A 57,152-nucleotide genomic window follows, 5' to 3' on the forward strand; every position below is an offset into this window, starting at 1 on the left:
CGAAGTGTTCCGCAAAAAGGCGGAAGATGCCGGAAAGCCGCTGCCGGTGACGATCAACATGGGTCTCGACCCTGCCATCTATATCGGCGCGTGCTTTGAGGCCCCAACCACGCCGTTTGGCTATAACGAGCTGGGCGTCGCCGGGGCGCTGCGCCAGCAGCCGGTTGAGCTGGTGCAGGGCGTGGCGGTCAAAGAGAAAGCCATCGCGCGGGCGGAAATCATCATCGAAGGTGAACTGCTTCCGGGCGTGCGCGTGAGAGAGGATCAGCACACCAACACCGGCCACGCGATGCCAGAGTTCCCGGGCTACTGCGGCGAGGCGAATCCCTCCCTGCCGGTGATCAAAGTGAAAGCCGTGACCATGCGAAACCACGCCATCCTGCAGACGCTGGTGGGACCGGGGGAAGAACATACCACGCTGGCCGGATTGCCGACCGAGGCCAGCATCCGCAATGCCGTTGAAGAGGCTATTCCGGGCTTCCTGCAAAACGTCTATGCCCATACCGCGGGCGGCGGTAAGTTCCTCGGGATACTGCAGGTGAAAAAACGCCAGCCGTCAGACGAAGGGCGTCAGGGCCAGGCGGCGCTTATCGCCCTGGCCACCTACTCGGAGCTGAAAAACATTATTCTTGTCGACGAAGACGTGGATATTTTCGACAGCGACGACATCCTGTGGGCGATGACGACGCGCATGCAGGGTGATGTCAGTATCACCAATATTCCGGGGATCCGCGGCCACCAGCTGGATCCGTCCCAGTCGCCGGATTACAGCACCTCGATTCGCGGCAACGGCATTTCCTGCAAGACGATCTTCGACTGCACGGTGCCGTGGGCGCTGAAGGACCGCTTCGAGCGCGCGCCGTTTATGGAGGTGGATCCGCGTCCATGGGCGCCGGAGCTGTTTGCCGGTAAAAAATAAGCTTCAGACAAACATAAAAAGGTCACCCGGCTTAAGCCGGGGTGACCTTTATTATGAGAGCGTTATACCCGGTTCATCTCTCACTAAACTGCTTAATCAGCGCCGCCATAACTGCAGCGCAAATAAAGTAATGAATGAAAAGCCAGAGTAAGCCATACCATGCGAAATTCATCACCTCCAGGATCCGCCATGGACTGGCAAAGAGCCTGCTCATAATGATCCCCGGCAAACGTATCGCCGGTACCTTCTGGCCTGGCCATACTGCCCATATGGCTATCGCCGACAGCAGCAAAAAGATCGCCGTCACCAGGAGCGGTGGCCCCAGACCGGGTGCAGTAATGGCCGAAAGCGCAGCAAAATAGAGTCCGCCAAAGAACCACTGAATAATGATGAGTGAAAACAGGAACTCAATGCCCAAAAAAGCACTGAGCAATCTGGGCCTGGAATGAAGACCTATCAGCACCATATCGCTGAAGTAAAGGTAGAAAAAAAGGGTGGCTATCGTAATGGTGCTGACCAGGCTAATGCCCCCTGTGGAGGGTAAAATAGCGCTGAAAAGAAAGCCCCAGAATGCGAATAAGAAAAGACCCGCCGAGGTGATGCCTAAACGGGGTTTCTGCAGAAACGGCTGAATGGCGGGATTCAACCTGGCGAGCGTTTCGGGGAAAAAATGCAGTAAGTATTGATATCGTGCTGCCATTGCCTCAATAAGACCCGGCACTAATCGTATCCAACAGGGGACGTTCTGACGTTCACTTCTGAGCAGCTTAATAGCCATCCTCTCCCGCCATGAACCATGCTTCCCTTCCGCCTCCATTTTCTGCCAGACACGGAGGATTTCAGTCTGGCGTATCTGATGATTGATGGCGTGCTGAACGTAAAGCGGGATGACATGGCTAAAGTCGTAATCATTTATCCGCCAGTCCAGCGTTTCCGCCACGATATCAAGTTGCGCTTCAGTTAATCCATCCTGTTCAGCCAGTGCAGCGGCAAGACGTTGACTGAAAATTCGTTGTTGTTCAAGACTTCCTCGCCCGTTAATGCGAGCGGAGAGACGCTTGAGAGAAGCAATGCCTGTTATCTCTTCGTTGACGAGCTTATAAGCCAGAGCCGATATTTCCTGTTCCGTGTATAACGCTTCACGCTCTGGTAAGACAACGGCCACGCGTTCGTCAGTTTCTTCCAGACGATCAACCATGGCTGCCGGTTCATCGACAAAAACAGGTTGCGGCCCCTTCTCTTTGCCTTGCTGTGCTAACCGTTTTGCATCATCAAATGCTTCCCGCAGCCGTTGGTAACCCGTGGGGTCGGTATCAGGGCGATTCTTTTTTAACTGGCGGGCATAGGCTCGCCGAATTTCCGATTCATCCTCTGTAGGGGCAATATCAAGAATTTGCCAGATACTCATCTACCTGACCCCTTCGTAGTGATTGAGAAAAAGTTCAACCTCACGTGCGCAACGTTCAATCCGCTGCGGCTCCTGACTCTCAAGCGCCCACTCAAATTCTGTTGTAAGCCGGTCAATGCAGACACGCTCGTCCCCAAGAAGCCGTTCATACAGACGTGAACTGCGAGCCAACAACGCGACGTTCTCCTTACGATCGCGAGGATGGATTTTGAGTGCAGCGAGTTTTTGCAGGCTCTCGGCAATGTGTTCATCGCTCATCTGCCCTGGCACTTTCTCAATAATCAGCCTTGAGATGGCAGGGTTTCCCTGGCACTGGCATTCAACTTCCAGCAAACCATCGAGGGTGTAGGTAAAGCGGACATCCAGAGAGACCTCTCCCGCCGGTGCAGGGGGAACATCGATACTCATTTCACCCAGAAAAATATTATCGCGAACTTTGCGCGCCTCCCCCTGGTAAATCTTCAGTAAGACAGTGCGTTGATTATCTTCAACGGTATTGACTGTCTCCATTTTACTCACGGGTAGAAAGGTATTACGTTCGATGAGTGGCAGGAAAAAGCCCGTCTCAAGACGGTCCAAACTCCGTCGGGCAACTTCAACCCCCAGAGAAAAAGGCATCACGTCCGTGAGAATAATATCCTCCACGGCGACATCAGACATGACCATTCCCGCCTGAACGCCCGCGCCAAGCGCTACGGCTTCATCTGGATGAAGATCGTAACGTGGGAAGCGGCCGAAAAGACGTGCGACCGTCTGGCGTACGAGTGGCATACGGGTAGCCCCTCCCACCAGCAGGATGTGGTCCAGATCGTGTACCGAGAACCGCGCATCATGGAGAGCCTGCTGAACAGGCGCCTGAAGCCGGTTTAAAATCGGTTTGCAGCACTGAGCAAATTGCTCTTCATTCATTAACCAACGCCACTCTGTATCATTCCAGAATAGCGTTGCCTGTGCCTCTGCATACTGGCTAAACGTCAGTTTCATGCTTTCAGCTTTTGCCAGCAGCTCGGCTCTCACCGTATCGGGGGCAGCGTTAAGAGCAGGATGTTGTTGCAACATCCAGTGCAGAATGGCCTCAGAGAAATCATCTCCACCTAACCGTACATCACCGCTGCTGGCACGAACTTCCACCACGCTCTCAAACATATCAATAATGGAAACATCAAATGTCCCGCCGCCAAGATCGAACGTAAGGTATTTTTGTTCGCGGTTTTCCAGTAATCCAAACGCAAGCGACGCAGCTGTAGGTTCGTTTAACAGGCGGATTGCATTCAGTCCTGCCAGGCTCGCAGCATTTTTTACAGCCCGGCGTTGTACATCATTAAAGTAAGCCGGAACGGTAATGATCGCTTCGGAGACGGCCTGACCAAGCCAGACTTCAGCATCTTCTTTGAGCTGGCGAAGCAGCAGAGCGGATAACTCCTCCGCACGAAATTGCCGCTGTCCAAGCGGAAGCTGGACGTCTGTCCCCATAAAACGTTTAAAGCTCGCCTGCGTGAGATGGGGGTGAGTTTGTAAACGATCCCGGGCGGAACGACCTGTCAGAATATTACCGTCATCGTCAAGACCCACGACGGAAGGGGTCAGAACCTCACCAAATTTATTCGTAACCAGCACTGGCCGCCCCTCAAGCCAAACACTGACCGCGCTGTTTGTTGTGCCGAGATCGATTCCCAGCACCTGATTATGCGTCATCGGTATACCCGTTTTTTATTGTTAGTCTGTTGATTATACAGACAGTTAGAAGGAGCTAATGCCCAAAAAAAGGGGGATCTCGATGTTATTGCCGCTTCCCCTGCTTTCTTGTACCCTTTCAGCGTTTACCCCAATCCCCTAAAAATCGAGACATCCGGACGCCTATGACTGCACATATTTCCAAAGATCCTTTGCATGGCGTAACGCTGGAGATGATGGTCAACGCCCTGGTGGCGAAATATGGCTGGAGCGAGTTGGGCGACCGCATCAAAATTAACTGTTTCAGAAAAGACCCCAGCGTTAAATCGAGCCTGAAATTTCTGCGCCGTACCCCATGGGCGCGCGCGGAAGTGGAAGCCCTGTATCTGGACTCTCTCAACGATGAGGGAAATAAAGAGCAGGCGGCGCCCGCCTTTAATCCCTGGGCCAACAGTCGGATTATCAAGAGCTAATACGCAAATGACGCGACACGTAAAACGGATCGGTGCGCTGGCTGCCTGCGCGCTTTTACTTGTGAGCTGCTCCTCAAAACCACCGAAATCGCTGGTTACCCCTCTCCCCACTGTCAGCAAACCGACGCCGCAGGCAAACCAGCCGATGCGCGGCATCTGGCTGGCGACCGTCTCGCGTCTCGACTGGCCCCCGGTGGCGTCGGTGAATGGCCGCAGCGCGGACCAGCGCATCGCGATGCAAAAGCAGGCGCTGATCGCAAAGCTCGACAACCTTAAGCAACTCGGCATCAACACAGTCTTTTTCCAGGTGAAGCCGGACAGCACGGCGCTCTGGTCATCCAAAATTTTACCGTGGTCAGATATGCTGACCGGCAACATCGGGGAATATCCGGGGTACGATCCGCTGCAGTTTATGCTCGATGAAGCGCATAAGCGCGGCATGAAGGTCCATGCCTGGTTTAACCCCTATCGCGTGTCGACCAACACCAAACCGTCTACCATCGCCGCCCTGAACCGGACGTCATACCAGACCCCGTCCAGCGTTTATGTCCAGCACCCGGAATGGGTCCGCATTTCGGGTGACCGCTTTGTGCTCGACCCGGGCATTCCCGAGGTGCGGGACTGGATAACCAAAGTGGTGACCGAAGTGGTGGCGAACTACCCGGTAGACGGCGTGCAGTTTGATGATTACTTCTATGCCGAATCGCCGGGCTCCGCACTGAATGATTCACAGACCTGGCGGCAGTACGGCCAGGGTTTTGCCTCAAAAGCCGACTGGCGAAGGCACAACACGCAGCAGCTGATCGTCCAGGTCTCCCGCGCGATCAAGCAGACAAAGCCCGACGTTGAGTTTGGCGTCAGCCCGGCGGGGGTATGGCGTAACCGCTCCTTTGACCCGGCAGGCTCCGACACACGGGGCGCCGCGGCCTATGATGAATCCTTCGCCGATACGCGTCAGTGGGTGCAGCAGGGCCTGCTGGACTACATCGCGCCGCAGATTTACTGGCCCTTCTCCCGGGATGCCGCACGCTACGACGTACTGACCAGATGGTGGGCCGACGTCGTGAAGCCGACCCACACGCGCCTGTATATCGGCATTGCGTTCTATAAGGTGGGCGAACCGTCGAGAAACGAGCCGGACTGGACGGTTCAGGGCGGCGTGCCGGAGTTGAAAAAGCAGCTCGATCTCAACGATTCGCTGCCCAACGTCAACGGCACCATCCTGTTCCGGGAAGATTACCTGAACCAGCCGCAGACCCAGCAGGCGGTAAACTACCTCCGGGGACGCTGGGGTAGCTAAGTAACGAGCAGGCAGAAACGCCCGTTTCTGCCTGTTTTTTTTACGGCTTCGGCCCGAACATCGCCTCGAGCTGCTGCGCATCCGGCATCCCCACCACCTGCTGCAGCTCGTTTTCCGCATTCAGATAATAAATAGCCGGCGTGGCGTTAGCGCCCAGGCTGTCCATCAGCGCCTGGTGCTTCTGCAATATCGCTACCGTTTCGCGTGAAGCCTCGCCTTCAGGCTTGGGCAGTTTTTTGCCGCCGGAGAGCTCGTATTCGCGCCAGGCCGCAACCGGATCTTTCGCATTCAGAATGGCGGCGGCGTTGCGTCCGCTGTTGGGGTTGAGGAACGCCACCAGCAGCGTATTGAGCTGCACCTTACCGGCCTTCACCCACGGCTGCGCTTCGGCCCAGAACTGCTTGCAGTACGGACAGAACGGATCGGCAAAGACAAAGACCTTACGCGGGGCGTTATCCGCCCCTTCTTTCAGAGGATGCGCCGCATTGAGGTTCTTCCACATTTCACGTCCCATTGGGGCGTAGATCTCTTTCTGGAAATAGCCCTCGCTGAGATTCTTCCCTTTTTCATCATAAAGATAACCTGAGATCACGTGCTTGCCGTCCGGCGTAAGAAAGAGTGTCACGCCCATATCCTGATACTGCCCCAGCCAGGCTGGCGCCCCGCCCGGCGCATCCAGCTTCTTGATGATTTTGATGTTCTGCTGCTCGCTGAAGTGCTTCACCACATCCGGTATGGCTTCAGCCGCCTGTACCAGCCCTGACGTCGCCAGCGCCGAAAGTAACAGTAATTTTTTCATTTCCTTCTCCGGTTTGTCGGGGGCTTTTCGCCCCCTTCAGGTTAGCGGTTTTTCAGTGCTTCACTGACCATTTCGTCGAATTGTTCGAACGGTACCCAGCCGGGAAGCAGCCCCTCGCCGATAAGCGTGGCGGGCGTGCCCTGGATCCCCATTTTTTCCGCGACGATGAGGCTGCGCCTGATCGTCAGAAAACTCTCCTCGTCCGGCGTCGTCACGCTCACGCCCGCCCGCTTTTGCGCCTCCTGAATGCTGGCGTCATCGTGGTACCCCTTTTTCGCCATCAGGGTGTGGTTCAGCTTCATAAACTGCTCAGGATGCGCACGCCAGACGGTTAACGCGTCTCGTGCGGCGGTCAGCGAACTTTCCGAGCGGAAAGGTAAAAACTTAAAGACCACCGCCACGTCCGGATGTTTTTCGACAATCTTCTCCAGGTACGGATCGAATTTTTTACAGTACGGGCAGTTGTAGTCGGTAAACACCACCAGGGTGAGCTTTGGGTTTTTCGCGCCGATGCGCGGGGAGTTTGGATCGTTAAACAGGAAATCAGCGATCATCTTCTGCGCGCGCTGCTCCTGGTCCGGCGTCAGCGGCTGGGCGGCAAATACCTGAAGCGGGGCCAGCAGGAGCAGCAGCGTAATAAAGAGTTTTTTCATCATACCGTTAGCCTTTTGCGTTGTTCAGGGTGGTGACCAGGGTGCGTTTGTCGAGCAGCGGCGAAAGGATCTCGCCATCAGGCAGGCCGGGGCCATACACCGCGTTAAACGGAATGGCGTAGCGGTTTCGCTTCGCCAGAAAATCCGCGATAAACGCGGACGGCTGGCTCCAGTCTCCGCGCAGGGCCACCACGTCCGGCTGGCGCAGCGCGGCAATCACGTCCGGCTGACTGAGTACGCGGTGCTCGTTAACTTTGCAGGTCACGCACCAGTCCGCCGAGATATCCACAAACACTCGCTTCCCCTGCGCCAGCGCATTCTCGATAGCCTCTTCACTGAGCGGCTGCCACGGGACGGTTTGCGCAACGTTTTGTGCCGGAGCGTCAGGCGGCGCGTTAAGCAGACCGCGCACCTGATACCCGCCAAACGCCGACAGCGCGATGACCACCAGCCAGAACAAGGGCGAGGATTTTTGCCCCTTCAGCGCGAACAGCACCAGCGCAGAGGCAGTCAGCGCCAGCATCACGATTTGGCTGACCGACTCGCCCAGATGCACGCTCAACAGCGTCGCCAGCCAGAGGCTGGAGGCCAGCATCATCATGCCGAGGATGACTCTGAGCGTGTTCATCCAGCGGCCGGGTTTCGGCAGCAGCATGGCCGTTTTCGGTACCAGGGCAACGAACAGCCACGGCAGACTCATGCCCACGCCGAGCATCAGGAAGATCAGCCACAGGGCGTGCAGCGGCGCGCCAAGGGCAAAAGCGACCGCGGTACCGAGGAACGGTGCGGAGCACGGCGTCGCCAGCAGGGTGGCGAACATTCCTTCGCAGAAGCTGCCGCCGATCCCCGATCCCCCTGCCGTCGCCAGCCGTCCTGCGGCAGAAGAAGGCAGCAGCATCTCAAACGTCCCAAACAGGTTCAGCGCAAACAGGAAGGTCACGGCGACCATCAGGCCGATAAACCACGGGTTCTGGAACTGAATGCCCCACCCCAGCGACGCTCCGGCCAGCTTCAGCGCGGTGACCATCCCGGCCAGCAGCATAAAGGAGGTGAGGATCCCGGCGCTGGTGGCCAGAAAGCGCAGCCTGATGGCGCGGCTGTTCGATCCCGCCAGCAAGATGCTGTTAAGCTTCATGCCCATCACCGGCAATACGCAGGGCATCAGGTTCAGGATCAGCCCGCCCAGCAGGGCAAAGAGCACCATCTTTCCCGTCCCGTCCGGCACGGAGGTCTCTTCGGGCGTTGCCCCAACGGTCATGGTGGTTTGCTGCGCCCGATCGCCGTTGGTCAGCACAAACGACAGCCTTTTGCCTGCCAGCGAAGCGGGTTTATCGCCCCATTCGTCGGTCACGGGTACCGTCACCCGAAGCGCAGTGCCGTCATGTTTAATGACCGGCTCGCCGGGCAGAATGTCACCCTCCAGCGGGTCAAAGTAGATCCCCGGATTGTCCCACTTCCCGTCCGTCGTGCCGGTAATCACCAGCTTGTCGCCAGAGAGCCAGGCAGAGAGATCCTTGGATACGCCAGACGTGCCCGGCACGGCGCGCATCGCTTGCTCGAAGGCGCTGCGGAAGCCCTCATCAACCGGCTGGGTAAAATCGAGGTGCAGCGGGTAGTCCGTCAGCAGGCAGACGTTGCTGCACGTAGAGAGCGTCAGCGTCCCGTCGAGCGTGTCGCCCTTCACCCCGTCGAGAACGATCGGGATAGTGACCTTATCGTGATAGCCCTGCGTCGTCATGCCGGAGATATCAAAGCGCGACGGCACCGGCCAGGACCAGCTGTCCGTTACGCCTTCCGGCCAGCTGATTTTCGGCGCGACGCCGCCCTCGCCCGGCGATCGCCAGTAGGTTTTCCAGGCGGGCTTTAGCTCAACGGTGAGCAGGCCTTTAACGTGCGTTTGTTCCCTCTCCGCCTGAAAGCGGATGCGGGCGTGATCGTTTTGTGGGGAGACCAGCCAGCCGGTGTCCGCCGCATGGACAATGCCGATGCAGGACAGCCACAGGAAGATGAATCTCCTGAAGAGGTTAACCATGTTGTACTCCGTGAACAGTGAAAAATTATCGTGTGGTGACGATGTTTTTCATTCACGGAAAACGCAGTTTTTAAGGTGTATTCGGGGAGGTGGTGCCTGAACGGGCTGTTCCGCCGGAGCCAGTGCCCGCCCTTGCGTCAACAGCTGCAGCAGCGCGAAGAAAATAATAATGGCCGGTAATGCACCGTCGAAGAACAGCGGCTGGGCGCAAAGCAGCGAGTGCGCGCCGAGCTGACACGGCGACGGGCCGGGTTGTTCAGTGTTGCTGGTTTGAACCGGGGCATCTGCACTCAGCGAAATCTGCGGATCCAGTCCCTGTAAAAAATGGTTAAGCATCACCGCACGCTGCACGAGGCAAAGCGCCATCGCGAGACAGGTGATAATCAAAAGCCATTTTCCGAGGAGCTGACGGTTGCGCATAACATTCCAGAGTGACAAGACGCCCCGATCATAAACGATAGTGATGAATCTACAAGTGCCGGAAGTGTAAGGTTTTGTCTGCCGCCGCTATTCGCCCGTCAACGCGTCATAGACGTCCCGCAGCCGCGTGCGCAGAAACAGCACCGCCTTGTGCTTGCGGGATAACAGCGCCTGTTCGCTGGCGCCGGTCTCCTCTGCCAGCATCTTAATGCTGTAGCCGTGGAGCTCGGTCTTTTCAAACGCCTCCCGCTGCGGCGGCGGAAGTTCAGACAGCGCCTGGCCCAGCTCTTCCCACAGCAGCGTCTTGAGGTACTCCTCCTCCGGCGTGTGCGGTACGCCGAACAGGGTTTCGGCCAGCTCGTCTTCCGGATAACCGTCGTCATCTTCGCCTGTAAAATAGCCGGAGAGCGACACCTCGCGCTTTTTTCGCGCCCGGTCGGTCATTTCGTTACGCGCCGCGCGAAACAGCCAGGCGGCGACGTTTTCGACCGGCTGCTCCACTTTCATCAGCTGATACGTCACTTCCTGCAAAATGTCGTCGGCATCATCGCGCACGGAGGTCCGTCCGCGAATGAAGGCTTTCAGCCGGGCGCGGCAGGCATTGAGCGCCGACATCAGCATGGATCCGCCCGCCTCCCCGGCTTTCATCTCGCTCACTCCGCGTCCGGCGCTTTTGGCGTGGCTTCATCGCGCTTATCGTCACGATGACCGTGCCAGCCGCAGTGGCCGCGTCCGTGGCGACCAAACCCTTCGCGACGCTGCTGAATAAACGCCTCACGCTGTTCGGGTGTCATGTTCATCCAGCGCTCGTGCATGCGGCGGTGCGCGCCAAACATTCCGGGGCGGAAACCTAAGCCGCCAAACAGAATGCGGCTCAGCACCAGAATGCCCAGCGCCTGCCAGAATCCGATGGCCTTCACGCCGAGGATGGCCGGGAGTAAGGCGTTCCACAGGGACATCACCAGCAGGCCGAGCACGATGAAAATCACCGCGCCGATGACTAAGCCCTTGCCCATACGGTGGCGACCAAATCCGCGCCCGTGACCTCTGCCGTGCAGTTCAAAATCTCTCATGGTGTTTACCTCGTTTGCAGTAACTGATTATGGCTTGTGATGAGGTAGACGGATGAGGGTGGGAAATATTGCTGGGGAGAATAAAATTTTTTGTGCTGCAGAATTTGGACTCATAGCGGTAAGGGCTGACGGATGCTATGAGTCGCTTGCAGGAAAATCATCGCGTACGAAGAAGTCGCTTAACCAATGCGATAGCAATGACGGCCAGTATCATTGATAACAATGCCAGGAAGATGAGCAAGGATAATAGTGGATGTAACAAGCCACCTAAACTGGTGAAGTCGCTGAGACGGCCAAGTTGCTCGGACGTGCAAACACGCAGAATGATCTCAGGGATAATAAGCAAAAAAATAATGACGGTCAGGACATAAACCAGAGCACTCTTGCGCTTTCCCATTTTCGATGTTGCCCCTCTATCAAACATGATCAATGATAATAAGGTAATGATACTGCAAGGTTATATAAAATGGCACAAAACTATTTGCAACTGAAAATGCAGTCAAATAAACAGTTAGCTATTGCACTAACAAACTCGCTTCGAGACATGCATGAAGACCATATGGCAACTCTGGAAAAGGTGAAACAGGGAACGCAGCGTCTGGTTAGCTACGGTGCATGTTTGATGCCAGACGAGTATTATCGTAACGCATGCCGTGATACCTGGCGTGAAGACAAACGCTTAGTCCTTGCCTTAGGTGAAATTTACAACCGAAAAGATGTCACTTTAGACATGGTTGAAATCTATTTTAGGAAAACTCTCAATAGGCTGGGCGAACAAAAGAGCAAAGACCTGATTACGAATATCCATAACTTGTTGGGTAAAGCTGCCGAGCATGCATCGGCGAAAGCCAGCAAGCTAGCCCTCTCCTTTACTCTTGCGAACCTGATCATCAACAGCAAAGATTTTAAGCAAAATCATATCAGGCTTGTGAACTCATTCTCGACTTGGTTCGTTAATGGCGCAACGCTTTACTCAAAGGCTCAGGTAGCAGCATCTGCGGCTAATCGACTCAAATTTCAGGATCCTCAGTACTACCAGGCACTGTATAAAGAAAATATCGAGATGTTATACTTCTTAATCGAACCGCAAATGTCTGAAATCATTTATCAGGTAAACTCTGGGGATAATAATGAGCAAGTGATAGGCGACGCCTTGTACGAGATACTGCGGAAATGAAGCAAGCAATTTTATGGCTTTTGAAGTCGTTTTTTTACCTGATTCCTGCGTTGCTTATCGTAATTGGAATATATCTATTTGTACGGTTTATACCGGGGCATGCTGCTTTACTCAGCGTCGTTTGGGTGATTGTTATTTCTGTTATATATGTGAAATACAATAAGTGGTACTGAAACAAACTCAAAGAGTAAGCAGGCAAGACTTTATGTATGACAGTAATATAAAAGGCTCCTTGCGGAGCCTCCTTCATTCAATCAAGCCTGCACCGGCAACCTAAAGCTCGAAATACTCCGCGATAGCTGCTGCGCCTGCTCTTCCAGCGAGGCCGCTGCCGCCGCGGACTGCTGCACCAGCGCGGCGTTCTGCTGGGTCACGCCGTCCATCTCGGTCACCGCCTGCCCGACCTGACTGATCCCGCGGCTCTGCTCTTCGGAGGCGACGGAGATCTGCTCCATCAGCGTATTCACTTTGTTCACCGATGAAATGATCGAGTCAATCACCTCGCCCGAGCGGCTCACCAGCTCCGCACCGTTTTTCACGCTGGAAACCGACTGCGCGATCAGGCTTTCGATATCTTTCGCCGCCACCGCACTTTTCTGCGCGAGGGTGCGTACTTCGCTGGCCACGACCGCAAAACCGCGTCCCTGCGTACCGGCGCGCGCCGCTTCAACCGCCGCATTCAGCGCCAGGATGTTGGTCTGGAAGGCGATGCTGTTAATCACGCTGGTGATGTCTTCAATGCGCTTCGAGTTCGCCGCGATGGTATTCATCGTGTCGATGACTTCACGGGTTACCGCTTCACCGGTGTGGGCATTTTTCACCGCGTCCTGCACCAGTTTCCCGGCCTGATACACATTATCGGTATTGTTCGCCACCGTCGCGCTCAGCTCTTCCATGCTGGCCGCCGTCTGGGTTAACGCCGAAGCCTGCTGCTCGGTGCGTGACGCCAGGTCGATATTCCCGGAGGCAATCTCCTGGGCTGCGTGCGTTACGGTATGGCTCGCATCGCGCACCTGGGCGATGGTCGCCAGCAGCGCCTGACGCATTTGCTCCATCGAGCCCATCAGATGGTCGATTTCGTTGCCTGTACTCCCCTTCACCGGCACCGGAATATCCAGCTTGCCTGCCGCAATCTGGCTGCAGTGCTCGCGCGCCAGGTTAACTGGCGCAAAGACAAAGCGCTTCATCAGCAGGCTGACGGCGACAATCACCACCACAAACAGGCTGGCGATAGCGGCAATGATCGCCAGGCCAGAAACGAAGTTACTGCTTGCATCCTCGTTCAGGCTTTTGGCGTATTTCTGGTGGACGGAAAGCACCTGGTCGAGAACGATCTCGTACTGGCGGTCGAGGCGGGAGACTTCCGGGATCAGCGCGTTGAATTTGGCAACATCGTGCGCCTCGGCGGCGTCGATCAGCGGCGCCAGCCCCTGGTTGCGGTAGTTTTGCCAGGCATCCTGATAGGCAGTGACCAGCGGCGCTTCATCGCTCAGGCGCGGCGACGCCATAAAGGCCGCAAAGGCGTGGTCCGCTTTGGTCAGCGCCTCTTTCACGGCGGTAAGCTTTGCAGCACCGTCCGCCGCGTTGCCCGCTTCCACCATCTTCACATACTCCATCACCCGCACGCGCAGCGTACGGCTGTGGTTAATAGGGTCAATAATGGACAGCACAACCTGGATCTCTTTGTTGACGTTATCCAGCGAATTATTACTTTTAATGATGAGGCCAACGCTGGTGACGGTGCTGACAACAAAGAAGAAAAGCAGCGAGAACAGGACAATCAGGGATGACTTTTTCAACGACATAAACCAATACCTCAAGGAGAATTATTCCTTATGGTTATCGGCGCGTCCAAAACTTAAATTAATTAAAGTTATTGAAGTATCGAACCGGGCTATTTCGCTGACTTATAGCGTCGCTGCAGGGTAGCATCCAGTTTCCGCTGCAGCGGTTCCGGGGTCTCGCCCTCAATCAATTTGCTAATCAAATCAAAGCAGTGCCACGCCAGCTGGCGGTTATCCTGGCGAATGGTATCCACCGGGATCGTCAGCGAATCGTAGAGATAGTGATCGTCAAAACTGGCTAACCTGATATCACTTTGCAACAGGTTATGTTGGCCCATATAGCGCAGCACCCCTTCCAGCAGCCCGCAGGCGGCGGCGAAAAGCGCTTTCGGCGGACGCCCCAGGCGGGCGCAAAGTTCAGCAAACATCTCGTATCCGGAGCTCGGATGATAGTTGCCGTGAATGATCCACTCGGGGCGCAGCGCCACACCGGCCTCACGCAGCCCTTGCTTAAAGCCTTCCAGGCGGTCGCGCGTGGGCGACAGGCGGGGCTGGCCGCCGAGAAAGTAGAACTCCTCAGGATGCTGGCGCGCAATGTCCGCCACCAGTTCGGTCGTCGGGGTAATGGAATCGGTGATCACCAGCGGCAGCGCGCTGTCGTTGATGTGGCGGTCAAACAGAACCACCGGCAGCTGCTCGCTCAGCTTATGGTAGTCCGCATCGTTGAGCATGCTGGAGGCCACAATCAGCCCGTCCACCTGACGCGCCACCATGTTGTTCACCACCACCGTCTCCTGCCCCGGGTTTTCATCGCTGCAGGAGATCAGCAGCTGAACGCCCGCCTCGCGGCACAGCGTTTCCAGCTCGTGAGAAAAGACGGCAAAACCGTAGTTGGTGATCTCCGGGACCACCAGACCAATGGTGTGGCTGCGGTTATCGCGCAGCGACCGGGCATGAATGCTGGGCTGATAGTGGTGCTCTTTTGCAATTGCCAGCACGCGCTCGCGCGTCTCTTCCGCCACGCGAAGCTCTTTGCTGCGACCGTTCAGGACCAGGCTGGCGGTGGCTTTTGACACACCCGCCAGCTCCGCGATGTCTTTAATGGTGACGCGTTTTGTTTTTCTCACAACGACTTAGATCCGGCTGCCAAAACCCTCATTCTATCATGCAGACGCGCAGCGACCAGTAGCGTAATGTGATATCGGACGCACCTTCGAATCGCACCCGGGCCGGATGGTCAGGAAAATAGCGGCTGCTCATCACCCCTTCGCCCTGGTTAATGAAGATTTCGACGCTGGAGCGGTCGCACAGGACGCGCAAATGACGGACGTCCCCCTGCCAGTAGCGGGTCAGCGTTTCACCGGTTTTCAGGCTCGCGCGTTCCAGACGTATACCCTGCTCATCGAGCGTGAGGCGCAGCGCGCCGGCAAAATCGACGTTCACCTGCGCGGCGTCCAGCTCAAACTCCAGACGCGTCGCGTCCAGTTCGGGCGCGTCGCTGGCGCGCCCCTGCCAGTGCTGCTCATCTTCACGCAGCGCCGCCAGTTCGCGCGCCGGGGTCTGCCAGAGCCTGCCGTCGCGATAGCGTAGTTCGCGCGGGCAGGTCATCTGGTGCATCCAGCCGTGCGCCCGGGTGGGCTGAAGCATCTCTTCCCCGTCCGGTACGCCCATCCAGCCAATCAGGATGCGGCGTCCATCTTCCGCCAGCGTGGTTTGCGGGGCGTAGAACTCAAACCCCGCATCCAGCTCGTGAAGCTCGCCGTGATCGAATGCGGCGCTGGCGTAATCAAACGCCCCGCTCATCCAGGTTGCCGGATAGGTATTGAGGTAGCGATGCGGCTCGCGGGCCAGCCCCTGCGGACAGCAGATCAGGACGTGCGTCCCGTCGAGGGCAAACAGGTCCGGACACTCCCACATATAACCCGCGTCCGTCAGGCCGTTAACCCCGTGACCGGCGATTTCCACGCAGGATGTCCAGGCGTGCAAATCGGCTGATTTAAACAGCAGCACCTTGCCGCGCTTCTGCACATCCTGCGCGCCGAGCACCATGTACCAGTCCCCGTCGTGCCGCCACACCTTCGGGTCGCGCACGTGACCGGTGTAGCCTTCCGGCAGCGCCAGCACCGGCCCCAGCTTCCTGAAGGTCCCGTCCGGTTGCTCTACGGCCAGGCACTGCCAGGCGGTGCGGCTACCGTCATCGAACTTGACGTTGCCGGTGTAGCACAGGGTCAAAACGCCCTCGTTATCGACGGCGCTACCGGAGTAGCAGCCGTTGCGGTCATACGCTTCGTCGGGCATCAGCGCCAGGGGTTCATGCCGCCAGTGCACCAGGTCCGCAGAGCTCCAGTGCCCCCAGCACTTGAAGCGATGCTCGCAGTCCAGCGGGTTCCACTGATAGAACAGGTGATAGCGGCCAGCGAACCAGATGAACCCGTTCGGGTCGTTCATCAGCCCCGTCACCGGCGCGGCGTGCCATTGCGGATAATGGCTGTCCGCCAGCGCCCGCGGCTGACCTGTCATAACGGCCTGCAGGATCGCAGGCCAGCGGGAAGGTAACGTCATTATTCAGAATCCGTTTTATATTTGAGCAGCAGTGAGACGGTAAACGCCACGCCGAAGGCAATCACCATGCCGATAATATAGTTCAGCAGCGAGCTGGCCTGCACGATGGCCATCCCCGGAATCGCGGTCAGCCCGACGGCGGTCATGTACACATGCACGGAGACCACCCAGGCCCCGCCCACCGCGCCGCCAATCAGCGCAGCGATAAACGGCTTAACGAAGCGCAGGTTGATACCAAAAATGGCCGCTTCGGTGATACCCAGCATTGCAGAGAACGCCGACGGCAGAGTAATGGCTTTGATTTTGGCGTCTTTGGTTTTAAACCACACCGCCAGACAGGCACCGCCCTGCGCCACGTTCGCCATGGCCCAGATCGGCAGCAGGAAGTTAACGCCAATCGACGGGTTGCCCAGCAGCCCGGCTTCAATCGCGTGGAAGCTGTGGTGAATACCGGTGATCACAATCACCGAATACAGTCCGCCGAACAGCAGCCCGGCGAGCCAGCCCGCGTGGGCGATCAGCGTGCTCAGAATAAAGGAGATACCGTCCCCCAGAGCGCGCCCCGCCGGGCCGATAATCAGCAAGGCGATAAAGCCGGAGATGACGACGGTGAGGAACGGCGTCAGGATCAGGTCTAACGCATCCGGGATTGCGCGGCGCAGGTTTTTCTCCACGATGCTCATAAACCAGACGGCCAGCAGCACCGGGAATACCGTGCCCTGATAGCCAATCATCGCGATCTCAAGGCCGAAGAAGTTCATGGTGTGGAAGCCCGACGCCACGCCCCAGGCGTTGGTCAGCGCTGGGTGGGTCAGAATGCCGCCCAGCGTCGCGCCGAGGTACGGGTTACCACCAAATTCGCGCGCGGCGGTAAAGCCAATCAGAATAGGCAGAATGATAAACGCCGCCGAGCTGCACATGTCCAGCATGATATAGATGGCGTTATCCGCATTGACCCAGCCGTAGGTTTTCACCATGCCGAGCAGGCCCATCAGCAGACCGGACGCCACAATCGCGGGGATGATTGGCACAAAGATGTTGGAGAGCAGACGGGCAATGCGCTGGAACGGGTTCAGCTTGCGCGCCGCCAGATCCGCAGCCTCAGATTTGCTGGATTCGCTAATCCCCGCCGCCTGAATAAAGGCGGCGTACACCTTGTTGACCACGCCCGTGCCAAAAATCACCTGCATCTGCCCGGCGTTACGGAAGCAGCCTTTCACACCGTCAACTTTGCCGATAGCCTGCTGATCCGCCAGCGCGTCATCGACCAGCACCAGACGAAGACGCGTTGCGCAGTGCGCCGCGCTGGCGATATTTTCCTTGCCACCGAGCAGCGGAATAAGCTCGCGGGCGATTTGATTAAAATCCATAGATACCTCTGCCTGACTTCTTTTTATGATGTGCGAAACGCTCCCGCCAGGCGGGAGCGTGATGGGTTAAAACCAGGTTTCCATCTGGACCCCAAAGTTCCATTCCCCGCCAGCGTTGAAGCCGCTGCTGCCAAAGGCATCATCGCTGGCGTAATGATCCAGTTTGCTGCTCCAGTCCATCCAGGTGGCAAACAGGCGCAGTTCGGGACGGCTGAAGAAATCGCCGATTTTGCTCGCTTTTAAGGTTGGCGCAAAGGTCAGCTTGTAGAAACTGCCGTTCACGGCGTTGCGATCCTTATAGCCTTCCGGGTTTAAATCCATGTACTGATAGCTGCCCTCAAACGCCAGCGCGAAATTCTGGGTGACCTCTTTGATCAGGCGGGTGTTGAGCGTTACCCACTCATAGCTATCGCCCTTGACGTAGCGATCTTTACTGCTTTGTGCCAGAACGGCGGGCGCAACGCTCCAGCCACCGCCGATCGGCGTGACACCGTAACTTGCGAAGCGCCAGGTATCCGCCTCTGACAGCAAGGCGCCATCGGAGCCGATGCTTTTCACCTCCGCACCCAGCCCGTGACCATACAGCAGTGCCGTTTTGGCGGTCCCTTCGCGCAGGCCGTAGAAGCTGTCATTATGCAAGCCCACCAGGGCATGAACGCCGTGATTGGCGGCATCCGTTTTGATGAGATCGCCGTTAGTGTCTTTACGGTCGTCGTTATCCTTTGCCCGCAGGCCGCTCACCATCAGCTGGAACGGGCCGGCGAAATGGTTCATGCTGAGGATATAGTTCTGAACGTTGTTGTCGGTCTGCTCCACGCTGCCGAAGTTGCGGCCGTAAATGGAGAAGTTGCTGCGCAGCGAATCGTTCCACTTCACGTCATAAACGCCGCCGCCGGTACCGGCCAGGAACACCACGTCGGAATCCAGCCAGTGGATGTCAAAGTTGTCGCGGTCAAAGCGCTTACCCGCCCAGAAGGTGCTGCCCTTCAGCGCGCCGGTAAAATCAGGCAGGTTGCCCAGCTCTGCGAAGGCCTGTCGAATATTGAGGTCGCTGGTATCGGCTGACCAGTCGTTATAGGTTCTCTGACCGTCGGCCAGCATCGCCTTGAAGCGCGTGGTCGCCCCGTTATCCAGGGTTTGCTTGTGCTCGAGGTTCAGCTCGACGTAGGTGTCGGCTTCGTTACCCAGACGCCCCACTGCACCGCCGGTTTCACCGGCTGGCGTCAGGTAAGGGCCGCTTTTGCTACTGGAGGCCGCATCGTTCATCAACAGGCCAGAGCGGGCATAGCCGTGGAACTCAAACCCGCCGGTCTGATCCGCCTTCTTCTCCAGCGCGGTGGTGCGCTGCGCCACCTCCTGGGTCGTCGTTTGCGCCTGCTGCTGAGCGGCAACCAGCTGCTGCGTTTTTTGTTCTGCTGCCGCGGCGCGTTTCTCAGCTACCTGCGCGCGCGTTTCCGCGTCCTGAAGGCGCTGCTCCATCGCGGCAAGACGCGCTTCAATACTGGACATATCCGTCTGGGCAAAAACAGAGGTACTTCCGGCCAGCATGCCTATCATCACGGCAAGTCTGCGTTTTTTATACATTTTGTCGCATCCCTAAAAGAAGTCATTAAACGTGCTAAATTGCTAAACCGGTTTAGGTTGCTGATACTAAACCTGTGAATTTTGGATCGGCAATCTTTTTTGCTAAACCGATTTAGTAAGTGTGATCGAGGCGACAATTCAGGCCGCCGGATGGCGGCCAGGAGAGGAGAAATTACAGGTCGTGCTGCCAGGGCAACGCGGTCATCGCCCCTTTGGCGGTGGTGGCCAGCGCGCCGCAGCGCTGAGCGAGCGCGATAACCGGAGGCAGCGCCTGACCGTCGGCCAGACCGTAGAGCAGCCCCGCCACAAAGGCGTCGCCCGCACCGGTCGTATCAACGCACTGCACAGGCGTTGCCGGATAGTGTTTCACAGTGCCTTCATGCCACGCGGTTACACCCGCTTTTCCCTGGGTAACCAGCACCAGACGCGCCGGGCAGCGCTGCATCAGCACCTCCAGACCGCCGTTGACCTCCGCGCTGCCGGTGAAAAAGGCCAACTCTTCTACCGAGAGTTTCACCACATCAGCGCTTTGCAGCGCCTGTTCAAGACAGCGGTGAAGTTCGTTCTCATCCGGCCAGAGATCCGGGCGAATATTGGGGTCGAAACTGACGTAACCGCCCGCCTCCCGGATGGCGGCCATCGCCTGAAATGTCGCAGTACGGCTCGGCTCGGCACTTAAGGCGATGGAGCAGACGTGCAGCCACTCCCCGGCGCTGAACGACGGCAGGTCGGCGGGTTCGAGAAACAGATCGGCGCTCGGGCGCACCATGAAGGTAAACGATCGCTCGCCGTGGTCGTCCAAATCGACCACCACCGTTGAGGTGCGGTGCGCCGGGTCAAGGCGCATCCACGTCACGTCAACCCGCTCGTCAGCGAGCGTTTTCGCCATAAAGCGCCCGAAAGGATCGTCGCCAACCCTGCCGATAAAGGCGCTCTGGCCGCCCAGTCGGGCAATACCGACCGCGACGTTCGCCGGCGCGCCGCCAGGACACTGCAGTAATCGACCTTCTCCATCGGGCAGCAAATCCACTACCGCATCGCCAAGTACCCAGATTTTCTTCATGTGATCCTCGTAGCTAAACTATGTTAAACCGTTTTAGCTATTTAAGCACAGGCCAGGCTAAGGGGAAATAACGGGAGGGAAATTTGACTTAACGCGCCAGATGCGGCCAGTGGATATCGCCGACGCCATTCAGCTGCGGCCGGGCAAACAGGAATCCCTGAAAGCGGCGGATCCCGGCAGATTCGAGCCAACACCACTCCTCAATTTTCTCGATACCTTCCGCCACCAGGGTGATTTCAAGATCGGAGCAGCAGCTGATGATGGAGCGCACAATCGCCTGTTTCGGGCCGCTCAGGTGGATATTGCTGACAATTTCCCGGTCGATTTTAATTTTATCTGGCTGGAACCGGGTCAGCAGCGAAAGTCCGGCATAGCCCGAGCCAAAATCATCGATCGCCAGTCCAATCCCCTCACCGCGAAGCTGCTTGATGGCACTGTTAAACTGGTTGAACCCGGAGATCATCTCGTTTTCAGTGACTTCAATGACTACCTGCTCCGGCTGAAGGCCATGTTTTTTAATCTGATCGACCAGAAATTCCACTGCGCCAGGGACATTCACCAGCGACATGGGCAGCAGGTTTACCGCGATTTTATGGCTGCCAATGCCCAGCTTTTCCGCCAGCGCAAAGGCATAGGCTTTTGTCTGGAGATCGACTTCATAGACGTTGTCTGGATTGACGGTGCTGAAGAAATGCTCCGGGCTGCCGCCGTCGTTGCCGCGGATAAGCGCCTCAAGGGAGCTGATCTTCCCTTCCGAGGGCTCGACAATAGGCTGCAGCGCAAACTGGCAGGTTTGCCCGGCAATCAGGCCCAGGTGTTCGCCAAAGGGTAGCGTTTCGGTCGAGAGCGTCCATTTGTCCGCGGTGTAGCGTGCCCCCGACGGGACCGGACGTTTACCGGTTATAAAGGTCTGAATAAATTTGAACACCCGATCGTCGGAGGTCAGATAGCTGTCCAGCTTGCTGTAGCGCAGCACCGACTGCAGCACCTCTTTCGGCGACTGCGTTTGCAGATCGAACAGCAGCATGCCGACGTTTTCGAAGCGTCTGCGCGGACCATAGTCCCGCAGCAGTTCTACCACCCCGCTGTGCCGCTTGTCCTCACGGATGGTATGGAAAAGTTTGACCACACTCTCTTCCGACCCTTCGAGGATCTGCTGAACCTCATTCCCATTAGCCAGGAGGACGCCGGTAATAGCCAGTTTTGTGTTGCGGCCCCTGGCGCGCTCCACCAGCTCCCGCAGTTCGGTGGACGGGCGGGATAAATTCAACTGGCTTCGGTAGATCAGAGTCGTCAGCACAAAAAGGGGTTCCAATGAGAAAGAGAGGTGCCTTGAAGCTACTATGTAACATACTTAATCAATGCGACCTAACATATTCACGCTACAGGGGAACGTTACTTTTTCTCGTCCCCGATCCGGCTGTTAATCCTCTCCTGCATAAAGTCGTAAAACGGGTTCGAGGTGACCCGCATAAGCGCCTCTTTTCCGACGCTTAATACGGACGTTTCTCCCCAGAGCGCAATCGTCCCCAGGCTGATACCGTAGCGGTTTTTCACCCCAGGTTCGCGACCATAGAGATCGTCATCCGGCGGGAACGGCACCGCAACGTGCGACAGGGAATAGACATCCTGCGGCCAGGACTGGGCAAGCGGCACCACCGTCTCCTGCGTTCTGCCTGCCGGGGTTATTTTCACCACCGTCGAGAAAGTGTGCTCGCTGGCATTGGTGATAATAGTGACACTGTAACGTCTCTGCGCGACCGGTAGCAGCGCCGTGGTGGCCGTCCAGGACGATGGTTTGAAGAGCGGACGGAAGCTCGCCGCCTGGTTGATATCGAACATCACCAGCTCGCTGCCGTTTGCCGGAAGCTGGTCAAACAGGCCACTGACCACCGCGCGGGTACTGACCGTGGAGTCCATCACCGACTGGAACGCCAGCACCGGCGGCAAATTCGCCAGCCTGTTTTCCCGCGCCGCGCGGCCAATCTGCTCCTGCAGGGCCTTCGTCAGCAGCCACGACTGGCGGGCGGCGTTCACCGGGAACGAATTGTATTTATACGGATTATATTCCGGGGAGATATTCAGCCAGGCCGCTTTGGCAAACGGCGGCAGCAGCGCCGGTAGCCCGGCGAAACCGGCGAACCGCGCAAAGGCCGTCACGCCAATCATCGGTGAGAGCAGGATCACCTGCTGCGGTTTACGCAGTGCAGGCGCGTCCAGCGCATCGAGGGCATATTTCATCGCCAGCGCCCCGCCGTTGGAGTAGCCCACCAGATGCAGAGGCACAGCCTCACCCGCCAGGCGCGTGGCTTCCCGTACGGCAAGGCGCGTGGCCGCCAGCCACATTTCCCAGTCCACGTCCGTCAGCGCACCGGGCGCGGTGCCATGGCCGGGAAGACGCGGGACCACGGCCACAAAGCCGTGCTGCTGATAGTTCACGGCAAGGCGCCTGACGCTGTATGGCGAATCCGTCAGCCCGTGCAGCAGCACCACCGCGCCGCGGGGCTTTCCGGCTGGCATCAGCACAAAGGAGCGGTTGGCATCGGGGGCAAACTGACCGGGCCACACCAGGCTCTGGCGGTAATAGCGGTTTAACGGGGTTTGTTCCTCGCCCGCTGTTTTCGCCGTCACCGCGTTATCCAGATCGCTGAAAATCGCCTTTTCCCGGGCGAGGTACCCGGCAAAATCGGCGTTATCCAGCTCGCGAACGGACATCTCATCTGCCCGCCAGGTGTGCCACAGGTGCAGTTCCGGCCCCTGCTGCGAGAGATACACCCGCACCGCCAGCAGGACGACCAGGACGATCCCCACGACCATTCCTGTTTTCTTTGCAAGCGCGATCAGGCGCACGCTGACTCGCCAGGGCAAATTCGCCATGAGGGATCCCTTTTATGTTCTCAGTGCTTCTATCTTATCAAAAATGTGAACAGGCTGACGTATTCACCAAATTCATACCTGTCCGGTCAGCCAGTGCACCAAAAGTGAACTACGCTGCACAAATGTTGATCATTGGTTAACCAAATATTGCATGAAGTTTACTGCGCAGCGGGTTTTCGCCCGCCTGTGAACATGGCACGCGTCATGCATTGTTAACCAGGTAACACAATTTCGGCCATTGACAGCCTGTTAACAGCGAGGCGGTATGACGACGAAACCTGAGATGTTGAGCCGTATCGAAGCGACCTTCAGCCAGCTTACCCCCAGCGAGAAGCGGGTCGGGAGCTGGCTGCTGGCGCACGCCGCGCAAATCCCGTTTGAAACGGCGGAGAGCGTCGGGCTGGCGAGCGGGACCAGCGGGATCACCGTCGGACGCTTTCTGCGCAAGCTGGGGTATCGCAACCTGGAGGATGCCAAAAAGAGCCTGCGCGATCCTTACCAGCCCTGGGGCATGAACGAGCGCCTCGACTCCTGGCAGCAGCAGCGCCCCCTGCCCAACCGCCTTCAGCACGCCCTGTCGCTGGAAGTGGACGCCATTACGCAGGTGTATCAGCTGGCGCAAACGGACGCTTTTCGTCAGGTGGTGCACCATCTGGCCCACGCGGACGCGGTCTTTGTGCTGGGGATCCAGTCCACGCGCGGGATCGCCAACGCCTTCTTCAGCCACCTTGAATACCTCCGCCCTCGGGTGAGCTACTCCGAAGGGGCATCCGGCAGCTGGGTAGAATCCCTGAACTCCGGGTTTGCGCACCCTTATGTCGTGCTGACCGATACGCGTACCTACTCCACAATGGCCCGACAGTACTGCCGCGTCGCCAGCGAGAAAGGCATTCCGCTGGCCTTAATCACCGATATCTGGTGCCCGTGGGCGCGGGATTATCCGATTGATTTACTGCAGGTGAAAACCGATACCGGTCATTTCTGGGATTCACTTGCCCCCGTGAGCTGTCTGTTCAACCTGCTGCTGTCGGGCGTGGTGGAAGCGCTGGGTGATGCGCTCCCGGCGCGCCTGGCAGTAAACCGACAATTACAACAAGAGTTTGGTCAATTCGAACGCTAAAGGAGCGGAGCTATGCCCGTAGAGAGTGAACTGATTGATGTGGCGAAGACGTTCCCCACGCTGCATATCGATCTGAAGTACGCCACCGCCGACAATATTACCGGCCGCCCGATTTACCAGGAGGCGCTGTGCCTGCTGCATACCGACGCGGCCACCGCGCTGGCAAAAGCCATCAGCATTGCCACGCTAGCCGGACTGAAGCTGGTGGTCTACGACGCCTATCGGCCGCAGCAGGCGCAGGCCCAGCTGTGGGAGGCCTGCCCGAACCCGGAATATGTTGTCGACGTGGCGATTGGCTCCAACCACAGTCGCGGCACGGCCATCGACGTGACCCTGATGGACGAGCATAACGCCGTGCTGGATATGGGCGCCGGTTTTGACGAAATGCATGACCGCTCGCATCCGTATCACCCTTCCGTGCCGCCCCACGCCCAGCGCAACCGTCTGCTGTTGAACGCCATCATGTTCGGCGGCGGTTTTGTCGGGATCGGCAGTGAATGGTGGCACTTCGAACTGCCGAACGCCGCCAGCTACCCGCTGCTTGATGACCGTTTTGCCTGTTTTCCCCTGACGCACACCCCTCTTTAAACCTGGAGCACTGCCATGAAAACATCGCTTCTCTCGACCGTCATTGCCGCCACGCTGGCCCTGAGTGCACCGCTGGCGCTGGCTGCCGTCCCGAAAGACATGCTGGTCATCGGTAAAGCCGCCGACCCGCAAACGCTCGACCCGGCCATCACCATTGATAACAACGACTGGACCGTCACCTATCCGTCCTACCAGCGTCTGGTCAAGTACAAGCCAGGCTCAACCGAGGTGGAAGGCGATCTGTCGACGGGCTGGAAAGCCTCCGACGACCAGAAAGAGTGGACCTTCACCCTGGCGGATAACGCCAAATTCTCCGACGGCACGCCGGTCACCGCCGAGGCGGTCAAACTCTCCTTTGAACGCCTGCTGAAGCTCAGCCAGGGGCCGTCTGAAGCCTTCCCAAAAGATCTGAAAATTGATGCCGTTGATGACCATACGGTGAAATTCACTCTCAGCCAGCCGTTCGCGCCTTTCCTCTACACCCTGGCGAACGACGGCGCCTCCATCATTAACCCGACGGTGCTGAAGGCCAATGCTGCGGACGACGCGCGCGGCTATCTGGCGCAAAACACCGCTGGCTCCGGGCCGTTTATGCTGAAGAGCTGGCAGAAAGGCCAGCAGCTGGTGCTGGTGCCAAACCCGCACTGGTCGGGCGACAAGCCGCACTTCAAGCGCGTCTCGGTGAAAATTATCGGTGAGAGCGCGTCGCGTCGTCTGCAGCTTTCCCGCGGTGACCTGGACATTGCCGACTCCCTGCCGGTCGATCAGCTGTCGGCCCTGAAGCAGGAAGGGAAAGTCGCCGTCGCCGAATACCCGTCTCTGCGCGTCACCTACCTCTACCTCAACAACAGCAAAGCGCCGCTCAATCAGGTCGATTTACGCCGCGCGGTCTCCTGGGCGACGGACTATCAGGGGATGGTGAAAGGCATTCTGAGCGGCAACGGCAAGCAGATGCGCGGCCCGATCCCGGAAGGCATGTGGGGATTTGACGCCACGGCAATGCAGTACAGCCTCGACGAGGCAAAAGCCAAAGCGGCCCTGGAGAAGGTTAAAGACAAGCCCGCCAGCCTGACCTTCCTCTACTCTGACAACGATCCGAACTGGGAGCCTATCGCGCTCTCAACGCAGGCCAGCCTTGGCAAGATCGGCATTAACGTCAAGCTGGAAAAACTGGCCAATGCCACCATGCGCGACCGCGTCGGCAAAGGCGATTACGACATTGCCATCGGCAACTGGAGTCCGGACTTTGCCGACCCGTACATGTTCATGAACTACTGGTTCGAATCGGACAAAAAAGGGCTGCCGGGCAACCGCTCGTTCTATGAGAACAAAGAGGTCGATTCCCTGCTGCAGGCCGCGCTGAAAACCACGGACCAGGCGGAACGCACCAAAGATTACCAGCAGGCGCAGAAGGTAGTCATCGACGAGGCGGCCTACGTTTATCTGTTTCAGAAGAACTACCAGCTGGCGATGAACAAAGAGGTCAAAGGCTTCACCTTTAATCCGATGCTCGAGCAGGTGTTTAACATCGCCACCATGAGCAAGTAACCGTTTCGCCGGGGGAAAGTGTATGACGTTCTGGAGCATCGTGCGCCAGCGCTGCTGGGGGTTACTCCTGGTGGTGGCCGGTGTCTGTATTATCACTTTTATTATTTCGCACCTGATCCCCGGCGATCCGGCCCGTCTGCTGGCCGGCGACCGCGCCAGCGACGACATCGTGCAGAACATTCGCCAGCAGCTGGGGCTGGATCAGCCTCTGTACGTTCAGTTTGGCCGCTACGTGGACGCCCTGGCCCACGGTGATTTAGGCACCTCCATCCGGACCGGCCGTCCGGTTGCGGAAGACCTGAAGGCTTTTTTCCCCGCCACGCTGGAGCTGGCCTTTTGTTCCTTGCTGCTGGCGCTGGTCATCGGCGTGCCGCTGGGAATTTTGTCGGCGGTGTACCGCAACCGCTGGCTGGATCACCTGGTGCGTTTAATGGCGATGACCGGGATCTCCACCCCGGCCTTCTGGCTTGGGCTGGGCGTCATTGTGCTGTTCTATGGGCACCTGCAGATCCTGCCGGGCGGCGGCAGGCTGGACGACTGGCTCGACCCACCTGCCCACGTCACCGGCTTTTATCTGCTGGATGCCCTGCTGGAAGGTAACGGAGAGGTCTTTTTCAATGCGCTGCAGCACCTGATTTTGCCCTCGCTGACGCTGGCGTTTGTTCACCTGGGCATCGTGGCGCGTCAGGTCCGTTCCGCGATGCTGGAGCAGCTTAGCGAAGACTACATTCGCACGGCCCGCGCCAGCGGCCTGCCCGGCTGGTATATCGTCCTGCGCTACGCCCTGCCAAATGCGATGATCCCATCGATTACCGTGCTCGGGCTGGCGCTGGGCGATCTGCTGTACGGCGCCGTGCTGACCGAAACCGTCTTTGCCTGGCCGGGCATGGGGGCCTGGGTGGTGACGTCCATTCAGGCGCTCGATTTCCCTGCCGTGATGGGCTTTGCCGTCGTTGTTTCGCTGGCCTACGTGCTGGTTAATCTGGTGGTCGATCTGCTTTACCTGTGGATTGACCCGCGAATTGGGCGCGGAGGTGCCGAATGATGTTAACGCAGGAAACGCCCGTCCCGGTTAAACCCGTCAGACAACGCATCAACTGGGCAAAGCTGTTCTGGATGCTGCGTCAAAGCCCGCTCACGATCGTTGGCGGCGTCATTATGCTTGTGATGCTTTTCATTATGGTGGCCGCACCGTGGATCGTGCCGCACGACCCGAACGCGCTGGATCTGACCGCGCGCCTGCAGGCGCCATCTGCGCAGCACTGGTTTGGTACCGACGAGGTGGGCCGCGATCTGTTCAGCCGCGTGCTGGCGGGCAGCCAGCAGTCCATTACCGCCGGACTGGCGGTGGTGGTGATTGCGGGCGGCATCGGTTCGCTGCTGGGCTGTCTGTCCGGCGTGCTGGGCGGGCGCGGCGACGCCGTCATCATGCGGGTGATGGACATTATGCTCTCGATACCTTCCCTGGTGCTGACCATGGCGCTGGCCGCCGCGCTCGGGCCGAGCCTGTTTAACGCCATGCTGGCGATTGCGATTGTCCGCATTCCGTTTTACGTCCGCCTGGCACGCGGCCAAACCCTGGTGGTGCGCCAGTTTACCTACGTGCAGGCCGCCCGCACCTTTGGCGCCTCCCGCTGGCATTTGATCCGCTGGCATATCCTGCGCAACGCCCTGCCGCCGCTGATCGTGCAGGCGTCGCTGGACATCGGCAGCGCCATCCTGATGGCCGCCACGCTGGGGTTTATTGGCCTGGGGGCGCAGCAGCCGACCGCCGAATGGGGCGCGATGGTGGCCGTCGGCCGTAACTACGTTCTGGACCAGTGGTGGTACTGCGCGTTTCCCGGTGCGGCGATTTTGATAACCGCCGTGGGCTTTAACCTGTTTGGCGACGGTATCCGCGATCTGCTGGATCCGAAGTCAGGAGGTAAACAGTGATGACCGACCCGGTACTCAAGATTGAAGACCTGCATCTGAGCTTCCCGATTTTTCGCGGCGAGGTCCACGCGCTGAACCACGTCTCGCTGGAGATCGGCAGGGGTGAAATTGTCGGCGTGGTGGGCGAATCCGGTTCAGGTAAATCGGTGACCGCCATGCTCGCCATGCGGCTGCTGCCGGAAGGCAGCTACCGCATTCATCATGGTCAGGTGAAATTACTCGGCGAAAACGTCCTGACGGCGTCCGAGAAACAGCTTCGCCAGTGGCGCGGCGCAAAGGTCGCGATGATTTTTCAGGAGCCCATGACCGCCCTCAACCCGACGCGGCGAATTGGCAAACAGATGGTCGAGGTGATCCGCCAGCATCAGCCGCTTTCCCGGCATGAGGCGCAGCAGAAGGCGATTACCCTGCTGGAAGAGATGCAAATCCCGGATGCGAAAGCGGTCATGGCGCGCTATCCGTTTGAGCTATCCGGCGGGATGCGTCAGCGGGTAATGATCGCCCTTGCCTTCTCCTGCGAGCCGGAGCTGATTATCGCCGACGAACCGACCACCGCGCTGGACGTCACCGTTCAGCTGCAGGTGCTGCGCCTGCTGAAGCACAAGGCACGAGCCAGCGGCACCTCGGTGCTGTTTATCAGCCACGATATGGCCGTGGTGTCCCAGCTCTGCGACAGAATGTACGTGATGTATGCGGGCAGCGTGATCGAGAGCGGTGCCACGCAAACGCTGATCCACCAGCCTGTACATCCCTATTCCATTGGCCTGCTGCAGTGCGCGCCGGAAAACGGCCAACCGCGCGCCCCGCTTCCCGCCATTCCCGGCACGGTCCCCAACCTTAGCCAGCTTCCGCAGGGATGCGCGTTCCGCGAGCGCTGCTTTGCCGCCGGGGCGAAATGCAGCGAAACGCCGCGCTTACAGCCCCATGGCGCAGAGGGCCAACAGGCTGCCTGCTGGTATCCACAACGGGAGAAAGCCCATGTCTGATGTACTGCTGGAACTGGATAGCGTGCACGTCAATTTTGCGGCACGTAAAAACTGGCTGGGCCGCGTGACGGAACAGGTGCATGCCCTCAACGGGCTCGACCTTGAGATCCGTCGGGGAGAGACGCTTGGCATTGTCGGGGAGTCCGGCTGCGGGAAAAGCACGCTGGCCCAGCTGCTGATGGGCATGCTTAAGCCCAGCACCGGCGCCTGCCAGCGGGCGCACCATGCGGGAGGCATGCAGATGGTGTTTCAGGATCCGCTCTCTTCGCTCGACCCGCGCCTGCCGGTCTGGCGCATTATCACCGAGCCGGTGTGGGTACAAAAGCGCAGCAGCGAGCGCGAACGCCGTCAACTGGCTGAAAACCTGGCGCTACAGGTGGGCATTCGCCCGGAGTATCTCGACCGGCTTCCGCACGCCTTCTCCGGCGGGCAGCGCCAGCGCATTGCTATCGCCCGGGCGCTCTCGTCCGATCCGGATATCATCGTGCTCGATGAACCCACCAGCGCGCTGGATATCTCCGTGCAGGCGCAGATCCTCAACCTGCTGGTGACCCTGCAACAGCAGCGTAATCTGACCTACGTGTTGATCTCACATAACGTCTCGGTGGTCAGGCACATGAGCGACCGCGTGGCGGTGATGTACCTTGGGCAGATTGTGGAGCTGGGCAGCGCCGCTCAGGTGCTTGGGGAGCCGCGTCATCCTTACACCCGTCTGCTGCTCGATTCGGTTCCCCGCACCGGTGAACCGCTGGATGAGACGCTGGCCTTACGCAAAACGGAGCTTCCCGGCAACCGTCATCTGCCCGAAGGCTGTTTTTTCCGTGACCGATGCCCGATGGCCGCGCAGGGGTGCGAACGTCCTCAGCCGTTACAGCCCTCTCGCGAGGGCCGTGATGTCCGCTGCTGGCGCAGTCTGGGTTAAATTTGCGCCATCCCACCGTCCACGAACAGCTCGGTGGCGTTAATAAAGCTGGCCGCGTCGGAGGCCAGAAACGCCACCGCTTTACCCACCTCACCCGGCGCGCCTAAACGGCCGAGCGGCACCTGTGCGGCCAGCGCGTCGTACAGCCCCTGACGATGTTCTTCCGGCACCAGATCGCCGAGGCCAGGGGTTTTGATCGGGCCCGGGCTGACCACGTTGACGCGGATCCCACGGCCCTGCAAATCCAGCGCCCAGGAGCGAGCAAAGTTGCGCACGGCGGCCTTGCTGGCGCTGTAGACGCTAAAGTTTGCCGTCCCCTTAATGGACACCGTCGAGCCGGTCAGAATAATCGAGGAGCCGGCGGACAGCAGCGGCAGCGCCTTCTGTACCGTAAACAGCACCCCGCGGACGTTGGTGCCGAAAATCCGGTCAAACTGCTCTTCGGTTATCGCGCCCAGCGGCAGCATATCGCCGCCACCCGCATTGGCGAACAGAATATCGAGGCGGCCTTCTTCTTTGGCTATCCGGGCATAGACCTCGTCCAGGTCCGCCAGTTTTGACACGTCAGCGCGAATGCCCACTGCCGTTGAAGCGATTTCAGCCACCGCCGCGTCCAGCTCGGCCTGACGTCGTCCGGTGATGTACACCTTCGCGCCTTGTGCCGCAAGCTCCTGCGCCGTGGCAAGACCGATGCCGGTGCTGCCGCCGGTGACCAGTGCGATTTTTCCTGAGAGAGTCGTGTTCATGTCATTTACCTTTTGTTGGGTTTGCGTTGAACAAACTTTAGCCCTTGCGGGATTAGTGAAAAACCGGCAAAAATGAAAATGACTATTCACCCACAGAAATAATCAGGGGAGCCTAATGGACCAGCTAATGGCGATGCGCGCGTTTACCCGGGTGGTGGAAACCGGCAGCTTTACCCGCGCGGCGGACTCGCTGAACATGCCCATCGCCACCCTGAGCAAGCTGGTGAAATCGCTTGAGGCGCATCTTGAAATACGTCTCCTGCACCGGACGACTCGCCGGGTGGTCGCGACGCCGGAAGGGGCGGATTACTATGAAAAAGCGCTCAGAGTCTTGATAGATATCGAAGATATCGACACCGCGTTTCGCGTTTCCCGCGCGACGCCCAAAGGGCATTTGCAGGTTGACGTGGGCGGCTCCACCGCTCGGGACGTGCTTATTCCCCTGCTGCCGGATTTTATGCAGCGTTATCCGGAAATCCGCATCGATCTTGGGGTAGCCGATCGTCCGGTGGATCTTATCAGCGGTAAGGTAGACTGCGTCATCCGCGGCGGCCCGCTGAACGACTCGACCCTCATCGCCCGCCATATTGGCAACGCCGAAATGGTCACCTGCGCGACGCCGGGTTACCTGAAAAACCATGGCGTTCCGGCCTATCCGCAGGAGCTGTGCAACGGCCACAAGCTCATTAGCTACCTCTCGCCCGTCACCGGGCGGGCATTTTCGTTTCGGTTCAGAGAGAACGGCGAGACGCTGGAAATCAATATTCAGCATTATCTCGGCGTGAACGAAAGTAATGCCCATCTGGCGGCTGCCGCAGCGGGATTGGGGATCGTTCAGACGTTTGAGTATTCGGCAAATGCGTATTTACAGGCGGGTACGCTGACGGCGATCCTGAGCGACTGGCGCCCTGCCGCCTATCCGTTTCATGTGGTTTACCCTCAGAACCGGCATCTGACGCACCGTCTTAAGGTGTTTATTGCGTGGCTGGCGGAGGTTTTTCCCGCCGCACTGAAGGGATAGCCGGGCGCAAACCCGGCAGGGAGTTAATTTAGCGTGTAGTCCAGGGTAATCTCGGCTTTCAGAAGCTGCGAAACCGGGCAGCCCGCTTTCGCTTTCTGAATGATACCGTCGAACTGCTGAGGGGCGATGCCGGGAACGGTCACCTTGCTTTTCAGGGCAACCTTCGTAATCGCAAAGCCGCCGTCGGTTTTATCCAGAGAGACGTCCGCGGTGGTATCAATAGCGTCAGCGGTATAGCCCGCTTCCCCGAGCATCAGCGACAGCGCCATCGAAAAACAGGCCGCATGTGCCGCGCCGATCAGCTCTTCCGGGTTGGTCCCCTTTTCACCCTCAAAGCGGGTATTGAAACCATAAGGCTGCTGATTGAGAACGCCGCTCTCGGTGGAAACTGTCCCTTTACCGCGCTTAATGTCGCCAGACCAGTGTGCCGAACCGTGCTTATGAATAGTCATTCTTGCTCTCCTTTTGGCTTACAAAGGGTTAAGTATAGAAGGCTATCCGGATTCTGCGGGCAAGACAGACGAGTCTTAGTCACTGAGTAAATGGTGCGCCAGTGCGTCGAGGAACACCCGCAGCGCGGCAGGCTGGTATTCCCGGGACTGATAAATGCCATGGATGGCCAGCGGTTTCGGCTCCAGCGCCCCCAGTACCGGCACCAGAATTCCCTGCGCCAGCGCAGTACGCGCCTCACGTTCCGGCAGCATGGCGATACCGCAGTGCTTAACCGCCGCATCCATCAGCAGCGAAGAGATGCTGGCGCTCAGGTTGCCGCTGACGGCCACGCTCAGGTTTTCGCCTTCCGGCGTCAGGAAGTGCCAGGACTGCCCGGCAAAAAAGCTGTAGTGCAGACAGTTATGCTGGGCTAACTCTTCAGGGCTGACGGGCATGCCGTGCTGCGCCAGATACTCCGGCGAGGCACAGAGCACCGAGCGACACTCCCCCAGCCTGCGGGCAATCATGCCGGGTTCGGGATTGTCGGTAATGCGCACGGCGACATCAATGCGTTCTCCCACCAGGCTGACCGGATGGTTGTTCACATCCAGTTCGATGCGCAGCTGCGGGTAGCGCGAGAGCAGACCGGGCAGCACCGGCGCAATCAGGTGCATCGCGGTAAAGTGCGCGCAGGCCACCCGCAGGGTACCTGACGGGAGATCTTTCTCTGACTGGCCTTCAATTTCCTGCGAGATCTGCGAGAGCGTCCGCGTTTTTTGCAGCACCTTTTCCCCTGCCGCAGTCAGCGTCAGCTTGCGCGTGGAGCGGTTTACCAGACGCGTACCCGCCCACTTTTCCATCTGTTCAAGGTAGCGGCTCACCATCGGTCGGGAAATACCCAGCGCGCGGGCCGCCGCGCTCAAACTTCCCAGCTCGCATATCCGGTTGTAAACCTGGGCGGCAATAACGCGATCCATATCAACTCCATCTGCTCGATTTATGAAACTAAGCATGTCCTGTTTCAGGAATTCTGGCAAATGCGATTATCCGTACAATAGAGACATTCCTGAACAACAGAGACAACAGTATGAAATTCACTCACCTTGCCCTGCTTTCCACGCTTTTCACTCCGGCTGTTTTTGCCGCGCCGTTGAGCATTGATACCTATAACCCGCAGGAGAAAGGCATTTTCGCGGTCTCCTCCACGCTGGTTTCCGGCCCGAAAGAAGCGGTGCTGTTTGACGCGCAGTTCAGCGTGAAGGATGGCGAAGCGCTGGTAGAGAAAATTCGTCAAAGCGGTAAAACCCTGAACAAGATTGTGATCACCTCCGGCGATCCGGATTTCTATTTTGGCCTGCAGCCGCTGGTCAAAGCCTTCCCGAACGCCAAAGTGGTGGCCACACAGCATGTGGTTGACCACATCAAGGCTACCAAAGACGCCAAGCTCGCCTTCTGGGGTCCGCAGATGAAAGACGGTGCGCCAACCGAGCTGGTCGTCCCGCAGGTGCTCGCCTCCACCACGTTTATGGTGGACGGAGAAAAGATCGATATCGAACAGCCTGACAGCTATGCGGCCTATGTGTGGATCCCGTCAGCGAAAACCATCCTCGGCGGCACCGGGGTAGCCTGGGGAATTCACGTCTGGACGGCAGACACCCAGACAGCGGAAAGCCGTAAGCAGTGGCAGGAAACGCTGGTGAATATGGCGGCGCACAAACCCGAGCGCGTGATCCCGGGTCACTATCTGGGCACCCCGCCAGCCGGGACGGGGGCGATTGATTTTACCCGTGACTATCTCCAGCGCTTTGAAAAGGCCTTATCCGTTCATAAAGATTCTGCAGGCGTCATCAGCACCCTGAAAAAACAGTATCCGAACCTGGCTGAAGAGAGCTCGCTGGAATTAAGCGCAAAGGTGAATACCGGCGAAATGAAGTGGTAATGTAAACTCTGCTCCTGCTATATTTTCGTGATAGCAGGAGCACCGTCATAATATCCTCTCAACGCCACGTCAATTTACCCCCACATTTCAAAATCACACAAAAGCATACACTTATGTCATTTTTATTTCTAAGATGAATCTGAGCCACAACCGGGAAAATATTTGCCATTCTGTTTATGAATTAATTTTTTTGCGAGCCGTACCATTAAACAGACAACGACACGGAGGCAGCATGTTTACTTATTACCCGGCAAATACCGCAGCAGCACAACCTGAACTCGTTAACGCGATTGCACAGGGTCTTCACGCCGAGCACGGTGCTGTGACTGAAGATGACATTTTGATGGAACTCACTAAGTGGGTGGAATCCACAGATAATGACATCCTCAGTGACATCTACCAGCAGACCATTAACTACGTCGTCAGCGGGCAAAACGCACCGTTGTAAAAACCTGCTAAGCTGGATCTGCAACCTAAGGGGTTACATTTCGTTTGCGTAAGCAAACTGGTCCTTAAAACTATCAACAGGATTGAGGAGTTAATATGAAATCGAACCGTCAGGCACGCCATATTCTGGGACTGAACTACAAGCTTTCTAATCAGCGTAAAGTGGTGATTGAAGGCGACCACGAAACCCAAGTCACTCACGCCACCGGCAGAAAACGCCACGCGGGCAAGTAAGTTCCAGACTGAGATCCAGAACACCATCGGTAATCCCGATGGTGTTTTTGTTTATGTGTTGCGGTAATTAATATTTAGCTCCTTTATAATACCGCCGGACCGCACCCCATCGCACAGGCCAGAAAGATGACAAACAGCAGTGTCAGGGACGGATCTTCATAAAAAGAGTGAGTGACATGGACAACAAACTGAAAAAACATCGTTCCTTATACATCCCATACGCCGGACCGGTTTTACTCGAATTCCCCCTGCTCAACAAAGGCAGCGCCTTCAGCATGGAAGAGCGCAGCAGCTTTAACCTGCTGGGTTTACTGCCCGAAGTGGTTGAAACCATTGAAGAACAGGCAGAGCGCGCGTGGATCCAGTACCAGGGTTTCAAAACTGAAATCGACAAACACATCTACCTGCGCAACATTCAGGACACCAACGAAACCCTCTTCTATCGCCTGGTACAAAACCATCTTGAAGAGATGATGCCGGTGATCTACACCCCGACGGTGGGTGCCGCCTGCGAGCGTTTCTCCGAGATCTACCGTCGCTCCCGCGGGGTATTCATCTCTTATCAGAACCGTCACAACATGGACGATATTCTGCAGAACGTGCCTAACCACAACATCAAAGTGATTGTGGTGACCGACGGCGAACGTATTCTCGGCCTCGGCGACCAGGGCATTGGCGGGATGGGGATCCCAATCGGTAAGCTCTCACTCTACACCGCCTGCGGCGGCATCAGCCCGGCTTATACCCTGCCGGTAGTGCTGGACGTCGGCACCAACAACCAGCAGCTGCTCAACGACCCGCTCTATATGGGCTGGCGCCATCCGCGTATTACCGACGACGAGTACTATCAGTTTGTCGACGACTTCATCCAGGCCGTGAAGCACCGCTGGCCGGACGTGCTGCTGCAGTTTGAAGACTTTGCGCAGAAAAACGCGATGCCGCTGCTGAACCGCTATCGCGATGAGATCTGCTCCTTTAACGACGATATCCAGGGCACCGCAGCCGTCACGGTGGGTACGCTTATCGCCGCCAGCCGTGCAGCGGGAAGCCAGCTGAGCTACCAGAAAATCGTCTTCCTTGGCGCAGGCTCCGCAGGCTGCGGTATTGCCGAGCAGATTATCGCCCAGACGCAGCGCGAAGGCTTAAGCGAAGAGCTGGCCCGCTCCCGCGTCTTTATGGTGGACCGTTTCGGCCTGCTGACCGACGGCATGCCGAACCTGCTGCCGTTCCAGACGAAGCTGGTGCAAAAACGCGACAACCTGAAAAACTGGGATACCGACAACGAAGTCCTTTCCCTGCTGGACGTGGTGCGCAACGTGAAGCCGGATATTCTGATCGGCGTTTCCGGGCAAACCGGTCTCTTCACCGAAGAGATTATTCGCGAGATGCACAAGCACTGCGAGCGCCCTATCGTGATGCCGCTGTCTAACCCGACGTCCCGCGTGGAGGCGACGCCGCAGGACATTATCGCCTGGACCGAAGGTAACGCGCTGGTTGCGACCGGCAGCCCGTTCGATCCGGTGGTGTGGAAGGATAAAACCTATCCGATTGCCCAGTGCAACAACTCCTATATCTTCCCGGGCATTGGTCTGGGGGTGATTGCCTCCGGCGCGTCCCGAATCACCGATGAAATGCTGATGTCGGCGAGTGAAACCCTGGCGGGCCACTCACCGCTGGTCAACGACGGCGAAGGTCTGGTTCTGCCTGAGCTGAAGGACATTCATAAGGTGTCGCGCGCTATCGCGTTTGCGGTGGGTAAAATGGCGCAGCAGCAGGGCGTGGCGGTGAAAACCTCTGCCGACGCGCTGCAGCAGGCCATCGACGACAACTTCTGGAAGCCTGAATACCGCAGCTATCGCCGTACGTCGATTTGATCCGCTCCGCCCGGTGGCGCTTCGCTTACCGGGCCTACGGGCTGGCTGTTTCCCTCTCCCTGTGGGAGAGGGTCAGGGTGAGGGCAACAAACCGCACCATCGAATACCCACTAGCCAAACCCCTTTTCCCCCGCTACACTCCTTTCATCCATTAACCCACTGAATATATAAGGAGGCCAATTATGCTGTATCGTGAAATTTTCAATGTTTCACATACATTTGGTGATCGCACCAGCTCAAGCGTTATCGGTATCGTGCTGCGATAACTTCTGCTTGAGCGAAGACACCAACCCCTGAAATCCCTTCTCTCGGGCTTACTGAGTTATCGTCAGCGATGTTTGACGAGGCATAAACATGCCTGTAACTCTTGGGTAAGCAACAATGAGCACTTTACTCACTGCACAATCTTTACGCGTTGATACGGCGTTTGGCACGCTCTTCGACTCACTCTCCTTTACGCTGAAAAAAGGCGACCGCATTGGCCTGCTGGGCGACAACGGCTGCGGTAAAAGTACGCTGCTGAAGGTGCTGGATGGCACTGACTCCCCCGCCGCCGGCACGGTCTCGCTGGCCGGGCACTGCCTGATGGCGCGCGTGGAGCAACATCTCCCGGACGCTATTTTTCCGCTGACCATGCTGGATGCCGTACTCGCACAGCTGCCTTTTGCTGAGCGCGATAGCCTGCGCTGGAAAGCCGAAACGCTGCTGGCAGGCATGGGCTTCACGCCGCAGGATATGGCGCTGCAATCCGCCACGCTGAGCGGCGGACAGCACACCCGCCTGCTGCTGGCGCGGGCGCTGATTCACGAGCCGGACCTGCTCCTGCTGGATGAACCCAGCAACCACCTGGACCTCCCGACCATGCTCTGGCTGGAACACTTCCTACAGAACTGGTCGGGCAGCTTTGTGCTGGTCTCGCATGACAGACAGCTGCTGGATGCCGTCACCAACGGCAGCTGGATCCTGCGCGATAAAACGCTGCACTACTTTGCCCTTCCCTGTACGGCAGCACGCAAGGCGCTTGAAGCAAAAGATGAGAGCGATGCGCAGCGCCACAAGGCGGAGCAAAAGGAGATCGACCGCGTGACCGCCAGCGCGAAGCGGCTGGCGACCTGGGGCAAGGTTTACGACAACGAAGACCTGGCCCGAAAAGCCAAACAGATGGAAAAGCAGGTCGAACGGCTCAGGGAGAGCCAGACGGAACTCACGGCAGGTAGCCCGTGGACGCTAACCCTTCGCGGCGACGCGCTGCGGGCCGACCGTTTACTGGAGATGGAAAACCTTGACGTGCCCCCAGCTCCGGGCCTGCCTGCGTTGTTCAGCGTCGACGTTGCGCGGTTAAAAAGCGGCGATCGCGTGGCGATTGTCGGTCGTAACGGCTGCGGTAAATCGTCGCTGATGAAGCTTATCTGGCGACAGTTTACCGATGAACTGACCCACGACGGGCTGAAGCTGCACCCGCGCGTGTCGACGGGCTATTACGACCAGACGCTGAATCAGCTGCCCGACAACGCCACGCTGCTCGACGCGCTGGAGCCTTTCGCTGCGGATCCGCAGAACCGCAAAATGGCCCTGATAAGCGCCGGTTTCCCGTGGGCGCGTCACGGACAAACGGTCAGCACGCTCAGCGGAGGCGAACGCTCGCGCCTGCTGTTCGTTGGCCTGACGCTTGCCCGCTATAGCCTGCTGATGCTGGATGAGCCTACCAACCACCTGGACATGGAAGGCAAAGAGGCGCTGGCGCACACCCTTCAGCAGTTCGAAGGCGGCGTCCTGCTGGTCAGCCATGACCGTCAGTTAATTAGCCAAAGCTGCAACCGTTTCTGGCTGATTGAAGAGGGAAAACTGAGCGAGTGGCACAATGCAGAAGCGGTGTTTGAGCGGCTGCGTGAACGCGCGGGGCTGGTCACATCCACTGCGCCTGACATCGCGGCGCCGACGGATCGCCCCTCGCCGTATGACGATCTGCTTGAACGCCTGGTCGCGCTGGAAACGCTGCTGGAAAACGATCTGGCGCGTAAGCCGAAGCATCAAAAGCCGCAGCTGCAGGCGCAATGGCGTAAAGAGATAGAGGAGATTGAAGCCCAGCTGTAAGTCTGCGCCCGGCGAGCGCCTCGCCGGGCCAGAATTTTCCCCCTTAATTATTAGAGGAACGCCGTATTCTTAATCTGAAATCGAATCAAATGATGACATTATGTTGCTGCAGCCTTGCATTACCAGGCTAATGTATTAATCCTTAAGAGGTACTACACCTGCTATGCAGATTCTTATCATGAACAAGGAGATACACATGAAGGCTGCTGTTGTCACTCAGGATCACCAGGTCAACGTTACCGAAAAAACCTTACGTCCGCTAAAGCATGGGGAAGCCCTGCTGAAGATGGAGTGCTGTGGCGTATGCCATACCGACCTCCACGTGAAGAACGGTGATTTCGGCGATAAAACCGGGGTCATCCTGGGCCATGAAGGGATTGGTATCGTGAAAGAAGTCGGCCCTGGCGTGAAGTCGCTGAAAGTCGGCGACCGCGCAAGCGTGGCCTGGTTCTTTGAAGGCTGCGGGCACTGCGAATACTGTAATTCCGGCAACGAAACCCTGTGCCGTGACGTGAAAAACGCCGGTTACTCCGTTGACGGCGGCATGGCGGAAGAGTGCATCGTCACCGCGGATTACGCGGTAAAAGTGCCGGACGGTCTGGATTCGGCGGCGGCCAGCAGCATTACCTGCGCGGGTGTCACCACCTACAAAGCAGTGAAGGTATCGGGTATTAAACCGGGCCAGTGGATTGCGATTTACGGTCTCGGCGGGTTGGGTAACCTCGCGCTGCAGTACGCCAAAAACGTCTTTAACGCCAAAGTCATCGCCCTTGACGTCAACGACGAACAGCTGAAGCTGGCGGCCAGCATGGGTGCGGATCTCACCATCAACTCCCGCAGCGAAGATGCCGCTAAAATTGTGCAGGAAAAAACCGGCGGCGCGCATGCCGCCGTCGTCACTGCCGTCGCAAAAGCCGCCTTCAACTCGGCGGTGGATGCCGTGCGTGCCGGTGGCCGTGTGGTCGCCGTTGGCCTGCCGCCGGAAGCGATGAGCCTCGACATTCCTCGCCTGGTGCTGGACGGCATTCAGGTGGTGGGTTCGCTGGTTGGCACCCGTCAGGATCTGCAGGAAGCGTTCCAGTTCGCCGCTGAAGGTAAAGTCGTGCCGAAAGTCACGATGCGCCCGATCGAGGACATCAACGCCATCTTCAAAGAGATGGAACAGGGCCAGATCCGTGGCCGTATGGTGATCGACTTACGCTCGTAAACCCCTTTTGCCGGGTAATGGGTACGCCTTACCCGGCTTATTGCTACGACAAACGACGAACTGAAATCCACTCCTGAACCTCAATCTGGAAGGTGTCCGGCGCTTTTCGGTACATTTTACGCGCCAGGTCGAGAATAGTATGACGCGCGAGCTCCTCTTCCATCCGCTGCTGCGCGCTGTCCATGACTGAACGTACTCCGCACGGGCCGTCGCAGACCCAGGCAGGCGGTGCTTCATCAAACACGGCCAGCCGCTGGCGCACTTCACGACATTCGAACATGTTTTTCTCGCCGTCAATGGCATGCGCCACATCCAGCACGCTGATCAGCTCCGCCGGACGCGCCAGCTTAAAGCCCCCGCCCTTGCCTTCCGTACTGATGACCAGCCCGGCACGTGACAGGCGTGTGAAGATTTTGCCGAGGTAGTCATACGGCACGCCCTGCAAGGCAGCCATCTCCCGGACGCTCATCTCACGCTCGTTGCCCTTCGCATCCACCATACACATCAGGCTGTGAATGCCGTATTCCACACCGGAACTGTAAAACGCCATGGTTAACTCCGAATTAGTGTTCGGAGCATTATAACGATTTTTAACTCAGAAAGAAGTTGTCGGAGTTAACTCCGACAAGTATAGTGGCAGTTATGTCAGGCATGAAGCCTGGCGGGAGAAAGGATCGAATATGAAAAAGCAGATTTTAATCGTAGGCAGTGGTTTTGCGGGTATGTGGGCAGCCGTGAGCGCGGCACGTCTCTCTGAGCTGCAGGGTAATAATAGTCTGGAGATTTCGGTACTGGCCCCCTTACCCGAACTGCGCGTTCGGCCACGCTTCTATGAGGAGAAGGTGTCAACGCTGGTCGCCCCGTTGACTGACCTGTTTGCCGAGCTCGATATCACATTCATTGCCGGACACGCGGAACAAATTGATACCACGGCGAAAACCGTTTTATACCGGATGTCCGACGGCGCTCATGCTACGGCTTCCTACGATAGGCTGATCCTCGCTACGGGCAGCCAGACCAAACGCCCAGCGATTGCCGGCCTGGCTGACTACGCCTTTGACATCGACCAGATGGAATCCGCACAGGTATTTGAGCGTCACCTTGATTCACTGGCGTTACGTCCCTCCACGCCCGAGCGCAACACCGTGGTAGTCTGCGGAGGCGGCTTTACCGGCATTGAGCTGGCAACGGAGCTACCTGCCCGACTTCGTGCCCGTTTTGGTGACAATACGGAGATTAAAATAGTCGTAGTTGAGAGAGGGCCAGTCATTGGCGGCCGTTATAGCGACGCATTGCGTAAAACAATTGCAGAAGCGAGTGAGGCGCTGGGCGTTGAATGGCGGCTGAAGAGTGAAGTTGAAGCCATTGATGCTCAAGGCGTAACGCTGAAAAACGGTGAACGTATTGCTACTGCGACCGTCGTCTGGACAGCAGGCGTCGAGGCAAATCCCCTCAGCCTGCAGATAAAAGGTGAACACGATAGCCAGGGCCGCCTGGTTGTGACAGAGACGTTGCAGGTCCCCGAACATCCTGACGTCTATGCCACCGGCGATATGGCTCATGCTAAAACAGACGATGCGGGCAACACGGCGCTGATGACCTGCCAACACGCGATCCAGCTAGGGAAATTTGCCGGACATAATGCGGCCGCCAGCCTGCTGAACGTTGATCCTTACCCTTATCGTCAGGCGAACTATGTCACCTGTCTGGATTTAGGCGGATGGGGTGCGGTTTATACCGAGGGCTGGGATCAGGTCGTTAAGTCAGTTAAGGATGACGCCAAAAAGATCAAGATCGCCATCACTCACGAGCTGATCTATCCCCCAGCAGCGGATAAAGCGGTCGCGTTTGCCACCGCGGACCCGCTGGCGAAATTCGTTTAACTCCCGCTTTCGCCCCGTTTACGGGGCGTTTATATTTTCAGTTTCCGGCAATCCTTATCTTAATTCCTTTGTTCCCTTGTTTTCCCCTGCGCCCGATGATGAATCCGACGCTAACAAGAAGATAACAAAGGAATTCACCATGCAAACCCCATTTCGTCTGCCGCTGCTGACGGCGCTGATTCTGACGACCACCGCCGCCTGGTCCGCGGATGCGCCTGTTAAAGGCGGCACGCTGATTTATCTGGAGCAACAGGCGCACACCAACCTCTATCCGCCTGCCGGCGGCTTCTACCCGAACGGCGGTATTCTGAACCAGATTACTGACAAACTGACGTGGCAGAACCCAAAGACGCTGCAGGTCGAACCTTGGGTGGCCGAAAGCTGGACCACCAATGCCGATAAAACCGAATACACCTTTAAACTGCGTCCCGGTATTACCTTCTCCGACGGCACGCCGCTGGACGCCAACGCCGTAGCAAAAAACTTTGATACCTACGGCTTAGGTAACAAGGCGCAGCGCCTGCCGGTGTCAGAAGTGATCAATAACTACGATCGCAGTGAAGTGGTCGACCCGCTGACCGTGAAGTTCTACTTCAAAAAGCCGTCACCGGGATTCCTGCAGGGCACCGCCACCATCGGGTCGGGCCTGGTCTCGCTCAGCACGCTCAAGCGCAATTTTGAAGAGCTGGGTGACGCCCGGCATATCATTGGCTCAGGCCCGTTTGTGGTGAAGGACGAGAAGCTGGGTCGCGAAGTGACGCTGGAAGCGCGTAAGGACTACCAGTGGGGGCCCATAAATCTGGCGCAACAGGGGCCAGCCAATCTTGATGGGATCAAGTTTATCGTGACTCAGGAAGACAGCGTGCGCGTCGGCGCCCTGCTGGCCGGTCAGGCCGACTTTATTCGCCAGGTGCAGGCATATGACGAAAAGCAGGCGACCGATCAGGGCTATAAAATCTACGCCGCCCCGACCCGCGGGGTGAACGACAGCATTAGCTTCCGCCCGGATAACCCGCTGGTCTCCGATATTCGCGTGCGCCAGGCGCTGCTGCATGCCACGAATGCAAAACAGGTGGTCGAGACCCTCTTCTCGGCTAACTATCCGCAGGCGAAGTCGGTAATTGCCGATTCCGCCGCTGGCTTTGTCGATCTCAGCGACAAATTGTCCTTTGACCCGGCAAAAGCCAACCAGCTGCTGGACGAGGCAGGCTGGAAAGCAGGCAGCGACGGGATCCGCACCAAAGATGGACAGCGGCTGGCGCTGACGGTATATGAATCCCTGCCGCAGCCACAAAATAAAGAGGTGCTGCAGCTGGTTGCCCAGCAGTGGCGTCAGGTGGGCGTGGCGCTGAGCGTGAAAGCCGGCGACGCAGGCAGCCGCACGCTGGATAACCTTGATCCGCTGAAAACCCCGTTAACCGTCTCCGAAGTGGGCCGCGCCGATCCGGACGTGGTGAAAAGCATGTTCTACCCCGCTAACCGCGACGCCCTGCTGCAAAAAGGCGGCTCCAGCGACAATGTCAAAAGCTTCCGTGACGACAAGCTGAATGCGCTGCTGGTGAATATCTCCTCAGAGGTTGATCCACAAAAACGCCTGCAGCTGACCGGCGATGCCCAACGTTACCTGCTGGATAACGCCTACGTCATTCCGATCTTCGAAGAGCCGCAGGTCTTTGCCGGTGCGCCGTGGCTGAAAGGCGTCAATTTTGAAGCGGTCGGCCGCCCGTCGTTCTACGGCGCGTGGATAGAGAAACACTGAGGAGCTGACGATGCGCCACGCACTTCTTCAACGTTTTGGGCACGGGCTGCTGGTCTTGTGGGCCGCCTTTACCCTCTCGTTCGTGTTGCTCCAGGTGCTGCCGGGCGACGCGGTGCTGATTAAATTTCAGAACCCGGACCTGGGCTTAAGCCCGGCGCAAATCGAGGAGATGCGCGTAGCCTACGGCGCGGACAGCCCGCTGTGGCAGCAATACGGCCACACGCTGCTGGCGATGCTGCGCGGGGATTTCGGCTACTCGTTACAGGCCGGGGTGCCGGTCAGCGAGCTGATTGCCAGCAATCTGCCGGATACCCTGAGCCTCGCCCTGCCCGCCTTTTTACTCGCGGTCCTGCTGGCGTTTGCGCTGGCCTTTGCGTCGCGCCTGCCGGGTCTGCGCTGGCTAAGTAATACCCTACAGTCTCTGCCGGTCCTGTTTATCTCCTTACCGACGTTCTGGCTGGGGATTGCCCTCATCCAGCTCTTTTCTTTCCAGCTGCGGCTGATCCCGGTGATTAACCCGACGCCGCTGCAGGGGCTGATCCTGCCGATCGTGACCGTCGCGATCCCGATCTCCGCCCCGCTGGCACAAATCCTGATGCGCAGCCTCGACCAGGTGGCGACGCAGCCGTTTGTCGCCGTGGCCAGGGCTAAAGGGCTGAGTGAAACCGCCGTGCTGTGGCGTCACGTCACCGGCAACGCCCTGCTGCCGGTCCTGAACATTGCCGGGCTGCTGCTGGGCGAGCTGATTGCCGGGGCGCTGATCACCGAAACCGTTTTTGGCCGCAGCGGGCTCGGGCAGCTGACTCAGCAGGCGGTGAATAACCAGGACATCGCCGTGCTTCAGGCGGTGGTCATGATTTCCGCCCTCGGTTTTGTCCTGATCAATCTGCTGGTGGATCTGCTGATGCCGCTGCTGGATCCCCGTCTGCAAACCGTTACCGGAGGTGCATCATGAGCCTGGTCGATTACGCTGCCGCCGCGCGAAAACGCGTTCCCGGCTGGCAGGGCGTCGCGTGGCAGCCGGGACTGTGGCTGGCATGGGCGGTCATTATTATTGCGCTTTTTGCCGCCGTGGCGCCCGGCCTGTTAACCCACTACAGCCCGATTGAGGGCATCGCCGGAGCGCAACGTCTGGCGCCGCAGGCGGGCCACTGGCTCGGCACCGATCAGCTTGGCCGCGATGTTTACACCCGTATTGTGTATGGTGCGTCCCACTCCCTGAGCGCCGCACTCGCTGCCGTCACGATGGGGCTGGTGGTGGGCACCGGTCTGGGGGTGATCGCCGGGGCGTTCGCCGGACGCGTCGAGTCTTTCCTGATGCGTTTTGTCGACGTGCTGCTATCCATTCCGTCTCTGCTGCTCTCGCTGACGGTCATTATTCTGCTCGGGTTTGGCACCGTTAATGCCGCGATTGCCGTCGGCGTGGCCTCCATTGCCAGCTTCGCCCGCCTCGCGCGCGGTGAAGTGGTGCGCATCCGCCATACGGATTATGTCGAGGCAGCGTTCGGCAGCGGCGGGACGTTCCTGGCGGTGCTGTGGCGACACATCCTGCCCAATGCCTTAACCGCCGTCCTCGCCTTTGCCACGCTGCAGTTTGGTCAGGCTATCCTGGCCCTCTCCACGCTGAGCTTTCTTGGCTACGGTACCCCGCCGCCCGTACCGGAATGGGGTTTATTGATCGCCGAAGGCCGTAACTATCTCTCTACCGCATGGTGGCTAACCACCTTCCCCGGCGTGGTCGTCATCGCCGTGGTGCTTGCCACCAACCGTATCAGCCAGCAGTTCAGCGGAGGTCTGAAATGACCGTACTCTCGGTAGAAAACCTGACCATCAGTTACCGTACCGCGCGCCAGTGGCGCGAGGTGGTACATAACGTCAGTTTTACCCTCAGGCGAGGGGAAATGCTGGCCTTTGTCGGCGAATCCGGATCCGGCAAAACGACCACGGCACAGGCAATCATTGGCCTGCTGGCGGATAACGCCCGGCGCGATGCGGGAAAAATCGTGCTCAACGGCGAGGAGATTAGCCGGTGGTCAGCGAAGCGTCTCGATACCCTTCGCGGGGCGCGAATCAGCCTGGTTCCGCAGGATCCGGGTAATTCACTCAACCCGGTGAAGACGATCGGCGTGCAGGTCGGGGAAATTATTCAGCTGCACCAAAAGGTAACGGCTCTCCAGCGCGACGAGCAGGTGCTCGCTCTGCTGAGAAAGGTCGGCCTGAGCCACCCCGAACAGCGCATGACGCAGTATCCGCATCAGCTCTCCGGCGGGATGAAACAGCGCGTGCTGATTGCCATCGCCATTGCCCTGCGCCCGGACGTGATCGTTGCCGATGAGCCCACCAGCGCGCTGGACGTGACGGTGCAAAAACGCATTCTTGATCTGCTGGATATCCTGCGCCGGGAATCGGGTACTGCGGTTCTGTTTGTCACCCACGATCTGGCCCTGGCCGCTCAGCGCGCAGACAGGCTGCTGGTGTTTCGCAACGGTGAGGTTCAGGAGCACGGCGACACCGCCGACATCGTTCGCACGCCGCAGCACGCCTACACCCGTCAGCTACTGAGCGATCTCCAGGGCCAGCGCCTGACCATCGCCCCGGTAGCCGGTCTTCCGCTCTCGTCACCGGCCATTCGCGCCCGCGCCATCAGCAAACGGTTCTCGCTGGGTAAAGGTCATCAGCTTCAGGCGTTGGATCGGGTGACGTTTGACGTCAGACGCGGCAGCACCCATGCGCTGGTCGGTGAGTCCGGCTCCGGGAAGACCACTCTCGCCCGTATTTTGCTGGGTTTTGAACAGGCGGATAACGGACAGGTCATTATTGATGACATTGATGCCACCGCGCTCAGCCGCGAGGCCCGCCGTCAGCTGCGCCAGAAGATCCAATTTGTCTACCAGAACCCGTTCGCCTCTCTCGACCCGCGTCAGACGCTGTTTGACATCATCGAAGAGCCCCTGAAGAACTTTTCTCGCCTCGCTAAGGCGGAGCGAAAGACCCGGGTGGAGACCGTGGCGCAGCGGGTTGCCCTGCCCGTCGAACTCCTGACCCGTACGGCCAGAGAGCTTTCAGGCGGGCAGCGACAGCGCGTGACCATCGCCCGTGCGCTGATCCTGGAGCCGACTATTCTGGTGCTGGACGAAGCTACTTCCGCGCTGGACGTTACCGTACAGGCGCAAATTCTGGCTCTGCTTCAGCAGCTGCAGCAACAGCTGGGATTAACCTATCTGTTCATCACGCACGATCTCTCCACCGTTCGCCGGATCGCCCACAGCGTCACGGTGCTGCGCAGCGGTCAGGTGGTCGAACACGGTGACGTCGAAACCTTATTCACGTCGCCACAGAACGACTATACCCGCGAGCTGATTGCCGCCATTCCCCATTTTTCACCCGCTACGGAGGAGTTCGCATGACGCGAAAACGCCTGGGATTTTTCACCCGCCTGCTTGACGATGCCACGCCAAAAGAGCGCTATCGACTGGCTACAGAACAGATCCGCCACGCTGAACGCCACGGTTTTGACAGCGCCTGGATTGCGCAGCACCACTTCCATGAGAATGAAGGCGGCCTGCCGTCGCCGCTGCTGTTTCTGGCCCACGTTGCGGCGCATACCGAAACCATTCGGCTGGGTACGGCCATCATTACCCTGCCGATGGAAAACCCGCTGCGTGTGGCGGAAGATGCCGCCGTGCTGGACTTACTCGCCGATGGACGTCTCGAAGTCGGCTTTGGTTCGGGCGGCACACCGACCTCTTTCCTGCCGTTCGGACTGACGTTTGAACAGCGCGGCGCGGCTTTTGCCGACCATCTACATGTGATCCAGAGCGCCTGGCGCGGGGATTCGCTCACCCATCCGGATAACCATCTTTACCCGCCAGCGCCACAGCTCGCTGACCGGATCTGGATTGCCACCTTTTCCGTCGACGGTGCCGTTCGCGCCGCGCGGGCCGGACACGGTTTAATGCTCTCCCGCACGCAGCCGCGCCCGGCAGACCAGTTGGATTTAACGCTTGACGCGATCCAGAACCCAATTGTGGATGCCTACCTTGAGGCGCTGCCCGCCGGTACCGCACCGCGCATTCTGGCTTCTCGTACGGCATTCGTCGCCGACAGCGATGACTATGCGCTGAAAGTTGCAACGCCGGGTCTCACGAAACAGGCCCAGCAGCATCGCACTGCCGGACACGTGGTTAAAGGTGACACTGTCACAGATTTTCGTCGCCAGTTCGACGCCCATATCGGTTCGCCTGAGACGGTGCTGCGTTCGCTGCAGGCCGATTCCGTTCTCCGGCGCGCCACGGACATCTCATTCCAGGTCCATTCGGTCGAGCCCACCCATCGAGACACGCTGCGCTCCATCGAACTGATCGCCGAACATATTGCCCCCCATATCCATTGAGGAGATACCTATGTCATTAAGTCAGGACATTCTCGCCGAACTGGCGGAAATTAAACCCGGTTCCCCTCTGGCAGAGGCGCGCGCCACGCGGGACGCCGCCACGCGCCACGCACAGGGCAGCTACGAAATCTTATTTACTCAGCAGGATAGCGATTTTGCGCTGGACGAGCGCTTCGCCGTCGCGGCAAAAGTCGCGAGGTGGCACAACGCGGAGGCGCTGGCCGCGCACTATGCGGGGTTTGGCCTGGCAGACCCGACCTCAGACCGTCTGACCCCGGCGCTCAATTTCGCGCGCCTGCTGACCTTCTCCCCCGTCGAAGCCACGCCGACATCGTTAAGGGCGCTGACCCAGGCGGGATGGAGCAAGGAAGGCATCGTGACTCTGGCGCAGTTGATCGCCTTTGTCAGCTTCCAGAGCCGACTGATTGCCGGGCTGCGGCTGCTGAACGACAGGCCTGTCGCCACAAGCGATGCGCCGGTGGCGGCAGGCGTCTGGCACACGACCGCCACCACGGCCACCGGAAAGGCGGCTCCCGTCGCCTTCACCCAGCAGGAACTGGGCTGGGAGCCGTGGATCGCCGCCAAACCGCTGGCGGATTTTCGTGATGACGAGGTTGCTATACTGGCGAAGTTTGGCCACACCGATTCCGACTATTTCCGCCTGCTGGGGCGCAACCTGCCGGTGCTTGAACAGCGCACGCTAACGGATAAAGGGATTTTTTATACGCCGGGGGGATTGCCGCGCGCCGAGCGCGAGCTGGCCGCAACGGTCGCCAGTAAAATTAACGGCTGCATCTACTGCGCATCTGTCCATGCGCGGAAAGCCAGCCAGCTGTCAAAGGATGACGCGGCGGTAGAGGCCCTGCTGGCCGTGCGTCCAGGACAATCCCTGAGCGAGGGGCAATCTGCGCGCTGGCAGGCGGAGATTAATTTTGCGGCAGCGCTGTCGGTAACCCCGCCTGCCGCCACGCCGCTGCACCTTGCCGCGCTGGAAAAAGAGGAGCTGGACACCTTAGCCCAGCTTGATCTGGTGCAGTCCGCCGCGTTCTTCGCCTGGGCCAACCGCCTGATGCTGACCCTGGGCGAGCCCTGGCTTGCCTGACTTCAATCAGGCTAGCGCGCGAGCGTTAGCCTGAGCCTGTCTGGCACGCAGGTAACCGTAGATCAGTAATGCACTCATGGCCGAGAACGAGAGTATCGCCGCAGGCAGCGTGACGTAGCGCCAGCTAAAGCCGAGGGTAATCATCATCCCGCCAAAGTACGCCCCGATCGCACTGCCGAGATTAAACGCCATCTGCCCGCCCGCAGCCCCCAGCATCTCGCCGCCCTTCGCATTTTGCAGAAGCAGGATCTGCAGCGGCGCAGAGAGCGCGAACAGCCCGGCGCAGCAGATAAAGCCCATCACCAGCGAGGCCGTTTTCAGTTCGCCACAGACAAAAAGCAGCAGCAGCGAGGCAACAATCACCATGTCGGTGGTTGCCGCAATGCGCAGCGGACTAAAACGCCCCGAAAGCTTACCGCTCAACAGATTGCCCAACACCATGCCAAGGCCCATCAACATCATGATGATGGTCATCATGCCTTCGGAGAAGCCAGAAACATTGACCATAAACGGTTTAACGAAGCTGAACCACGCGAATACACCAGCATTGCCAAACATCGTGGCGGCAAAAATCAGCCAGGGCTCCGGTTTCTTCAGGAACTGGAACTGCTCGGTCAGTTTAATTTCTGATTTGTCATGGATGTCCGGCACCCAGATCAGCACCGAGAGGATCACCAGCGCATCGAACAGAGCGATCAGGAAAAAGGTATAACGCCAGCTGAACTGGTGTCCCAGCCAGGTGCCGAGCGGGACGCCCACCAGGTTAGCGACGGTCATCCCGGCGATCATCCCGGCCACCGCGACCGTCACCTTCCCCGGCGGCGCAATTTTAGACAGAATAATCGCCCCGACGCCGAAAATCGCGCCGTGCGGAAAACCTGAAATCAGGCGCCCGGCCGCCAGCCAGAAATATGACGTAGAAAACGTAAACAGAGCGTTCCCGACCGCGCACAGGGCAACCAGAAACAGCAGCGTGGTTTTTAACGAGAACTTGCCTGAGAACAGCGCCACAATCGGGGCGCCAATCACCACGCCGAAGGCATAAAACGAGATCATATTCCCGGCGGAGGGAATCGAAATACCGGTGTCATGCGCCAGCTCGGTTAACACGCCCATAATGCCAAATTCGGCCATGCCCAGGCCAAATGTGCCAAGCGCCAACGAAAATATTGTCTTTTTCATACCTCAACCACGGGTTAATCACTCGCAACGGGCATTATTGAATAATCTTGTATGGTGAGCCAGTTCAAACTGGCAGACTGACACGTTAATCCATTTATACAGCGCAGGCTGTGAATATTGTCAGCCGATAATCGCGATGCCAAGGCGTTCCATAATTTGCGACACTTGATAACTGTCCAGCTTAACGCCCTGTAAATCAGTGCCACGCACGTCCAGTTCACCCAGTTCCGAATTGGTTAAATCGCAGTGTGTGAAATTTGCTGCACGCCAGTCAAATGAAGAAAACTCGCCGCCTGACATATCCGAACCACTGAAAGTTGCCCCCAGGATCTGCGCGCCGTTCCAGCGGTTTTCCCACAACTCGCATTTTTCCAGAACCACCTTCGAAAAATTGGCATAGCTCAGGTTGCTTTTTGTTATATAAGCACTGCAAAACCAGGTTCGCGTGGTGATCATGTTCATAAAACTGGCACCGCGAAAATCAGCCCCTTGCGCCCTGCATTCACGGATTTCGATGCCTAATGCATTCGCATTTCTGAAATCAGCCATGGATAAATCGCAACTTTTGAAGATCGCGTCCTTAAGTTGCGCCCGGCTAAAATTTCCGCCGATCTGGCGTTCACGATCGTAAAACTGACAACCGATAAATGCTGTGCCAGTCAAATCTGTGCCAGAGAAATCGCAATGACGAAAAACAGCATTTTCAATCTTTTCACCGGTAAAACGGTTACGTCCAATTTTTTCGCCTTCAACAATCAATGTCATAACAACCCTGTTTATTTATACAGTTATTTTTAATCATTTTAACCAGCGATTCGCGAAAGAGAAAGTCCTGACTGCGAAAAAAGTCCGCTGAGATTTCCACTCAGCATTACACTTCAAAGTGTTAGTTCCTTCTAAGCACATCACACGTTCCGGAGATGAGGATTATCATGGGAAACGCAAAACAGAATAAAACCAAAGCAGTGACCGTGACCAAAGCGAGTGTAGATAGCGTGGTTAAACCCGTGCTGAAGACCAAAGAGTACGAAAAAGAGCTCCGCCGCCTGCACGTCGAACTGGTTAAGCTCCAGCAATGGGTCGTCGCCAAAGGGTTAAAAGTGTGTATTGTTTTTGAAGGACGCGACGGTGCCGGCAAAGGCGGCACCATTAAAGCGATCACCGAGCGCGTCAGCCCGCGCGTGTTTCGCGTTGTGGCGCTCCCTGCGCCGACTGAAAAGGAAAAAAGCCAGCTCTACTTCCAGCGCTATGTGCCGCATCTGCCTTCGGCGGGCGAAATCGTGATCTTCGATCGCAGCTGGTATAACCGCGCGGGCGTTGAGCGGGTGATGGGGTTCTGCACGGAGGAACAGGCGGAGAAATTTTTAGACGGCGCGCCGGTTATGGAAAAAGCGATGGTCGATGCCGGGATTATCCTGCTGAAGTACTGGCTGGAGGTGACGCCGAAAGAGCAGGAGCGACGCCTGCGCGACCGTATTAACGATGGGCGTAAGATCTGGAAGCTGTCGCCGATGGATATTAAATCCTTTAACCTGTGGGACGAGTACACCCGCGCCCGCGACGCCATGTTTGAAGCCACCGACACCGCCTGGGCGCCGTGGTTTGTGGCGCGTTCAGAGGATAAAAAACGCGTGCGACTGAACATTATTTCGCATCTGCTTTCGCAGATCCCGTATAAAGAAATACACGTTGAGAAAGTGGATTTACCGAAACGCAAAATCGGTAAAATCAAACCCACAAAATATCCGTTCCGGTATGTGGAGGAGCGGTTCTGATTTTGAAGAGTAGGCCCGCGCAAGCGCAGCGCCGCCGGGCAAAGCCGACGGCGCAGGTCTTACTTCATCCCTTCCGTACTTTCCTGTTTTGCTTCCAGTCGCTCCACATCACGGTACCAGCGCGGATGGTGTTTCTGCGCCCAGCGGCGGCTCACCTTCCCTTCAATCATCCCTTTGATTGACCCTTTCACCCAGAACGCCATATACATATGGATCAGGATGGCATGAATCAGGATGATGGCCGACGTCGCGTGGATAAGCAGCGCGTAACGCACCACCTGAATCGGGAAATAATGCGCAAAATACGGACGCCAGATCATCACGCCGGTCACCAGCAGCACAAAAATCATGCTCATGATGGTCCAGAACATCATCTTCTGCCCGGCGTTGTATTTCCCCACCTTCGCAACTTTGTGCTCGTTACCCTTAAGGACTTCGACAATCCCTTTCACCCACGGGATATCCTGCTTGTCAGGAATATTGTGATGGACGAAGCGCACGAACATAAACATCAGCACCACGAAAATCAGCACCCCGAAGAACGGGTGCAGAATGCGCCCCATCTGCGGCGTACCGAAGGTTTCGGTCAGCCACTGCAGCGTCGGGAAGAAGAACGAAATTCCCGATACCGCCACCAGGAAGAAGCAGATCACCACCGTCCAGTGACAGGCGCGATCGACAAATTTGGTGCGCACTATCATTTTCGACTTACTCATGATGCTCCTCCTCGTCGTCATCCACCTCTTTGTTTGGCCCGATACCAATGTAGTGATAGATCAGCCCGGCAAAGGTGGCGATAAAGCCCGCCGCAGAGAGCGGTTTAAGCGCCCCTTTCCACAGGTTGATGGAGGTATCGATCGCCGGATCCTTCGGCAGGTTGTGGTACAGCTCCGGCTGGTCGCTATGGTGTAGCACATACATCACGTGCGTACCGCCCACGCCCTGCGGGTTGTAAATGCCCGCTTTGTTGTAGCCCCGCGCTTTGAGCTTATCGACACGCTGCTGCGCCACCTCCAGCATCTCTTTTTTGGTGCCGAAGTGGATCGCCCCGGTGGGACAGGTCTTCACGCAGGCTGGTTCCTGACCGACGCTGACGCGGTCCACGCACAGGGTACATTTGTATACCCGGTTATCCTCTTTATTGAGGCGCGGAATATTAAACGGACAGCCCGCGATGCAGTAGCCGCAGCCGATGCAGTTGTCCTGCTGGAAATCAACGATCCCGTTGGCATACTGGATAATCGCCCCGGCAGACGGGCAGGCCTTCAGGCAGCCCGGATCTTCACAGTGCATGCAGCCGTCTTTGCGGATCAGCCACTCCAGCTTGCCGTTCTGCTCGGTTTCGCTAAAACGCATCACCGTCCAGGATTTGGCGCTCAGATCCGCCGGATTATCGTAAACCCCTACGCAGTGCCCCACCTCGTCACGGATGTCGTTCCACTCCGAGCAGGCCACCTGGCAGGCCTTACAGCCCACGCAGGAGGAGACGTCGATAAGCTTGGCGACTTCTGCCTTGTAGTCCCGCGCGCGAGGCGCGGGGGTAATCGGGTTCGTCGCGGAGCGTTTAATAATGTCTTGTGTTTCCATCGCCATTTAATCGCTCCTTACGCTTTCTCGATGTTGACCAGAAACGCTTTGTACTCCGGCGTTTGCGAGTTGGAATCGCCGACGTTCGGCGTCAGGGTATTAGCGATGTAGCCTTTCTGCGCCACCCCTTCAAAGCCCCAGTGCAGCGGGATGCCGACGGTTTCCACCTGCTGGCCGTGCACGTTCAGCGATTGCAGGCGGCGGGTGACCACCGCCACCGCGCGGATAAAGCCGCGCTTGCTGCTCACCTTCACGCGATCGCCGTTGGCAATGCCTTTCGCCTTCGCCAGCGTTTCGCTTATCTCCACAAACTGTTCCGGCTGCGCGATGGCGTTCAGCCGCGCGTGCTTGGTCCAGGTATGGAAATGCTCGGTCAGGCGGTAGGTCGTCCCCACGTACGGAAATTTGTCCTTTTTGCCCAGACGCAGCGCGTCGTCTTCGTAGATACGCACCACCGGACTGGAGACCACGTTCGGGTGCAGCGGATTTGTCCCCAGCGGCGTTTCCATCGGCTCGTAGTGCTCCGGGAATGGCCCTTCCGCCAGCTTGTTGAGCGCAAACAAACGCCCCAGCCCTTCCGGCTGCATGATAAACGGCCCGGTGTTGCTGCCCGGTGCGGCGGTGCTGTAGTCCGGGATATCGTTCCCCGTCCATTTCGCCCCGTTCCACTGGATCAGCATGCGCTTCGGATCCCACGGCTTGCCGTTGATGTCCGCCGACGCGCGGTTGTACAGCACGCGACGGTTCAGCGGCCACGCCCATGCCCAGCCCAGGGTATTGCCCAGACCTGACGGATCGGCGTTATCGCGGTTGGCCATCTGGTTACCCTGCTCGGTCCAGCTACCGGTGTAGATCCAGCAGGACGATGCCGTGGTGCCGTCGTCGCGCAGCAGCGCGAAGCTGTTCAGCAGTTGGCCCTTTTTCGCCACCAGATTGCCGCTCGCGTCATACAGATCCGCCAGCGCCACGCCGTTGTTCTCTTTCGCGACTTCTTCAGACTCGGGACGATCCGGCTGCTTGTAGCGCCAGCTCATCTTCAGCAGCGGCTCCGCGCCTTTGCCGCCTTCGGTGCGATACATTTCGCGCAGGCGGTGGTAGATCCCGGCCAGGATCTCGCCGTCGTTGCGCGCTTCACCCGGGGCGTCCTGGCCTTTCCAGTGCCACTGCAGCCAGCGGCCGGAGTTGGCAATGGAGCCATCCTCTTCCGCAAAGCAGGTGGACGGCAGGCGGAACACTTCGGTCTGAATCAAGGCCGGATCGACATCGTTTGATTCCCCATGGTTCTGCCAGAAGGTGGAGGTCTCGGTCACCAGCGGATCGATAATGACCATGTACTTCAGCTTGCTCAGGCTGCGAACGACTTTGTTCTTGTCCGGGAAGGAGGCCACCGGGTTGAAGCCCTGGCAGATATATCCCGTGACGTCGCCCTTATCCATCATGTTGAAATACTTGATGACGTCATAAGCCTGATCCCACTTCGGCAGCCACTCAAAGCCCCAGTCGTTCTCTTTCTGCGCCGCATCGCCGTAGAAGGATTTCATCAGGCTGACGTAGAACTTCGGATAGTTGCTCCAGTAGTTCACCTGGTCCGGCAGCGTTGCTTTTGGCGTGTTCGCCGCCAGATAGCTTTGCAGATCCGTCTGCTTTTCAGACGGCAGCGTCAGGTAGCCCGGCAGGCTGGTCGAGAGCAGTCCGAGGTCGGTCAGCCCCTGAATGTTGGAGTGACCCCGCAGCGCGTTCACGCCGCCCCCGGCCATGCCCATGTTGCCGAGCAGCAGCTGGATCATCGCCATGGTGCGGATGTTCTGCGCGCCGACGGTGTGCTGCGTCCAGCCCAGCGCGTACAGGAACGTGGTGGTTCTGTCGGCAGCGCTGGTGGAGGCCAGCACCTCACACACCTTCAGGAAGTCCGCTTTCGGCGTGCCGCAGATGTTTTCCACGACGTCCGGCGTATAGCGGGAAACATGCTGTTTCAGCAGGTTCCACACGCAGCGCGGATGCGTCAGGGTTTCATCCCGCATCGCATAGCCGTTTTCATCGAACTGATAGTTCCAGGACGTTTTATCGTACTGGCGTTTTTCGGCGTCATAGCCGCTAAACAGTCCGTCATCGAAGGCAAAGTCATCCCGCACCAGCAGGTTGGCGTTGGTGTAGTGCTTAACGTATTCCGCGTTAATTTTGTTGTTTTCGATCAGGTACAGCAGCACACCGGACAGGAACGTAATGTCCGTACCGGAGCGGATTGGCGCATAGATATCGGCCACTGATGCCGTACGCGTAAAGCGCGGATCGACGACAATAAGCGTCGCATCATTGTTGTTTTTCGCTTCCATCACCCAGCGGAACCCCACCGGATGGGCTTCAGCGGCGTTACCGCCCATCACCACCACGACGTTCGCGTTTTTGATATCAACCCAGTGGTTGGTCATCGCACCGCGACCAAATGTTGGAGCAAGACTTGCTACCGTTGGTCCGTGTCAGACGCGCGCCTGGTTGTCTACCGCCAGCATGCCGAGAGAGCGCACAAATTTTTGCGTCAGCATGCCGGTTTCATTACTGGCGGCCGAGGCACATAACATGCCGGTGGTCAGCCAGCGGTTGACCGTCACGCCCTGCGCGTTCTTTTCAATAAAGTTGGCGTCGCGGTCGGCTTTCATTAATTTTGCAATACGGGAGAAGGCCTCATCCCAGGAGATACGCTGCCATTTATCAGAACCCGGCGCGCGGTATTCCGGGTAGCGCAGGCGGTTTTCGCTGTGAACGTAGTCCAGCAGCCCCGCCCCTTTCGGGCAAAGCGCCCCGCGGCTCACCGGATGATCCGGATCCCCTTCAATGTGATAAATCGCTTCTCTGGCGTTCTTCGCGCCATCGCCCAGGCTATACATTAAAAGCCCACAACCCACGGAGCAGTATGTGCAGGTGTTACGGATCTCTTTCGCGCGCAGCAGCTTATAGTTGCGTGCCTGAGCCAGCGCCATTTTGGGAGCAAATCCCAGCATTGCGGCTGTTGTTCCGGCCATACCGCCCGCGCAGATTTTAAAAAATTGTCTGCGGCTGACGTCCATTGTTGTCCTCGTTATCTGAAAAGACTTCGCGCCGCAAACTAACAGCAAAGCCCCTGATTTTTTTGCGTCAAATCAAGGTCATCTGTCTTCCCCCCCTTAATAGTCACCCCCGCAATATTTCATTACCCCTTTTTGATTAACGGCT

At 57.9% G+C, this 57,152-nt stretch carries 51 protein-coding genes (1 of these 51 cut by a window edge); 26 read left to right on the forward strand and 25 right to left on the reverse strand.

What is annotated here, in order from left to right; translation table 11 throughout:
• Positions 1–919: the 3' portion of a UbiD family decarboxylase gene (locus tag ABFV38_RS11375; protein WP_348957268.1), read on the forward strand. 569 nt of this gene lie to the left of the window's left edge; 919 of the gene's 1,488 nt are visible here — the last part of the coding sequence; its start codon lies beyond the left edge, outside the window; it ends in the stop codon at positions 917–919.
• Positions 920–992: 73 nt separating this feature from the next.
• On the opposite strand, the gene ABFV38_RS11380 is transcribed toward ABFV38_RS11375, so the two are convergent.
• Together ABFV38_RS11380 and ABFV38_RS11385 are read right to left on the reverse strand one after the other, a co-directional pair.
• Positions 993–2,327, reverse strand: a complete 1,335-nt coding sequence (locus tag ABFV38_RS11380; RefSeq protein WP_348957269.1) for a J domain-containing protein — start codon at positions 2,325–2,327, stop codon at positions 993–995.
• The gene (locus ABFV38_RS11385; protein ID WP_348957270.1) at positions 2,328–4,022 is read right to left on the reverse strand and encodes a molecular chaperone HscC; all 1,695 of its coding nucleotides are present in this window, start codon (positions 4,020–4,022) and stop codon (positions 2,328–2,330) included.
• A 164-nt stretch (positions 4,023–4,186) separates the two neighbouring features.
• Here ABFV38_RS11385 and ABFV38_RS11390 point away from each other — a divergent pair, with 164 nt between their 5' ends.
• Positions 4,187–4,474 (forward strand): VF530 family protein, encoded by a 288-nt coding sequence (locus tag ABFV38_RS11390; RefSeq protein WP_348957271.1) that lies wholly within the window; start codon positions 4,187–4,189, stop codon positions 4,472–4,474.
• A 7-nt stretch (positions 4,475–4,481) separates the two neighbouring features.
• A complete protein-coding gene (locus ABFV38_RS11395) occupies positions 4,482–5,774 on the forward strand; it encodes a glycoside hydrolase family 10 protein (protein WP_235401631.1) in 1,293 nt (430 codons plus the stop codon).
• Positions 5,775–5,814: 40 nt separating this feature from the next.
• Here ABFV38_RS11395 and dsbG read toward each other — a convergent pair whose 3' ends face one another.
• The 6 genes from dsbG to ABFV38_RS11425 form a co-directional block, all read right to left on the reverse strand.
• The gene (dsbG, locus tag ABFV38_RS11400; RefSeq protein ID WP_069719195.1) at positions 5,815–6,573 is read right to left on the reverse strand and encodes a thiol:disulfide interchange protein DsbG; all 759 of its coding nucleotides are present in this window, start codon (positions 6,571–6,573) and stop codon (positions 5,815–5,817) included.
• 41 nt (positions 6,574–6,614) lie between these two features.
• Positions 6,615–7,226, reverse strand: coding sequence for a DsbA family protein (locus ABFV38_RS11405; RefSeq protein WP_048029937.1), 612 nt, complete (start codon positions 7,224–7,226; stop codon positions 6,615–6,617).
• Positions 7,227–7,233: 7 nt separating this feature from the next.
• Positions 7,234–9,258, reverse strand: a complete 2,025-nt coding sequence (locus ABFV38_RS11410) for a protein-disulfide reductase DsbD domain-containing protein (protein WP_348957272.1) — start codon at positions 9,256–9,258, stop codon at positions 7,234–7,236.
• Between the two features lie 48 nt (positions 9,259–9,306).
• Entirely contained in the window at positions 9,307–9,678 is a 372-nt protein-coding gene (locus tag ABFV38_RS11415; protein ID WP_045354138.1) for a hypothetical protein, read from the reverse strand.
• 87 nt (positions 9,679–9,765) lie between these two features.
• Positions 9,766–10,326: an RNA polymerase sigma factor gene (locus ABFV38_RS11420; protein ID WP_045410249.1), complete on the reverse strand. Its 561-nt coding sequence runs from the start codon at positions 10,324–10,326 to the stop codon at positions 9,766–9,768.
• Between the two features lie 5 nt (positions 10,327–10,331).
• The gene (locus ABFV38_RS11425) at positions 10,332–10,751 is read right to left on the reverse strand and encodes a hypothetical protein (RefSeq protein WP_063617702.1); all 420 of its coding nucleotides are present in this window, start codon (positions 10,749–10,751) and stop codon (positions 10,332–10,334) included.
• A 466-nt stretch (positions 10,752–11,217) separates the two neighbouring features.
• On the opposite strand from ABFV38_RS11425, the gene ABFV38_RS11430 reads away from it, so the two are divergent.
• Positions 11,218–11,928 (forward strand): hypothetical protein, encoded by a 711-nt coding sequence (locus ABFV38_RS11430; RefSeq protein WP_045910606.1) that lies wholly within the window; start codon positions 11,218–11,220, stop codon positions 11,926–11,928.
• A 254-nt stretch (positions 11,929–12,182) separates the two neighbouring features.
• On the opposite strand, the gene ABFV38_RS11435 is transcribed toward ABFV38_RS11430, so the two are convergent.
• The 8 genes from ABFV38_RS11435 to ABFV38_RS11470 all read right to left on the reverse strand — a co-directional run bounded on the left by ABFV38_RS11435 (position 12,183) and on the right by ABFV38_RS11470 (position 23,168).
• On the reverse strand, positions 12,183–13,733 hold the full coding sequence (locus ABFV38_RS11435) for a methyl-accepting chemotaxis protein (RefSeq protein ID WP_167210779.1): 1,551 nt from the start codon (positions 13,731–13,733) through the stop codon (positions 12,183–12,185).
• A gap of 89 nt (positions 13,734–13,822) precedes the next feature.
• Positions 13,823–14,839 (reverse strand): LacI family DNA-binding transcriptional regulator, encoded by a 1,017-nt coding sequence (locus tag ABFV38_RS11440; RefSeq protein WP_348957273.1) that lies wholly within the window; start codon positions 14,837–14,839, stop codon positions 13,823–13,825.
• A gap of 28 nt (positions 14,840–14,867) precedes the next feature.
• A complete protein-coding gene (locus ABFV38_RS11445; protein WP_348957274.1) occupies positions 14,868–16,274 on the reverse strand; it encodes a sucrose-6-phosphate hydrolase in 1,407 nt (468 codons plus the stop codon).
• A complete protein-coding gene (locus ABFV38_RS11450) occupies positions 16,274–17,644 on the reverse strand; it encodes a sucrose-specific PTS transporter subunit IIBC (protein ID WP_023619263.1) in 1,371 nt (456 codons plus the stop codon). The genes ABFV38_RS11445 and ABFV38_RS11450 overlap by 1 nt, the downstream gene beginning before the upstream one ends.
• A gap of 66 nt (positions 17,645–17,710) precedes the next feature.
• On the reverse strand, positions 17,711–19,228 hold the full coding sequence (locus ABFV38_RS11455) for a carbohydrate porin (RefSeq protein ID WP_045908770.1): 1,518 nt from the start codon (positions 19,226–19,228) through the stop codon (positions 17,711–17,713).
• A gap of 172 nt (positions 19,229–19,400) precedes the next feature.
• Complete coding sequence (locus ABFV38_RS11460) at positions 19,401–20,291, reverse strand: aminoimidazole riboside kinase (protein WP_348957275.1); 891 nt, start codon at positions 20,289–20,291, stop codon at positions 19,401–19,403.
• Between the two features lie 88 nt (positions 20,292–20,379).
• A complete protein-coding gene (locus ABFV38_RS11465; RefSeq protein WP_348957276.1) occupies positions 20,380–21,591 on the reverse strand; it encodes a diguanylate phosphodiesterase in 1,212 nt (403 codons plus the stop codon).
• A gap of 95 nt (positions 21,592–21,686) precedes the next feature.
• Positions 21,687–23,168: an alpha/beta hydrolase gene (locus tag ABFV38_RS11470; protein WP_348957277.1), complete on the reverse strand. Its 1,482-nt coding sequence runs from the start codon at positions 23,166–23,168 to the stop codon at positions 21,687–21,689.
• Between the two features lie 265 nt (positions 23,169–23,433).
• Between ABFV38_RS11470 and ABFV38_RS11475 the strand changes: the two genes are divergently transcribed.
• Genes ABFV38_RS11475 through ABFV38_RS11505 form a run of 7 tightly spaced genes read left to right on the forward strand, consistent with a single transcriptional unit; the run spans position 23,434 to position 30,267 of the window.
• Entirely contained in the window at positions 23,434–24,288 is an 855-nt protein-coding gene (locus ABFV38_RS11475) for a MurR/RpiR family transcriptional regulator (RefSeq protein WP_045410261.1), read from the forward strand.
• Between the two features lie 12 nt (positions 24,289–24,300).
• Positions 24,301–24,876 carry a D-alanyl-D-alanine dipeptidase gene (ddpX, locus tag ABFV38_RS11480; RefSeq protein WP_025911023.1) on the forward strand — a complete coding sequence of 192 codons (576 nt, stop codon included), beginning with the start codon at positions 24,301–24,303 and terminating at the stop codon, positions 24,874–24,876.
• A gap of 15 nt (positions 24,877–24,891) precedes the next feature.
• Complete coding sequence (locus ABFV38_RS11485; protein WP_348957278.1) at positions 24,892–26,424, forward strand: ABC transporter substrate-binding protein; 1,533 nt, start codon at positions 24,892–24,894, stop codon at positions 26,422–26,424.
• Positions 26,425–26,446: 22 nt separating this feature from the next.
• Entirely contained in the window at positions 26,447–27,469 is a 1,023-nt protein-coding gene (locus ABFV38_RS11490) for an ABC transporter permease (protein WP_023327529.1), read from the forward strand.
• Positions 27,466–28,359: a D,D-dipeptide ABC transporter permease gene (ddpC, locus tag ABFV38_RS11495; RefSeq protein ID WP_045908776.1), complete on the forward strand. Its 894-nt coding sequence runs from the start codon at positions 27,466–27,468 to the stop codon at positions 28,357–28,359. Before ABFV38_RS11490 ends, ddpC begins: the two co-directional genes overlap by 4 nt.
• Positions 28,359–29,345, forward strand: coding sequence for an ABC transporter ATP-binding protein (locus ABFV38_RS11500; RefSeq protein WP_167210803.1), 987 nt, complete (start codon positions 28,359–28,361; stop codon positions 29,343–29,345). Before ddpC ends, ABFV38_RS11500 begins: the two co-directional genes overlap by 1 nt.
• Complete coding sequence (locus ABFV38_RS11505) at positions 29,338–30,267, forward strand: ABC transporter ATP-binding protein (RefSeq protein ID WP_045908778.1); 930 nt, start codon at positions 29,338–29,340, stop codon at positions 30,265–30,267. The genes ABFV38_RS11500 and ABFV38_RS11505 overlap by 8 nt, the downstream gene beginning before the upstream one ends.
• Here the strand turns inward: ABFV38_RS11505 and ABFV38_RS11510 are convergent.
• Entirely contained in the window at positions 30,264–31,013 is a 750-nt protein-coding gene (locus ABFV38_RS11510; protein ID WP_008501706.1) for an SDR family oxidoreductase, read from the reverse strand. The two genes, ABFV38_RS11505 and ABFV38_RS11510, sit on opposite strands and share 4 nt — an antisense overlap.
• A gap of 115 nt (positions 31,014–31,128) precedes the next feature.
• Here ABFV38_RS11510 and ABFV38_RS11515 point away from each other — a divergent pair, with 115 nt between their 5' ends.
• Positions 31,129–32,034 (forward strand): LysR family transcriptional regulator, encoded by a 906-nt coding sequence (locus ABFV38_RS11515; RefSeq protein WP_348957279.1) that lies wholly within the window; start codon positions 31,129–31,131, stop codon positions 32,032–32,034.
• 23 nt (positions 32,035–32,057) lie between these two features.
• Here ABFV38_RS11515 and ABFV38_RS11520 read toward each other — a convergent pair whose 3' ends face one another.
• Positions 32,058–32,486, reverse strand: a complete 429-nt coding sequence (locus ABFV38_RS11520) for an OsmC family protein (RefSeq protein WP_008501708.1) — start codon at positions 32,484–32,486, stop codon at positions 32,058–32,060.
• A 75-nt stretch (positions 32,487–32,561) separates the two neighbouring features.
• Positions 32,562–33,443: a LysR family transcriptional regulator gene (locus tag ABFV38_RS11525; protein WP_348957280.1), complete on the reverse strand. Its 882-nt coding sequence runs from the start codon at positions 33,441–33,443 to the stop codon at positions 32,562–32,564.
• Between the two features lie 110 nt (positions 33,444–33,553).
• On the opposite strand from ABFV38_RS11525, the gene ABFV38_RS11530 reads away from it, so the two are divergent.
• From ABFV38_RS11530 to adhP, 6 genes are all read left to right on the forward strand, one after another.
• Positions 33,554–34,405: a Vmh family MBL fold metallo-hydrolase gene (locus ABFV38_RS11530; protein ID WP_023292348.1), complete on the forward strand. Its 852-nt coding sequence runs from the start codon at positions 33,554–33,556 to the stop codon at positions 34,403–34,405.
• A gap of 232 nt (positions 34,406–34,637) precedes the next feature.
• A complete protein-coding gene (gene bdm, locus ABFV38_RS11535) occupies positions 34,638–34,853 on the forward strand; it encodes a biofilm-dependent modulation protein (protein ID WP_013096534.1) in 216 nt (71 codons plus the stop codon).
• 95 nt (positions 34,854–34,948) lie between these two features.
• On the forward strand, positions 34,949–35,086 hold the full coding sequence (gene sra, locus ABFV38_RS11540; protein ID WP_008501714.1) for a stationary-phase-induced ribosome-associated protein: 138 nt from the start codon (positions 34,949–34,951) through the stop codon (positions 35,084–35,086).
• Positions 35,087–35,262: 176 nt separating this feature from the next.
• Positions 35,263–36,960, forward strand: coding sequence for an NAD-dependent malic enzyme (locus ABFV38_RS11545; RefSeq protein ID WP_032674848.1), 1,698 nt, complete (start codon positions 35,263–35,265; stop codon positions 36,958–36,960).
• Between the two features lie 381 nt (positions 36,961–37,341).
• Positions 37,342–39,054 carry an ABC-F family ATP-binding cassette domain-containing protein gene (locus tag ABFV38_RS11550; RefSeq protein ID WP_348957281.1) on the forward strand — a complete coding sequence of 571 codons (1,713 nt, stop codon included), beginning with the start codon at positions 37,342–37,344 and terminating at the stop codon, positions 39,052–39,054.
• Between the two features lie 196 nt (positions 39,055–39,250).
• Positions 39,251–40,261, forward strand: a complete 1,011-nt coding sequence (adhP, locus tag ABFV38_RS11555; protein ID WP_008501719.1) for an alcohol dehydrogenase AdhP — start codon at positions 39,251–39,253, stop codon at positions 40,259–40,261.
• Between the two features lie 43 nt (positions 40,262–40,304).
• On the opposite strand, the gene ABFV38_RS11560 is transcribed toward adhP, so the two are convergent.
• On the reverse strand, positions 40,305–40,811 hold the full coding sequence (locus ABFV38_RS11560) for an Rrf2 family transcriptional regulator (protein WP_348957282.1): 507 nt from the start codon (positions 40,809–40,811) through the stop codon (positions 40,305–40,307).
• 130 nt (positions 40,812–40,941) lie between these two features.
• Between ABFV38_RS11560 and ABFV38_RS11565 the strand changes: the two genes are divergently transcribed.
• The 7 genes from ABFV38_RS11565 (at position 40,942) to ABFV38_RS11595 (ending at position 49,398) form a co-directional block, all read left to right on the forward strand.
• On the forward strand, positions 40,942–42,144 hold the full coding sequence (locus ABFV38_RS11565; protein WP_348957283.1) for an NAD(P)/FAD-dependent oxidoreductase: 1,203 nt from the start codon (positions 40,942–40,944) through the stop codon (positions 42,142–42,144).
• Positions 42,145–42,283: 139 nt separating this feature from the next.
• The gene (locus ABFV38_RS11570) at positions 42,284–43,903 is read left to right on the forward strand and encodes a TIGR04028 family ABC transporter substrate-binding protein (protein WP_348957284.1); all 1,620 of its coding nucleotides are present in this window, start codon (positions 42,284–42,286) and stop codon (positions 43,901–43,903) included.
• A gap of 10 nt (positions 43,904–43,913) precedes the next feature.
• Positions 43,914–44,858 (forward strand): ABC transporter permease, encoded by a 945-nt coding sequence (locus ABFV38_RS11575; protein ID WP_023327539.1) that lies wholly within the window; start codon positions 43,914–43,916, stop codon positions 44,856–44,858.
• Entirely contained in the window at positions 44,855–45,706 is an 852-nt protein-coding gene (locus ABFV38_RS11580; RefSeq protein ID WP_069719176.1) for an ABC transporter permease, read from the forward strand. Before ABFV38_RS11575 ends, ABFV38_RS11580 begins: the two co-directional genes overlap by 4 nt.
• Positions 45,703–47,310, forward strand: a complete 1,608-nt coding sequence (locus ABFV38_RS11585; RefSeq protein WP_348957285.1) for an ABC transporter ATP-binding protein — start codon at positions 45,703–45,705, stop codon at positions 47,308–47,310. The genes ABFV38_RS11580 and ABFV38_RS11585 overlap by 4 nt, the downstream gene beginning before the upstream one ends.
• Positions 47,307–48,296 carry a putative FMN-dependent luciferase-like monooxygenase gene (locus ABFV38_RS11590; protein WP_348957286.1) on the forward strand — a complete coding sequence of 330 codons (990 nt, stop codon included), beginning with the start codon at positions 47,307–47,309 and terminating at the stop codon, positions 48,294–48,296. Before ABFV38_RS11585 ends, ABFV38_RS11590 begins: the two co-directional genes overlap by 4 nt.
• A 10-nt stretch (positions 48,297–48,306) precedes the next feature.
• Complete coding sequence (locus ABFV38_RS11595) at positions 48,307–49,398, forward strand: alkylhydroperoxidase domain protein (RefSeq protein WP_348957287.1); 1,092 nt, start codon at positions 48,307–48,309, stop codon at positions 49,396–49,398.
• A gap of 6 nt (positions 49,399–49,404) precedes the next feature.
• On the opposite strand, the gene araJ is transcribed toward ABFV38_RS11595, so the two are convergent.
• Both araJ and ABFV38_RS11605 read right to left on the reverse strand, forming a co-directional pair.
• Positions 49,405–50,580 carry an MFS transporter AraJ gene (araJ, locus tag ABFV38_RS11600; protein WP_262777844.1) on the reverse strand — a complete coding sequence of 392 codons (1,176 nt, stop codon included), beginning with the start codon at positions 50,578–50,580 and terminating at the stop codon, positions 49,405–49,407.
• A 120-nt stretch (positions 50,581–50,700) separates the two neighbouring features.
• Positions 50,701–51,345: a Qnr family pentapeptide repeat protein gene (locus ABFV38_RS11605; protein ID WP_208762909.1), complete on the reverse strand. Its 645-nt coding sequence runs from the start codon at positions 51,343–51,345 to the stop codon at positions 50,701–50,703.
• Positions 51,346–51,512: 167 nt separating this feature from the next.
• Between ABFV38_RS11605 and ppk2 the strand changes: the two genes are divergently transcribed.
• Positions 51,513–52,355 (forward strand): polyphosphate kinase 2, encoded by an 843-nt coding sequence (ppk2, locus tag ABFV38_RS11610; RefSeq protein WP_348957288.1) that lies wholly within the window; start codon positions 51,513–51,515, stop codon positions 52,353–52,355.
• Positions 52,356–52,414: 59 nt separating this feature from the next.
• Here ppk2 and fdnI read toward each other — a convergent pair whose 3' ends face one another.
• Genes fdnI through fdnG form a run of 3 tightly spaced genes read right to left on the reverse strand, consistent with a single transcriptional unit; the run spans position 52,415 to position 57,007 of the window.
• Positions 52,415–53,071 carry a formate dehydrogenase-N subunit gamma gene (fdnI, locus tag ABFV38_RS11615; protein WP_025910984.1) on the reverse strand — a complete coding sequence of 219 codons (657 nt, stop codon included), beginning with the start codon at positions 53,069–53,071 and terminating at the stop codon, positions 52,415–52,417.
• Positions 53,064–53,948 (reverse strand): formate dehydrogenase subunit beta, encoded by an 885-nt coding sequence (fdxH, locus tag ABFV38_RS11620; protein WP_252077086.1) that lies wholly within the window; start codon positions 53,946–53,948, stop codon positions 53,064–53,066. Before fdxH ends, fdnI begins: the two co-directional genes overlap by 8 nt.
• Before the next feature lie 11 nt (positions 53,949–53,959).
• Entirely contained in the window at positions 53,960–57,007 is a 3,048-nt protein-coding gene (fdnG, locus tag ABFV38_RS11625; protein WP_348957289.1) for a formate dehydrogenase-N subunit alpha, read from the reverse strand.
• Between the last annotated feature and the right edge of the window lie 145 nt (positions 57,008–57,152).

It is taken from the genome of Enterobacter cloacae complex sp. Mu1197 (assembly GCF_040059225.1).
Lineage (GTDB): Bacteria > Pseudomonadota > Gammaproteobacteria > Enterobacterales > Enterobacteriaceae > Enterobacter > Enterobacter quasiroggenkampii.

Bases quoted from the DNA above. Each gene is read 5' to 3' on its own strand.
- ABFV38_RS11430 (WP_045910606.1), top strand. From the start codon at position 11,218: ATGGCACAAAACTATTTGCAACTGAAAATGCAGTCAAATAAACAGTTA.
- ABFV38_RS11605 (WP_208762909.1), bottom strand. From the start codon at position 51,345: ATGACATTGATTGTTGAAGGCGAAAAAATTGGACGTAACCGTTTTACC.
- ABFV38_RS11415 (WP_045354138.1), bottom strand. From the start codon at position 9,678: ATGCGCAACCGTCAGCTCCTCGGAAAATGGCTTTTGATTATCACCTGT.
- ABFV38_RS11585 (WP_348957285.1), top strand. From the start codon at position 45,703: ATGACCGTACTCTCGGTAGAAAACCTGACCATCAGTTACCGTACCGCG.
- ABFV38_RS11385 (WP_348957270.1), bottom strand. From the start codon at position 4,022: ATGACGCATAATCAGGTGCTGGGAATCGATCTCGGCACAACAAACAGC.
- ABFV38_RS11455 (WP_045908770.1), bottom strand. From the start codon at position 19,228: ATGTATAAAAAACGCAGACTTGCCGTGATGATAGGCATGCTGGCCGGA.
- fdxH (WP_252077086.1), bottom strand. From the start codon at position 53,948: ATGGCGATGGAAACACAAGACATTATTAAACGCTCCGCGACGAACCCG.
- ABFV38_RS11410 (WP_348957272.1), bottom strand. From the start codon at position 9,258: ATGGTTAACCTCTTCAGGAGATTCATCTTCCTGTGGCTGTCCTGCATC.
- ddpX (WP_025911023.1), top strand. From the start codon at position 24,301: ATGCCCGTAGAGAGTGAACTGATTGATGTGGCGAAGACGTTCCCCACG.
- ABFV38_RS11560 (WP_348957282.1), bottom strand. From the start codon at position 40,811: ATGGCGTTTTACAGTTCCGGTGTGGAATACGGCATTCACAGCCTGATG.
- ABFV38_RS11395 (WP_235401631.1), top strand. From the start codon at position 4,482: ATGACGCGACACGTAAAACGGATCGGTGCGCTGGCTGCCTGCGCGCTT.
- adhP (WP_008501719.1), top strand. From the start codon at position 39,251: ATGAAGGCTGCTGTTGTCACTCAGGATCACCAGGTCAACGTTACCGAA.
- ABFV38_RS11505 (WP_045908778.1), top strand. From the start codon at position 29,338: ATGTCTGATGTACTGCTGGAACTGGATAGCGTGCACGTCAATTTTGCG.
- ABFV38_RS11530 (WP_023292348.1), top strand. From the start codon at position 33,554: ATGAAATTCACTCACCTTGCCCTGCTTTCCACGCTTTTCACTCCGGCT.
- ABFV38_RS11500 (WP_167210803.1), top strand. From the start codon at position 28,359: ATGACCGACCCGGTACTCAAGATTGAAGACCTGCATCTGAGCTTCCCG.
- ABFV38_RS11390 (WP_348957271.1), top strand. From the start codon at position 4,187: ATGACTGCACATATTTCCAAAGATCCTTTGCATGGCGTAACGCTGGAG.
- fdnI (WP_025910984.1), bottom strand. From the start codon at position 53,071: ATGAGTAAGTCGAAAATGATAGTGCGCACCAAATTTGTCGATCGCGCC.
- ABFV38_RS11460 (WP_348957275.1), bottom strand. From the start codon at position 20,291: ATGAAGAAAATCTGGGTACTTGGCGATGCGGTAGTGGATTTGCTGCCC.
- ABFV38_RS11420 (WP_045410249.1), bottom strand. From the start codon at position 10,326: ATGAAAGCCGGGGAGGCGGGCGGATCCATGCTGATGTCGGCGCTCAAT.
- ABFV38_RS11405 (WP_048029937.1), bottom strand. From the start codon at position 7,226: ATGAAAAAACTCTTTATTACGCTGCTGCTCCTGCTGGCCCCGCTTCAG.
- ABFV38_RS11570 (WP_348957284.1), top strand. From the start codon at position 42,284: ATGCAAACCCCATTTCGTCTGCCGCTGCTGACGGCGCTGATTCTGACG.
- ABFV38_RS11545 (WP_032674848.1), top strand. From the start codon at position 35,263: ATGGACAACAAACTGAAAAAACATCGTTCCTTATACATCCCATACGCC.
- ABFV38_RS11510 (WP_008501706.1), bottom strand. From the start codon at position 31,013: ATGAACACGACTCTCTCAGGAAAAATCGCACTGGTCACCGGCGGCAGC.
- ABFV38_RS11525 (WP_348957280.1), bottom strand. From the start codon at position 33,443: ATGGATCGCGTTATTGCCGCCCAGGTTTACAACCGGATATGCGAGCTG.
- ABFV38_RS11445 (WP_348957274.1), bottom strand. From the start codon at position 16,274: ATGACGTTACCTTCCCGCTGGCCTGCGATCCTGCAGGCCGTTATGACA.
- ABFV38_RS11485 (WP_348957278.1), top strand. From the start codon at position 24,892: ATGAAAACATCGCTTCTCTCGACCGTCATTGCCGCCACGCTGGCCCTG.
- ppk2 (WP_348957288.1), top strand. From the start codon at position 51,513: ATGGGAAACGCAAAACAGAATAAAACCAAAGCAGTGACCGTGACCAAA.
- ABFV38_RS11550 (WP_348957281.1), top strand. From the start codon at position 37,342: ATGAGCACTTTACTCACTGCACAATCTTTACGCGTTGATACGGCGTTT.
- ABFV38_RS11380 (WP_348957269.1), bottom strand. From the start codon at position 2,327: ATGAGTATCTGGCAAATTCTTGATATTGCCCCTACAGAGGATGAATCG.
- ABFV38_RS11595 (WP_348957287.1), top strand. From the start codon at position 48,307: ATGTCATTAAGTCAGGACATTCTCGCCGAACTGGCGGAAATTAAACCC.
- ABFV38_RS11575 (WP_023327539.1), top strand. From the start codon at position 43,914: ATGCGCCACGCACTTCTTCAACGTTTTGGGCACGGGCTGCTGGTCTTG.
- ABFV38_RS11425 (WP_063617702.1), bottom strand. From the start codon at position 10,751: ATGAGAGATTTTGAACTGCACGGCAGAGGTCACGGGCGCGGATTTGGT.
- dsbG (WP_069719195.1), bottom strand. From the start codon at position 6,573: ATGAAAAAATTACTGTTACTTTCGGCGCTGGCGACGTCAGGGCTGGTA.
- ABFV38_RS11470 (WP_348957277.1), bottom strand. From the start codon at position 23,168: ATGGCGAATTTGCCCTGGCGAGTCAGCGTGCGCCTGATCGCGCTTGCA.
- ABFV38_RS11590 (WP_348957286.1), top strand. From the start codon at position 47,307: ATGACGCGAAAACGCCTGGGATTTTTCACCCGCCTGCTTGACGATGCC.
- ddpC (WP_045908776.1), top strand. From the start codon at position 27,466: ATGATGTTAACGCAGGAAACGCCCGTCCCGGTTAAACCCGTCAGACAA.
- ABFV38_RS11565 (WP_348957283.1), top strand. From the start codon at position 40,942: ATGAAAAAGCAGATTTTAATCGTAGGCAGTGGTTTTGCGGGTATGTGG.
- ABFV38_RS11490 (WP_023327529.1), top strand. From the start codon at position 26,447: ATGACGTTCTGGAGCATCGTGCGCCAGCGCTGCTGGGGGTTACTCCTG.
- ABFV38_RS11580 (WP_069719176.1), top strand. From the start codon at position 44,855: ATGAGCCTGGTCGATTACGCTGCCGCCGCGCGAAAACGCGTTCCCGGC.
- araJ (WP_262777844.1), bottom strand. From the start codon at position 50,580: ATGAAAAAGACAATATTTTCGTTGGCGCTTGGCACATTTGGCCTGGGC.
- bdm (WP_013096534.1), top strand. From the start codon at position 34,638: ATGTTTACTTATTACCCGGCAAATACCGCAGCAGCACAACCTGAACTC.
- sra (WP_008501714.1), top strand. From the start codon at position 34,949: ATGAAATCGAACCGTCAGGCACGCCATATTCTGGGACTGAACTACAAG.
- ABFV38_RS11435 (WP_167210779.1), bottom strand. From the start codon at position 13,733: ATGTCGTTGAAAAAGTCATCCCTGATTGTCCTGTTCTCGCTGCTTTTC.
- ABFV38_RS11450 (WP_023619263.1), bottom strand. From the start codon at position 17,644: ATGGATTTTAATCAAATCGCCCGCGAGCTTATTCCGCTGCTCGGTGGC.
- ABFV38_RS11515 (WP_348957279.1), top strand. From the start codon at position 31,129: ATGGACCAGCTAATGGCGATGCGCGCGTTTACCCGGGTGGTGGAAACC.
- ABFV38_RS11520 (WP_008501708.1), bottom strand. From the start codon at position 32,486: ATGACTATTCATAAGCACGGTTCGGCACACTGGTCTGGCGACATTAAG.
- ABFV38_RS11475 (WP_045410261.1), top strand. From the start codon at position 23,434: ATGACGACGAAACCTGAGATGTTGAGCCGTATCGAAGCGACCTTCAGC.